The sequence below is a fragment of the Amycolatopsis sp. NPDC051102 genome, from assembly GCF_040682815.1.
Lineage (GTDB): Bacteria > Actinomycetota > Actinomycetes > Mycobacteriales > Pseudonocardiaceae > Amycolatopsis.
In genome coordinates this window covers 282,313-335,621 of record NZ_JBFBBT010000008.1, presented here as the reverse complement: position 1 = coordinate 335,621, position 53,309 = coordinate 282,313, and the positions used below count along the sequence as shown (strand labels likewise).

Sequence of the window (53,309 nt, the reverse complement as noted above, 5' to 3'; positions counted from 1 at the left end):
GCTCAGCCCCTCCGGCCAGCCGGTGCTGGCCGACCCGGTCCCCCTGGAGGGCGTGGCATGACGTTCCCCATCTCCGAACCGGTCCGCCGGCTGATCGCCGCGGCCGGGCTGGACGTCGACGACGTCGAGCGCGTGGTGTCCACGGCGCTGGGCGAGGACCTGCGGTACGGGCCGGACGCGACGACGGCGTCTACCGTGCCCGAGTCCGCCGTCGCGGTCGCGGAGCTGACGCCGCGCGTCGACGGCGTGATCGCCGGGCTGCCGGTGGCGCTCGCGGTGTTCGACATGGTGCTCGGTGACGGCTACGAGGTGCTGGCCCGGCGCGAGGACGGCGACCGCCTCGTCGCGGGGGAGCCCGCGCTGGTGCTGGCCGGCCCGGTGCGCGGGCTGCTCACCGCCGAGCGGACGGCGCTGAACCTGCTCTGCCACCTCTCCGGCGTCGCCACCGCGACCGCCGCCTGGGTGTCCGAAGTGGACGGTACTGGGTGCGCGATCCGCGACTCCCGCAAGACGTTGCCGGGCCTGCGCCTGCTGCAGAAGTACGCCGTCCGCTGCGGGGGCGGTGTCAACCACCGGCTGGGCCTCGGCGACGCGGTGCTGATCAAGGACAACCACGTCGTCGCCGCGGGTTCGGTGACCGCGGCGCTGGCCGCGGCCCGGGCGCACGCGCCGGAACTGGCGTGCGAGGTCGAGGTCGACACCCTGGACCAGCTCGAAGAGGCCCTGTCCGCCGGAGCGGACGAGGTGCTGCTGGACAACTTCACGCCTGAGGAATGCCGCCGGGCGGTGGCGCGCCGCGACGACGTCTCGCCGAAGACGCGGCTGGAATCCTCTGGCGGGCTCACGCTCGACCGTGGTAAGGCGTACGCCCGGTCCGGTGTGGACTATCTGTCGGTGGGCGGGCTGACCCATTCTTCGCCGGCGTTGGACCTCGGGATGGACCTTCGCTGAGGCGGCGTTCCGGGCTAGACTGACGGTGGCGGAATCCTTGTCCGCCACCGTCTTTCGGTTCGGGGGTTGGGGTGCGGTTACCGGCGGTGCTCGCGGTGGCGGGCCTGGTGGCTGCTTCGGGGGTGTCCGGCTTGCCCGGCGCGCCGGCGGCCTCGGCCGAGGGGTGCGCGAACCCGTCCGGCACCTACACCGGCGAGGTCCCGTGGGGCCAGCGCCTGATCGACCCGGCGCGGCTGTGGCCGCTGACCCGCGGTGACGGCCAGCTGGTGGCCGTCGTCGGCACCGGTGTCGACGGGCAGAACGCCCAGTTCGCGCCCGGCCAGCTCGAAGGCGGCGCGGGCACCGAACGGACCGACTGCGACGGCCGCGGCACGATCGCGGCCGGGATCGTCGGCGCCCAGCCGGATCCGTCGACGACGTTCGCCGGCGTCGCCCCCGGCGTGCGGCTGCTTCCGTTGCGGTACACCGCATCCGACGGCGGCGACCCCGGCGCGCTGGCCGGCGCGATCGACACGGCCGTGGACCGCCACGCCGGCGTCATCCTCATCGCGGTGCCCGCGGCGGCCGACAGCCCGGCGTTGTCGGCGGCGGTCTCGCGGGCGCGTTCGGCGGGAGCGGTGGTCGTCTCGGCGGCGTCGGCGACCCAGCAGGGCGCGCGGACGTACCCGACGGCGACGTCCGGAGTGCTGGCCGTCGGCTCGGTGAACCCGGCGGGCGAACCGGTGCAGACGGAAGCGGGCGACTACGTCGGGGTGGCCGCGCCGGGCGCGGGCCTGGTGAGCACGTCGGCCGGGGCGGGCGGCGCGGTCGCGCACCGCTGGCCGGTGACCGACCCCGGCCTCGCGGCGGCGTACGTCGCCGGCGTCGCGGCCTTGGTCCGGGCGTACCACCCGGCGCTGTCCGGCGACCAGATCGTCACGCGCCTGACGCTCACCGCCCACCGCCCGCCGTCGGGCGGCCACGACCCGCGGCTGGGCTGGGGAGTCCTGGACGCCTACGCGGCGGTGTCCTCCACCCTGCCCGCCGACGTCCCCCCGCCCGGCGCGGCCCCCGTACCGGCGTCGGCTTCCGCCGTGGTCCCGGCGGCGGCGCCCGCGCCCCGCCGCTCCGACGTCGCGGCGGGCACGATCGCCCTGGCCGGGGTCGCCTTGGCCGCGGCCGCGGGCGTGATGGTCGCGGCCGTCCGCCGCGCCCGCCGCCGGGGCTGGCGCCCCTCCCGCTTCACCCCGTAACCGACCGTCCAGGCACGCGAGTCGACCCTCTAATCACGCGAGTCGACCCTTCAATCACGTAAGTCGACCGTCCAATCACGTGAGTCGACCGTCCAATCACGCGAGATACGCGCCCAATCACGCGGGTTCGGCGTACCGGATCGGCGAAGTCGCGTACCTGGAGGGTCGGTCGGCGTACCCGGAAGGTCGGTTCGTGTGATCAGGGGCGGGACTCGCGTGATTGAAGAGGCATCACGCGTGATTGGAGGGTCGACTCGCGTGATTGGGGGGTCGACACGGGTCAGGCGGGGATGGGGCGGGTTGAGCCGATGATCGCCACTGCGTGGCCGGCGCGGGTGACGTGGACTGTGAAGTCCGCGCCGTCGCGGGAGAAGCGGGTGATGCGCTCGCGGGTCGTGCTGCGGTCCTGGGGTTCCCAGCCGTCGCGGCGCAACGCCGGGACCAGCGATGCCAGGCGGTCTTCCGGTGACGCCGCGTCCTCCAAGCGGACGCCGTACTGCCAGCACAGCAGGTGTCCCGGGCGGATCGGGTCGCAGTCCAGCTCGCCGTCGACCGTCCGGTCGGCCGGGCCGCCGAACGCCGCCGCGACGTCGTCGATCACCGACGTCAGCTCGGCTCCCAGCCGGCGGAGTTCCGGGTTCACGGCAGCACACTCCCGTCGCCGGTGAGGACGCGGTACATGTTCGTCCACGAATCCGAACCCGGCTTCAGCACGTCATTGTGCGACGACACGCCCCACAGCGCCGATCCGGTCGCGTCGTTGCCGGTCGCCAGCTCGGTGACGCCGGGGAAGACGTCCGGGTCCGCGCCGTGCCCGATGCCGGTCCACTCCAGGCCCCACGCGTTGCCCTGCGCGACGACGATCGGGTCGAGCGGGGCCGTCATCGAGTACCGCTGGACCCCCGCCTGGCTCGGCGGCAGGTCGGCCGGCGACCACACGCCGTGCCCCATCCCGGCCGACTCGACGTGCAGGACGCGGTCGACGTCGAGGCCGTGCGTCTCCGCGAGCCCGACCGTCGCCCCGCCGTAGCTGTGCCCGATCGCGGTGAGCGTGACGCCGGGGCCCGCGTGGCCCGCGATCTCGCCGCGCAGGTCGTCGGCGAAGGTCTTCAGGTCCGGCGCCATCGCCTGCGCGTAGCTCGCGTCCGGCCCCTGCACCACCGGGTTCTGCGGGAACACCCCGTCCGCCCAGACGACGACGGCGGTGCGCCCGGCCGGGTCCGCGGCCACCAGGCTGCGGCCCAGACCGGCGTAGGCGTCGAAGTTCGACATCTGCGTGTTGACGCCGGGCACGAACAGCCCGACGTTCCGCGTGCCCGGCTCGATGTGCCCGACGAGCTCGGCGATCCGGCCGTTGCCGGACGGGTCGAACCGGAGGATCTGCCGGTCGTTCGCGAGGATGTCCTCGTACAGCTTGATCCGGGCCTGCGACCGCGCGATCTCGCCGGCGTCGGTCAACGCGGCCAGCCGCGCCCGCTCGGCCGTCAGGGCGTCGGCGACCTTCACGCGGTTGTCGGCGATCGCGTGCGCCCACGCCCCGGTGTCGGCCGCGCCGCCGATCCCGGCCGGATTTCCGGCCCGGGGCAGCGGATCCTCGGGCAGCAGCGCCCGGTACATCGCCGCCACCTGGGCATCGGCGCGCCGGTACCCGGCCGCGCAGGCGGTCAGTCCACTTTGGATCGTGCGCAGCCGGGCGACGTGCGACTCGAGCTTCCCGCCCAGCTCCGTCATGGTCTTCTCGAACGTCTTGGCCGCGGCGGCGGACTCGCTCACCCGGCCGAACGCGGCGGCGGGCACCTTCTCGCCCGCCACCGCGGACTTCGCCCCGGACAGCGCCTCGGCGCGGGTGCCGGACTCGCCGGCCTCCGCGTCGAGGCGGGCCGGTGCCACGCGGTATCCCGCCGCCGTCATCAGACGCCGTCTTCGCCGATGACCGGCGGCGCGACCGGCGCCGACTGGCCCCAGACGTTCTCCGTCTCCACCAGCCACGCCGGGATCCGGCGCCCGGAGCTCATGTCCCCGCCGCCGCCCATGCCCATCGGCATCATGGGCATCATCGGCATCGCGCTCTTGGCGGCCGCCGCCCCGACGGCTCCGGCCGCGCCGCCGGCGAGCCCGCTCAGCGCGTTGCCCGCGCCGCCGTCGCCGGCCAGGCCGGAGTGCGCCGCCGGCACCTCGCCGGGACCGGAGAGCCCGCCGCCGCCGACCGAAACCCCGCCGCCGCCACCGAGCGAAGGGGCGTCACCGCCGCCGATCGGGATGCCGCCGCCGGTACCGCCCTCGACGCCGGCGCCGCCCCCGCCGAGCTTCGTGCCGGGCGGTTCGTCCTTCTTGTCCTTGGGGTCCTTGCCGGTGGCCCACGACGGCACCTTCGGCATGATCGAGCCGAACCGGCCGAACGCGGCGGCCGAGGCCGCGGCGAGCCCGGCGGTGAACATGTCGCCGAACAGCGGGTTCGACGTCGGCACGGTCGTCCCCGGCTGCGGCAGGTTCGTCGAAGGCAGCGGGTGCCCGTCCGTCGGCGTGACGATGACGCCGGGACCGGTCATGCCGTTGCCGACCAGCCCGGGCGCACCGCCGCTGCCGGCACCGCCGCCGCCGGTGGGCGGGGTCGCCGGCGTCTGGACGGCGTTCGGCGAAGCCGGGATCGACTCCTCGGCGACGGTGTACTCGCCGGCCAGCTGGGTCATCACCACGATGGCCTTGCCGTGCGCCGAGCCGGCGGCGTTCGCGGCGGCCTGCTGCGCCTCGACGTTCGCGATGGCCTGCTGGCGCTGCTGCGCCGCGGCCTGCACGAGGGCGGGGGAGGCGTCCGGCGGCAGCAGCGGCGGGTTCACCGCGAGCGCGACGTCGGCGGGGGCGACGTCCGGCACCGAGACCGGCGGCGGCATCTCCTTCTTGGCCTTCACCAGCGCGTCGGCGGCGTCGTCGAGCATCACGTTCATCGCCTCCGCGGTCTGCGCCACCTTGGAGATGCCGTTCGCGAGGTCGACGATCATGTGCTGGTACTGCTCGGCCGCGCCGCCGGTCCACTGATCCTTGAACTCGGCCAGTTCCGAGTTGAGGTTGTGGGCCTGCTCGTGCAGGTGCAGGGCGGCGGACTTCCACTTGTCGGCGGCGTGCCGCGCGCTGTTCGGGTCGCCGGCCTGCAGCATCGCGTAGAGCTGCTGGTGGCTGTACGCGGCGAAGTTCGTGTGCGCGGTGTTCTTCGTCATCCCTTGCGGCTCCCGTCGGTGTCCCCGCCGCCCAGCAGGCCGAGCACCGGGTCGAGCAGGCCGGTGACGGCGCCCGAAGCGTGCAGGTCCCCGGCCACCTCCTGGTCGGCGCCGGCGTAACCGTCGGCGACCGTGGTGGTGACGTCCTGGGCGAACCCGATCGCGCTGCGGACCTGGTCGAGCAGGCCCTGCATCTCCGAGACGGCGGCGCGGTGGGCGTCGGCCAGCGACCCGGCCTCGCCGAACTCGCCGAACAACAGCGGCTCTTCGCCCAGGGTGAGCAGGAAGTCGTTCGGTTTCGACATCGCGTGGATCTGGGTCTCCAGCTCCCGCACGAAGTCCTTCAGCGATTCCAGGTGGACGTAGTACGACTGGTCGTGCATCGGGTCCCGGCTCTCTGTGCGCGGTACGGGAAAGCCGGTCGGCCGGTGCGAGCGGGGGGTTTCCCGCACCGGCCGACCGACGTCTTGGCGCGGATCAGCCCGCGAACAGCCCCTGGTTGCGGTTCTCCAGCGACTGCTGGAGGTCGTGCGCCTCGCCGACCTTGCCGCCGAACTGCGCGATGATCGCGACGATGTCCGCGGTGGCCTGGCGCAGGCGCGTCTCGGCCTGGCGGGCGGCGTCACCGGCGGAGCTGCCGGAGGCGTACCAGGTCGCGGTGATCGGCTGCAGGTTCTGGTGCAGCTGCTCCAGCTGCGAGGTGAGCGCCTTGGCCTTGGCGGCCAGGGATGCCGAGCTGTGCTGCAGCGCGGCGAAGTTGATTTCGACGACGTCGGCCATGGTGGGCGTCCTCTCGGGTCAGGGGTTGAGGCGGGGGAGCACGCCCGAGCCCTCGAGGGTGTGGCCGACCCCCTGGAAGCTCTGGTGGACGTCGGCGTCGCCGCGGCCGTAGTTCGCGTGGCTGGTGTGCACGAGCTGCGACATCGTGTCGAGCTCCTTCACCGCCGCGGTCATCTTCTCCTGCAGCCGCCGCTGGAGGTCCCAGAAGGCCACGGCCTGGTCACCCTTGTAGTTGCGCAGGGCCTCGGTCAGCTCGGACTCCAAGCTGGCCATCGTGGACTTGGCGTTCGTCGCGGTTTCCTCGAAACCCTGGACGGCGCGCGTCATGGCAGCGGAATCTGCCTGGAATCCCGGACTGGACATCGACGGGCCACCTCCTTCCTGAAGCGAATTCCCCGGGCGCGGTGGTCCGCGCGGTGTGAAAGTCACGCTAGAAAAGAGGCCTGTGTGGTCAAACGGCACAACTGCCGGTCGCGCTGACGGCACTATTACCCACACCCCCGGAGGTAGGGACCGCCATACCCCGGGACGGTGGCGTGCTCCAGTGACCCGGCCCGGCCCCCACGCCAGGCTTACAGCCATGGCAGACAAGGGAAATCCGCTGGTCACGGTCCGGGCGTGGCACCGCCCGCTGGTGGTGCTCGCCGGGCTGATGGGGGTGCTGTGCGCGGTCTCGCTGCTCGGGCTGCTCTTCGATGATCGCACGCTGGTCAATGCGCCGATCTGGCTCAAGCCGTTCAAGTTCTCGGTTTCCATCGGCATGTACGCGCTGACGCTGGCGTGGCTGCTGACCCACGTGCGCCGCGGCCGGCGCGCCGGCTGGTGGTTCGGCACGCTCTTCGCCGCCGGCATCGGCCTGGACTTCGTGCTGCTGGTGTGGCAGATCATCGTCCGCGGCCGCACGCTGCACTTCAACCAGTCGACGCCGGTCGACGCCGCGATCAACAACGTCGTCGCGGGCGGTGCGTACACGGCGTGGCTGATGACGGCCGCCGTCGCCGTCCTCCTGCTCTTCCAGCGCATCCCGGACCGGGCCCTGCGGTCGGCCCTGCGCTGGGGCAGCGGGCTCGCCGTGCTGGGGATGTACGTCGCGACGCTGATGTTCTCGCCCACGCCGGCGCAGCAGGCGGTGCTCGAGGCGAACGGCAAGTACTCGACGTTCGGCGCGCATTCGGTCGGCCTCGAAGACGGCGGCCCCGGGCTGCCGGTGACCGGCTGGAGCACGGTCGGCGGGGACCTGCGGATCCCGCACTTCATCGGCATCCACGGCCTGCAGGCCCTGCCGCTGGTCGCGTTCGCGCTGCTCCTGCTGGCCCGCCGGTTCCCGGCGCTGGAGTCCGACCTCGTCCGCCGCCGGCTGGTCCGGACCTCGGGCGCGGGCTACGCGGGCCTGCTCGCGCTGCTCACCTGGCAGGCCCTGCGCGGCCAGTCGATCGTGCACCCGGACTTCTGGACGCTCGTCGCCGCCACGGGCCTGATCACGGCCGTCGCCGTCGCGGGCACGCTGTCGCTGCGGTCGCTTCCGCGGGAGCCGGCCGTTTCTGCCGAAATTCTGAGATCCGCCCGGTAGACCGGGACCTCCCGGGCGAAAGGCGGTCGAGATGGTCCACCCGCAGGCACTGCTGGCCGAGCTGGCGCGCACCCCGCAGGTCCCCGCGTTCGAGCACGGTTCGCGGGTGACCACCCGCGGCGAGCTGCGGGAGCTGATCGGCCGGTTCACCGCCGGCCTGCGGGCGGCCGGGCTGGGCCCGGGCGACGGCGTCGGGCTCGCCACCGGCGTCACGCCGGAGGGGTTCGCCGCGCTGGTGGCGGTGCACGTGCTCGGCGGCCGGGCGGTCGCGGTGCGGCCCGGGCTGCCCGAAGCCCAGCTGTGGCACATCCTCGGCGACGTCGTGGCGGTGGTCGCCGACCAGCCAGTGGACGCCCCGGTGCCGGTGCTGCCGGTCGAGCGGCTGCTGGGGACCTACGCCGAGCCCGTGCCGCAGGGCAGGCCGGACGACATCGCGACGGTCGTGTTCACCAGCGGCAGCACCGGCGTCCCCAAGGGGGTCGCCTACAGCTACCGGGCGCTGACCGAGGGCCGGGTGTGGCGGCCGCCGGTTCCGGGCTCGGCCCACGAGCGGCTGGGCGCCGGGTTCGGGCGGTACCTGCTGTTCGGGACGCTGGCCAGCGCGGTGATGGTCGAACAGCTCGGGGTGTGCCTGTTCGCCGGCGGCACCGCGGTGATCCCGGTGGGGACCGCGGACTTCGCGCAGGTGCTGCCGCGGCTGGGCATCACGGCGGCGCTGACGACGGTGCCGCGGCTGCACCAGCTCCTGGACGTGCTGCGTGGCGAAGACGTCGACTTGACGGCGTTGCGGACGCTGATCGTGGCCGGGTCGCCGGTGCCGCCGCACAAGCTCGCCGAGGCGGCCGAGCGGATCGGGCCCGCGATGCACCACGCGTACGGCCAGACCGAGACGGGCATGCTGACGATCTGCCGGGCCGACGAGGGCCTCGGTTCCGTCGGGAAAGCCTGTGACACAGTCGAAATCGAGACCCGCCACGGCGAAGTGTGGGTGCGCACGCCGTCGGCGTTCGCGGGCTACTGGCGCGACGAGGCGACCACGGCCGAGGTGCTGCGCGACGGCTGGGTGCGCACGCAGGACCTCGGGTCCGTGGACGCCGACGGCTACCTGCACCTGTCGGGCCGCGCGCGGGACGTGGTGATCGTCAACGCGGTCATCCACTACGCCGGGCCGATCGAGCGGGCGATGGCCGCGTGCCCGGACGTCGACCAGGCCTACGTCGTGGCGGTGCCCGACGAGCGCACCGGCGAGGCGGCGCACGCGTTCCTGGTGCCGGTGCCCGGGCGCGAGCCGGACCTCGAAGAGGTGCGCAAGGCGGTGGCGGCCGAGCTGGGGGAAGCGGCGGTGCCGGCGCGGTTCAGCTTCGTGGGTGCGGTGCCCGTGGCCCCGTCGGGGAAACCGGACAAGGCGGCGCTCCGCACGTCCATTGTGGACTGATCAGTTCCCGGCGCGCAGGTCGGTGATCACCTTGGCGACGCGCCGCTGCCGGGTCTCCGCGGTCTTCGCCTGGCCGATGGGCAGCACGAACCGCTGCTTCGCGCTGTAGGAGAGGCTCTCGAACCGGGCCCGCGCGGTGTCGTCGGCGGCGAGCGTCTCCGCCAGATCGGCGGGGATTTCGAGTTCGCGGGGCGCGGTGTCGAGGGCGATGTCGACCTCGACGTCGTCCCCGGCGGCCACGCCGGCCGCCTCGCGGTTTTCCGCGCTGAGCGGCACCAGGAACTGCCCGCCGCGGCTCGCGACCGTCGTCCGGTAGGTGTGCCCGCGCAGCGTCACGGCGACCGCGGGCTTCTTGCCGGCGCCGAGCGCCTCGACGACGTCGCCGGGCACCGGCAGGCCGGTCGCGGTCTTGCCGCCGAGCAGCACGTTCGTGCGGAACTTCATGGGACGAGTATGCCGCGTGCCGGCCGCCGGGGCAGCCGGCACGCGGGGTGCTCAGACGCCGGTCGTGCTGCGGATCCAGCTGCGGCTGGACGCGATGCTCGCGTAGTTCTGCGTGCCCTGCGGGTTCGAACCGGAGTTGTTCCCCGTCGAGCACACCCCGACCTGGACGCCGTTGTAGAGCTCCGGGCCGCCCGAGTCGCCGTGCCACGCCGAGCCGTTGATGCCCTGGCTGGCGATCGCCGTGCCGCCGAAGGCGTCCGAGCTCAGGCCCGTGACGCGCACGTTGGCGGTCTTGAGGGTGCTCGAGGGCGGGCTGCTGCCCTGCGTGCGGCCCCAGCCGTAGATCTGGTTGGTCGACCCGGTCGGCGGGTTGCCGGTGCCGAGCTTCATGTAGGTCGTGTTCACCGCCGTCGACAGGTGCAGCAGCGCGATGTCCCCGTTCGGGGACGCCTTCTGCTGGTCGACGGTGGCGTTGGTGCCCTGCTGGAGCGTCACGTTGCCGACCTTGACGTGCATGCCCGGCGAGTTCAGGCAGTGCTGCGCGGTGAGCACCCACTGCGGGGCGATGATCGTCCCCGAGCACTCGAAGCCGCCGTAGGTGGTGACGTTGTTCCAGTAGATCTGGGCGCCCCACGGCGCGGAGGAGACGGTGCTCCCGCCGATGATGTCCTGCTGGGCGTCCGCAACCCCCGCTGAGACCAGGCTCAGCGCCGCGGCGGCCGCTCCGACCGCGGCTACAGCCCTCGACATTCGCATGAAAATGCCCTTCGGCCCAGGTGATCCGGATATCCGTCCCGAACGGGACGACGAGCCCAACGTATGAGCCGTGAAGGATTTTCGGAACCTACCGAAGTCGGTAACCGGCAGGCCGTGGCGTAAGGCCGCCGGCTTCGACGGTTTCGACGCGGGGCCGGGAATGGTTGTCCCGCAAAGACGACCACCGCACCGCGCGCTAGGACTCCACGGGTTTCGTCCACGCCACCTGGACCAGCCCCGTCCCGTGCCGCCGCGACACCAAAGTCCCGCGCCCCGGTGGTTGCGGTGACGGCTTCACGTCCGCCAGCAGCGCGCCTTCGTCCTTCGTTCCCGACATGATCAGGCCCGGTGAGCCCAGCTCCCGCAGCCGCTGGAGCACCGGCTCGAACATCGCCCGGCCGGCGCCACCCGAACCGCGGACGATCACCAGGTGCAGGCCGATGTCGCGGGCCTGCGGGAGGAACTCCAGCAGCGGCTGCAACGGGTTCCGCCCCACCGTCGCCACCAGCTCGTAGTCGTCCACCAGCACGAACAGCTCCGGCCCGCGCCACCAGGACCGGTTGCGCAGCTGCTCCGGTGTCACCGACGGCCCGGGCAGGCGGTTGCGCATGCCCTGCGCGCACTCCGCGATCAGGTCCGTCAGCTTGCCCTCGGCGCCCGCGTACCCCAGCAGGTGCGGCTCCGGCACCGCGCCGAGCAGGCCGCGGCGGTAGTCCGCCACGATGATCGCCGCTTCCTCCGGGGTGTACGCCGACGTGATGCCCCGGGCGATCGCGCGCAGCAGCGAGCTCTTGCCCGACTCGACGTCGCCGAACGCCACGAAGTGCGGGTCCGCCGCGAAGTCCAGGTGCACCGGGCGCAACGTCGATTCCGCGATGCCCAGCGTGATCTGCCGCGCGGGGGCCGCCGGCAACGACTCCAGCGGGACCTCCGGCGGCAGCAGCCGGACCTGCGGGGCGCGCGGACCCTGCCACGCCTCCGAGATCCGCCGCACCAGGTCGACGCCGCCCGCGCCGATCGTCTCCGGGCGCTGGTCGGTGTCGATGCGGGGCAGCGCCGCCAGGAAGTGCAGCTTCTCCGCCGTGATGCCGCGGCCCGGGCGGTCGGCCGGGACGTTGGCCGCGACCTTGCGGTCGATCGAGGAATCCATCGGGTCGCCCAGGCGCAGCTCGAAGCGCGTGCCGATCGCGTCGCGCAGCTGGGCGCGGACGCCGATCCACTGGTTGAGCGAGACGATCACGTGGATGCCGAAGCCCAGGCCGCGCGCCGCCAGGCCGGTGATCTGCTCCTCCAGCTGCTCGTACTCCTGGCGGATCGTCGTCCAGTTGTCCACCAGCAGGAACACGTCGCCGAATTCGCGGTCGTCGGTGCTCTCGGTGAACTCCGCACGGCGAGCGCGGAACGCGGCCATCGACTCGATGCCCTGCGCGGCGAAGAACTCCTCGCGCTGCTCCAGCAGCGTCGTCAGCTCGGCGACGACCCGGCGGCAGCGCTGCGCGTCGCGGCGGGTCGCGTACCCCGACACGTGCGGCAGCCCGGCGATCGGCGCCAGCGCGCCGCCGCCCATGTCCAGCACGAACAGCTGCACCTCGGCCGGCGTGTGCGTCAGCGCCAGCATGCCCGCGATGTCCTTCATCAGCGTCGACTTGCCGCTTTGGGGCGCCCCGACGATCAGCGCGTGCCCGGCCGCGCCGGAGAAGTCGGCCCACAGCAGGTCGCGGCGCTGCTCGAACGGCTTGTCCACCAGCGCCACCGGGATCGTCAGCTTCCCGTTGCCGCCCCAGCCCAGCGGGCACAGGCCGCGCGCGGCGTCCTCGCCCAGCGGCGGCAGCAGCTGGTCCAGCGTCGGCGGTTCGGCCAGCGGCGGCAGCCAGATCTGGTGCGCGGCCGGGCCGCGGCCCTCCAGCCGCGACAGCATCGCGCCGATGATCGTCTCGCCGGTGCCCTCGGCTGCCGGCGCCGGAGAGACCTCGGTCGTCACCGGGATTTCCACCGGGGCCAGGGAAAACGGCAGCACGCCGAGTTCCTGCCCGTCCTCGCGCACGACCGTGCTGCGCGGCGGCAGCTCGCCGGAGACGTAGGCCGCCTTGAGCCGGATCAGCGTTTCAGTGTCGGACTTCAGGTACGCCGACCCCGGCACCGGCGGCAGGTGGTAGGCGTCGGCGACACCCAGCACGGCCCGGCTTTCCGCGGCCGAGAACGTCCGCAGGCCGATCCGGTACGACAGGTGTGAGTCCAGCCCGCGCAGCCGGCCCTCCTCGAGTCGTTGAGACGCCAGCAGCAAGTGGATACCGAGCGAGCGCCCGAGCCGGCCGATGGCGACGAACAGGTCGATGAACTCCGGGCGCGAGGACAGCAGTTCGCTGAACTCGTCGATGATCACCAGCAGCGAGGGCAGCGGTTCGAGCGGCGCGCCGTCCGCGCGGGCCTTCTCGTAGTCGCGCACCGACGCGTAGTTCCCGGCCGCGTGCAGCAGTTCCTGCCGCCGCAGCAGCTCGCCGTTGAGCGCGTCGGCCATGCGGTCGACCAGCGCGAGGTCGTCGGACAGGTTGGTGATGACGGCGCAGGTGTGCGGCAGCCCGGTCATCCCGGCGAAGGTCGCGCCGCCCTTGAAGTCGATGAGCGCCAGGTTCAGCGTCTCCGACGAGTGCATCACGGCCAGCGCCGTCACCAGCGTCCGCAGCAGCTCGCTCTTGCCCGACCCGGTCGCGCCGATGACCAGGCCGTGCGGCCCCATCCCGCCCTCGGCCGACTCCTTGAGGTCCAGCTCCACCGGACGGCCTTCGGGGTTGACGCCCAGCGGGATCCGCAGCCGGTCGCGCGCCGCGCGCGGCGCCCACGTCACCGTCGTGTCGGTGTCGCGCGGGTCGCCGATGCCGAGCAGCCCGGCCAGGCCGAACGTCGCCGACATCGGCTTCTCGCCGACGACCGCGGCGGGCGTGTGCAACGGCGTCAGCATCCGGGCGAGGGCTTCGGCGGCGCCGCGGTCGAGGACGTCCGGGCGGCCGAGGAAGCCGAGCCGCTGCTCGCCGCCGTCGCCGACGACCATGCCGAGCGACGCCGGCGCGGTGTGCAGGCTCAGCAGCCGCTCGGACGAGGACGCCCGCGGGTGCTCCTGCCCGACCTCGAGCACCGTGACGCCGAGCCGGCCGTCCTCGCCGATCAGCCGGGGCTCGCCGTGCGCGGTGCCGCCGTCGACGACGACCACGAGGTGGGGCAGGTCGAGCTCGGCCGCCGCGCGCCGGCTGAACGCGGGGCGCTCGCCGAGGTCGGCGCCCAGCAGCTCGGCCAGCCCGGCCGCGCTGTCGGCGGCCAGCCGCCGCGACCCGACGGCGTCGGCCGCGCCGGCCGCCGTCGCGTGCGGGAGCCACTTCGCCCATTCCCAGTCGTGCTGCCGGTCCGCCGAGACGCAGACCGCGACCCGCAGGTCCGCGGGGGAGTGGAAGGTGACGAGCTGGCACAGCAGGGCCCGCACCAGGCCGAGCACGTCGGGCCGCCGGCCGGCCACGGTGACCGCGGCGAACGACCGCAGCGACAGCGCGACCGGCAGGCCGTCGACCGTCGAGTAGGTGCGGATGAAGTGCTTGAGGCTGGTGGAGGACACCGGGTCCAGGTCCTCCAGCGGCACGGTCTGCGGCGCCTTCAACGGCGTCGCGAGCCGCTGCGGCCCGGTGCCCGCGCGCACCTGCGCGAACTGCGGTTCGGTGCGCCGCCGGTCCCACAGCTTCCCGGTCTCGACGTAGGCCCACAGGTCCGCCGGGTCCGGCTGGACGGCGATCATCGCCGCGCGCTGGCCGTCGGCGATCTCCCGGACCTGGGCGCGCAGCCCGGACAGGTACCGCTGGTAGTCCCGGCGTTCGTCGTTGATCTGCGCCTTCTTGGCCATCCCGCCGCGGCCGAGGGACATCACCACCATGCCGCCCATGGCGCAGAGGAACAGGGCGCCGAAGACCCACGTCATCACGCCGCCGTCGCGTCCGATGTAGACGAACGACATCGCGCCCATGCCGAGCATCATCGGCAGGAACATCATCAGCTGCACCATGCCGCCCGACGAGCTCTTCGGGAGCATCGGCGGGGACTGCAGCACGATTTCGCTCGGTCGGTCGGAGGGCAGGCTCATCAGGTCAGGCTGCTCCAGTTCGGGGGCGGTCTGACCGGTATTTTGGCCACTCGCCGCCCCGCCGCGGTGGGTACTTTTGCCGTCCGCCCGCTTCCGGGGCCGAACTTACGCTCGGTCGAGCACACCCCCCGGAAGGAGACCCATGGCCGGCGAGTACCGGGCTGAGCCCGAGGCGATGCGCTCCGCCGTGGGCAACGTCGGGGGCATCATCGCCCACGGCATCAACGCCGTGGCCGACCTCGAACGGCTCGTCGTGCAGCCGATGTCGTTCGCGACCTTCGGTAGTGCGGTCGCCGCCGCGAACGCGGCCCTGCACTCCAGCCAGATCACCGCCGTCCGCACCCTCCTGCAGCTGCTGCAGCAGGTCAACGGGCTCGTCAAGGCCAGCGCCGACGCCTACCAGGCGGCCGACCAGGACGCGGCGGCCGGCTACGGCGGTGGCCACCAGGGCGGGTCGTCGACGCCCGGGTCGTCGATCTGGGGCAGCTCGCACGCGTCCGAGCTCGCCACCCTGGCCATCAACGACAGCGCGGGCGCGCGCGGCGAACCGTCGTCGGTCGGCAACGTGCTGCGCTACCTCGGCGACGCGCGGCTCGGCCGGCTCGGGGACCACCCGATCACCGACACGCGCTTCCACGGTGTCGCCGACTTCAACGACTGGCTCGCCGGCGACGCCGACAACCAGGCGCGGGTCGGGCTGATCGAGGTCTACGCCGGCACCGCGCGCACGTTCTCCGACGTGCCCGGCGGGGTGCACAGCGGGGACGTCGTGGTCGTGGAGCCGCTGATGTTCTCCGACCGCCAGCCGGTCATCGGCGTCGCCGGCGACGGCGGCCGCCTCTACAACCACGGGCTGCTCGACGCCCGCATCGGCGGGCCGGCGAAGGTCAGCGTCTACCGGCCCGCCTCCGTCGTCGCCTGATCGTCCGCTCCTTGAATCTCTGTGAGGTCCGATGCTGACTTTCCCGAACTCCAGCGCGATGGACGCGACCGCGTCCTCGGGCGGGCCGATCACCGTCCTGCCGCAGATCGTCACCGGCCAGCCGGAGCAGATCGCGAAGCACGTGGTGGACCTGGTCAAGAAGGCCGAGCAGTTCCTCAGCATGTACAACGAGCTCACCAAGGCCGCCGACCAGCTCGGGAAGATCTGGTCGGGCGCGGCGAGCGAGTCGGCGCTGAAGAAGATCAGCGACTCCCTCGACCAGCTCACGAAGATCATCAACGTCGTGCAGAAGGGCGCCGAGCTGCTCGGCGTCTCCGGCACGCTGATCAAGACCGCGCAGGAGGCCTACCGCGCGGTGGTTTCCGCGGTGAACCCGACGGTCGCCGCGCTGATGTCGAACTGGTGGACCTACGGGGCCGCGGTCGCTTTGTCGACCGCGACGAGCGCGTCGCTGCGGGCGTTCATCACCGCGATCGGCGCGCTGCTCAAGGCGCTCGGCGCGGTCGACCTCGCCCAGCAGGTCACCACGCTCGCGCAGGTCATCGGCGAGATCGAGAAGCTCTTCCACCACTCCTCCGGCAGCTCGGGCGCCACGACGCCGTCGATCGGGAACACCCCGGTGACCGCGCCGCAGACCCCGCCGCCGGTGGCGAGCCCGTCGGGGCAGCAGGCGGTGGCGGGCGGGAGCGGCGGGGGGATCCCGCAGCAGCCTTCGTTCACCGACTACACCCCGCCCGCGCTCGCCACCGGCGGCGGTTCCAGCGGCTCGGCGACGCCCGGCGCGGTGAACCCGGCGAACAGCTGGATCCCCGTCGACCACGCCGGGACGACGACGCCGGCGGTCGTCCCCGCGCCCGCTCCGGCGCCCGCGCCCGCTCCGGCGCCCGCGCCCGCTCCGGCACCCGCGCCCGCGCCGGTGGCCGGACACGCGGACGAGGTCGTCATCCACACCAACCTCACCACCGGTGAGTCCACTGTGGAGGCTCCGGGCGGCCAGGACTTCGACCTCGACATCGCGCTGGACTACAACGGCAAGCACTTCAGCCAGCACGTCGGCTACGACGCGGCCGGGAACTAGCCGATGGCGGGCTCGGGGGTCGTCGACGCGTCCGGGGTGGTCAGCTCGGTCCTGTCCGGGTACCGGCGCGTGCTGGCCGAGTGCCAGCGCCGGGTCACCGGGGATCCCGGTGCGCTGAGCGCCGCGTCGCAGCGGGTGGCGACGCAGGCTTCGACGGTTTCGGCCCAGGCGCGCGAAATCGACGAGTCCGCGAAGACGCTGCACGCGGACTGGGACGGCGACGCCTACACCGCGTTCGCGACGGCCGCCGAAAAGCTCGGCGAAGAGCTCACCGAAGAAGCCACGAAGCTCCGCGACCAGGCGAACCGGCTTTCGACGGCGGCGCAGCTCGTGCAGTCGGCGAAAGCCGCCGTCGACTCGATCATCGCCCAGTTCGACCAGTACGCCCAGCAGCTGACCGCACAGGCCCGCGCGGTGAACTCCGCTTCGGTCGGCGCGTTCATCCAGGCCGCGCGGCAGCTCGGCGAACAGAGCGTCGCCGCGGCCCGCCAGGTCGTCGACGAGTTCTCCGACGCGCTCGCCGAGCTGTTCCCGCCCGAGGGCGTCGGCCGGCTGGAACACGAGCTCGGCAAGTGGGCGCGCGGCCCGCTGCACTGGCTCAACGGTGAACCCCTCGACGGCCGGAAGCGGCCGCGGACCGTGCCGTCGTGGTTCGGCAACTCGGGCTGGAAGAAGCTCACCTGGGACGGCCTCGAAGGCACGCGCGCGCCGAAGAAGGCCGACACGCCGTTCGGGCAGCCCGAAGCCGAGGGGCTGAAGAACAAGATCGGCCGCAACACCGAGATCACCTACTACAAGTTCCAGCACGAGCAGGACGGCTTTTCCCCCGAGTACGACGGCAAGATCACGTCGAAGGGCTGGGACGCCGGCGCGTCCGGGCACGCGGAACTCGCGGCCCTGCACGGCGAGGCCGAGCTCAAGAAGGAGTGGGGCGTCGCCGAAGCCCACGCCAAGGGCACGGTGTTCGCCGGCGGCGAGGTCAGCGGGTCCGGCACCATCGGCGCGCACGGCGTCGGCGCGCACGCGAACGCCTTCGTCGGCGGCAAGGTGGAGGGCGAGGTCGCCGCGGACGTCGCGGGCATCGGCGTCGGCGCGAACGGCACCCTGCAGTACGGCCTCGGCGCGCAGCTCGACGCCCAGGCCGTCTACGACGCCGGCCACCTCAAGGTCAACTTCAAGGCGGGCGCGGCGCTCGGGCTCGGCCTGGGCGTCGGTGCGAAGATCGACATCGACCTGCCGAAGCTCGGCCACACGATCGGCGAGTACGGCGGCGCCGCGGTCGACGCGGTCAGCCACGCGGCCACGGACGCGGCCGACGCCGTCGGATCCGCTTGGGACGACGCCGTTTCCTACGTGGGGCTGTGATGACGCTTCCCCTCGACTTCGTCATCCCGGACGGCTGGACCGCCGTGGACCCGGGCGACTCGGGCGCGGTGTTCGTGGCCGTGCACCCGGTGCCGGGCGAGGAGTTCACGCCGAACATCACGGTGAGCGTGCAGCAGCGGCCCGACGACGCGTCGATCGACGCCGTCGCCGCCGAGGCCGTCGAACGGCTTTCGCGGACGCTGGCGGGCATCGAAGTCCTGAGCCGCCGCGACGTCGGCGACCCGGCCGCGCCCGCCGTCATGCAGCTCCTGCGCCTGCGCACCGGCGAAGGCACCGAGCTGATCCAGACCCAGGTGCACCTGACGGTCCCCGGCGCCACGCCGGCGGACCGGCTCGTGCTCGAGCTCGCCTGCACGGCCGCCCCCGCGACCGCCCGGCGGCTCTCACCCGGTTTCCAGCGGTTCGTGGCCAGCGTCCACGTCCGCCAGCACGAAGGGAAAGCACAGTGACCGATCCGTACGCGGTGCCGGACATGGACGAGCTGCTGGCGCAGGTGCGCAAGCAGACCGAAGAGGTCCAGCGGATCCAGCGCACGGTCGAGGCGATGGAGGTCAAGGCGCACTCGCGGCAGAACGAGGTCACCGTCACCCTCCGCGGCGACGGCCGGTTCACCTCGATCGACATCGACCCGCGCGCGATCCGCGAGTACGACGCCCGCAACCTGTCGGAGATCGTCCTGGAGGCGGTGAACGCCGGGCTGCAGAAGCTCGCCGAAGCCAGTTCCGCGAAATTCGCGCCGGTCATCGCGGCCGCGAAAGACGTGTGATGACGACCGCCGACGTTCTCTTTCCCGCGGAGGCGGCATGAGCACAGCTCTGACCGGCACGACCCGGCGGGTCACGGTGGTCACGCCGCGGGCCCGCGTCGACGTCGCCCTGCCGCAGCAGTCGACGTTCGCCGAGCTGGTGCCGCAGCTGGTGCGGCTGGCCGGAGCGTCCGGGCAGGCGTCGGCCGAGCACCCCGGCTGGGTCCTTTCCCGCCTCGGCGGCGCGCCACTGGCGTTGGGGTTGAGCGTTGCGGCGGCCCAGATCCGCGACGGCGAAGTGCTGCACCTGACCCCGCGGGAGCGCCCGCGGGGTCCGCTGCTGTTCGACGACGTCGTCGACTCGATCGCCAGCGTCGCCGACGCCGACGGCGGCTGGGGTCCCGCGGTCGCGCGGCGGTCCGGGCTGCTCGCCGCGGTCGTCCTGCTGCTGGCCGGCGGCCTGCTGGTGCAGGCGGCGGCGTCCGGCAGCGTCCTGGCCCCGATCGGGACCGGCCTGCTGGCGTTGGTGCTGCTGCTCGGCGGCGGCGCGTTGAGCCGCGCCTACGGCGACGCCGAGGCGGGCGCGGCGGGGGCGCTGGCCGGCGTGGGCGTCGCGCTGCTGGCGGGGATGTCGGTGCTGCCCCCGCACCCGCTGTTTTCGCTGTCGGCGGGCCCCCTGGCGGCGGGCCTCGCGGCGGTGACGGTGTACGGCGTGCTGGCGGCGGTTTCGGTGGCGGACCGCCTGCCGTGGTTCGTGGCGATCACGGGTGCGGCGGGCTTCGGCGCCCTGACGTGCGGGGTCATCCTGCTCACGGGCGTCTCCGCGGGTGCGGCCGCGGCGGTGGTGGCGGTGGTCTGCACGGCCCTGGCGGCGGTGGCGCCGATGCTGGCGTTGCGCCTGGCCCGCCTGCCGCTGCCGCGCGTCCCGGACGACATGGCGGCGTTCCGCGCGGACGAGCAGCCGTCGCTGGGCACGGAGATGATCGGCCGGACGTCCCGCGCGCAGGCGGTGCTGACGGGATTGCTGGTGGCGCTGGGCCTGGTGGTGCTGGCGGCTTCGGTGGTGCTGTCCTCGGGCGGGCCGTGGGAAGCGGGGCTGGCCGGGTTGCTGGGGCTGGCGTGGATCCTGCGGTCACGCTCGTACGCGGGCCGCGCGCAACGGCTGGTGCTGGTGGGCTTCGGGGTGCCGACGCTGGTGTGCGCCGGGGTGTGGCTGGTGGCGGCGGGCAACCGCACGGCGGTGTTCGCGGCGGGCTGCGCGGTGGTGTGCGCGGCGGTGGTCTGCCTGGTGTACGCGACGCGGGTGGCGCGGGGGCTGCGTTCGCCTTACTGGTCGCGGCTGCTGGACGTGTCGGAGTTCCTGGTGCTGCTGTCGCTGGTGCCGATGGTGGGGATGATCGCGGGGGTGTACGAAGCCGTCCGCGGCTGAACGTTTCCCGGTGCCTTGACCGTGGTCCGGGCACCCTGTTACAACTGATTTGGGAGCGCTCCCAGGCTGTTCCGCCCTTCTGCGGCCGACTTCAGGGAGATGCTGTGACACCACGTCGAGACCACTCCGAGATCGCGGGATCGCCGCTGCTGAGCCGGCGGACCGTGCTGGCCGCGAGCGCCGCACTGCCGGTGCTGGCGGCCGGGACACCGGCCGCGGCGGCCACCGCCGCGGTGGTCGTCGAGCCGTCGAACGTGCAGCAGACGATCCTGGGCTTCGGCGGGATGAACCACACCGTCTGGATCAGCGACCTCACCGCCGCCCAGCGCGAGACGGCGTTCGGCAACGGCACCGGGCAGCTGGGCTTCACCGTGCTGCGCATCCCCGTCCACGAGGACCGCAACAACTGGAGCCGCGAGGTCGCCACGGCCCGGCGGGCGAGTGAGCTCGGGGCCAAGGTCATCGCCTCGCCGTGGAACCCGCCCGCCTCGATGACCGAGACCTTCTCCGGGGGCAAACGGCTGCGGTACAACGCCTACGGCGCCTATGCGCAGCACCTCAACGACTTCACCGCGTTCATGGCGAACAACGGGGTGAACCTGTACGGCATCTCGGTCCAGAACGAGCCGGACTACGCGCAGCAGTGGACGGCGTGGACCGCGAGCGAAATCGTCAAGTTCCTGCGCGAGAACGCCGGCGCGATCACCACCAAGGTCATCGCGCCCGAGTCGTTCCAGTACCGCAAGGCCATGTCCGACCCGATCCTCAACGACGCCACCGCCCTGGCGAACGTGGACATCATCGGCACGCACCTCTACGGCACCTCGTTCGCGGACCTGCCCTACCCGCTCTTCCAGCAGAAGGGCGGCGGCAAGGAGCTGTGGATGACCGAGGTCTACTACCCCAACAGCACCGACTCGGCCGACCTGTGGCCGCAGGCGCTCGACGTGGGCGAGCACGTCCACCGCGCGTTGGTGGACGGCCGGTTCCAGACGTACGTGTGGTGGTACATCCGGCGCTCCTACGGCCCGATGCGCGAGGACGGCCAGATCAGCAAGCGCGGCGCCTGCATGGCGCACTTCGCCAAGTGGGTCCGCCCCGGCCATCAGCGGATCACCGCGACGGCGAACCCGCAGGCGAACGTCTACATCTCGGCGTACAAGAGCGGGGCCCAGGTTGTCATCGTCGCGATCAACAAGAACACCGCGGCGGTCGATCTCGCGTTCACCCTCCGGGACACCGGATCGGCGACCGCGCAGACCTGGCTGACGAGCTCGAGCGCGAACCTCGCGCGCTACACCGACATCACGGTGTCGACCGGAGCGTTCAACGCCCAGCTGCCCGCCCGCAGCATCAGGACGATCGTGGTGAACTGAGTCAGCTGTCCAGCGCGAGCGGCAGGGTCCGGCGCACGCCGGACCCGTGCCGCCCGTGCAGCGGAACCACTCCGGGCGGTACCGGCACCTCGGCCCCCGCCCTAGCTCCCACCCGAATCGTCACTTCGGCCTTCTCGCGCCCACCGGCCGTCCGCGTCAGCGTGTACGACGTCGCCGTGAAAGCCGCGCCCGGGACCGCCAGGTCCAGGATCCGGGGCGAACGCGGCCGGAAGCACATCTGCTCCGCCCCGCCCCACGTCCAGGACCGCCACCCCTCCGGCGCCCCGGAAGCCGGTCCCTGGACCCCCAAAGCCACCCGGAGTTCCTTCGCCAGCTCCCCGGCCTCCAGCACCGTGCTCTGGTAGCCCGCTTCCGCGAGCGCCCCCATCAGGCTCAGCGCGGCCGACGCCGTGCTCCGCAACGCCCCCAGGTCGCCCCCGCCACGGGCCAGCGCCGCGATCGGGGCCAGATCGGGCCGGTACCGCACCGCCAGCCACCGCACCCGCAGCACCTGCTCGCCGCGCGGGATCGCCCACGTCAGCAGCTGCGCCGACGCCAGCGGGATGTCCGCCCGCTCGTACGCCGAGCGCAGCGCGTCGACCAACGGCCCCGGCGCTCCCGGCCCCGGCGTCAGGCGGATCAGCGCACTCCAGCCGCCGTCGACCTCCGCGACGCCGAAGCGGTTGCCCGCGCGATCCACGTGCTGGCGCACCTTCACCGGGCCGGCCACGGACAGCAGCGGGTCCGGGCTCTCGCGGCGGGTGTCGTGGCGGCGCAAGCGGAATGCCGTCCACGTCAGCGCCCAGCCCGCCAGGTGCCGCCCGGCGAAGCGGACCGACGTCAGCAGCACCACGAACCCGGCGGCCACGCTGACGGCGAGCCGCACCGGCTGCGTGACGCCGCCGACCATCCAGGCGAGCAGCACGGCGATCGCGGCGAGCTCCCACACCGCGGCCTGCAGCGGGCGGATCGGCAGCAGCCACGGCAGCGGCGTGGACGCGGGCCGGGACGGTGGCAGGCGGACGGCGGTATCGACGGACACGGGCTCCCCTTTCCCCGGCCCCCGACGCTACTGCCTCCCCAGATGCGGCGTGGGCGTAAAAATTACCCTCGCCGCACCCCGGTCCGGTGCCTAGCATCGGGCGCTCGGGGGATTGGCGCACGAGGGTCGACGCACACAGCCGGGGGGCACAGCAGCGTGTGGACGCAGCGGGACCAGATCCAGGCGTACCAGTTCCTCCGCCGCAGGCTCGTCTCCGCGCTCGTCGCCGCCGACGCCAACCACCCCGTCTCGCCCAGCCGCCGGCTCGTCCTCGGCACCGTGCTGGGTGTCGCCGCCGCCCTGCTGGTCACCGCCGTCTTCGGGATCATCGGGCTGCTGAACCCCGCCGGCGGCAAGGACTGGCTGGCCGGGGGCAAGGTGATCGTCGAGGAGGGCACCGGCGCGCGGTTCGTGCTCGGCGCCGACGGCGTGCTGCACCCGGTGCTCAACTACGCGTCCGCGCGGCTGCTGGCCGGCGGCAACGGCGACGCGACCGTGTCCGTCTCACCGGAAAACCTCGGCAAGGCCGGCCGCGGCGCCCAGATCGGCATCCCGGGCGCGCCCGACTCGCTGCCGTCGGCGGGCGCGCTCGTGAACGTGCCCTGGACGAGCTGCAGCCGGACCACCCAGGACGCGCCCGCGTCGGCCGAGCCGCGCACCGCCGTCCTGCTGGCCGCGCCCGCGTCCGGCGTCGAGCTGCCGCGGGACCAGGGCGTGATCGTCCGGCTGCCGCAGGGGGACCGCTTCCTGCTGGCCGGCGGCCGGCGCTACAAGCTGAGCGACGAGGCCGCGACCGCGCTGCAGTTCGACAGCTACCCGACGATCGCGGTGTCCGCGCGGTGGCTCGACACCGTGCCGGCCGGCCGCGACCTCACCGCCCTGCCGGTCGACGGCGCCGGCGACCCGGGCCCCGCGGTGGGCGGCCGCGGCACCCGCGTCGGCGAAGTCCTCGCCGTCGTCGACGCGATGGCCGCGCCCGGCACCGCCACGTCGTACTACCTGGTCCGCTCCGGCGGCCTGGAGCCGGTCGGGCAGACCGAAGCGAGCCTGCTGGTGACGACGGGGGCCAACGCCGCCGCCTACCCCGGCCGGCCCGCGCCGGTCGAGGTCCGCGCGGCCGACGTCGCCGCGGTGGCGAAGGTCGCCGCGCCGCGGACCGGCGGCGCCGACCCCGCGGCCTTCCCCGACCGGATCCCGGGCAAGGCGCCGATCACCGGGAACTCCGTGGCGTTGTGCTTTCAGGGCAGCCGGTTGCTCGTTTCGGCCGAATTCCCGCTTCCCGCCGGCGCCAAAGCCATCCAGGTCGCCACCCGGACCGAAGCAAGGGTGGCGGACGAGGTCTACGTCCCTCCTTCGGGTGGGGCCGTGGTCGTCGAAGCCGGTTCGGTCACGGCGTACCTGGTGACCGACACGGGCCGGAAGTACCCGGTGGTGAACGCGCAGTCCCTGGCCTCGCTCGGCTACGGAAGCGTCGCCAAGCCGCCGATCGCAGGTAGTTTGCTGGCATTGGTGCCGACGGGCCCCGCGCTGGACCCGGCCTCGGCCGGGCGGCCGGCTCCGTCGGGTGGAACGGGGTGAAAGTCGTGCAAATGACAGAAGAGCGCTCGACCGAGGGTGAACTGGACCAGGGGCGGGTCCGGGTCGCGGTCATCGAAGACCACCCGCTGTACCGCGTCTCCGTGGAACGAGTGCTGGCCGAGGCCGACTTCGTCGAGCTCGGCGCGGTCGTCGATTCGGTCGCCCGGTTCCACGTGCACCGGCAGCCACCGGGCAGCGTGGTCCTGCTCGACCTGGGCCTCCCGGGTGTCGCGGGGGCGGCGGCGGTGCTGGAGGTGTGCGAACTCGGGCACCACGTGCTCGTGGTGTCCGCCCAGGCCGAGCCGGAGGTCGTGCTCGGGGCGATCGCGGCGGGGGCGCGCGGGTTCCTGTCGAAGGACGTCGACGCCGACGAGCTGCTGATCGCGATCAAGACGGTCGCCGACGGCGGCGCGTACGTCTCGGCCGTGGTCGCCGGGATGATCATGAAGGACAACGCCGACCGGCCGGCGGTGTCGGCCGAAGCCGAGCTGTCCCCGCGGGAAGAGCAGGTGCTGCGGCTGGTGGCGGCGGGGGAGCGGGACGTCGACATCGCGCTGATCCTCGGCATCGGCGTCCGCACGGTCCGCGGCTACCTCGACCGGATCCGCGACAAGACCGGCGAACGGCGGCGGCCGGGGCTGGTCAAGGAAGCCATCCGCCGCGGCCTGATCGGCGACGCGAACCCCCGGCGCGGCGGCCGCAAATGAGCGAGCCGGCGCCGGCTCCCCGGCGGATTTCCGTCGGGGTGATCGAGGACCACCCGCTCTACCGGTACGCGCTCACCCGCGTGCTCACCGAGGCCCCGGACATCGAGCTCGGCGCGGTCGCCGACTCGGTGGCCCGGTTCGCGGTCCAGGACCAGCCGGCGGGCAGCGTCGTCGTCCTCGACCTCAAGCTGCGTGGCGTCCAGGACGCGGCCGCGGTCCTGGAAGTGGGGCAGATGGGGCACAAGGTGCTGGTGGTGTCCGCGCACGCGGAACAGCCGGAGGTCCTGGGCGCGATGCAGGCGGGCGCGAAGGGCTTCTTGTCGAAGGACGTCGACGGCGACGAGCTCCTGCGCGCGATCCGCACGATCGCCGACGACAACGCGTACGTGTCGCCGACGCTGGCCGGGATGATCATCCAGGACAGCGAGGAGCGCCACGCGGGCCCGAAGATCGTGCTGTCGGAGCGCGAAAAGCAGGTCCTGCGCCTGGTGGCGGCGGGGGAGCGGGACGTCGACGTGGCGGAGATCCTGAACATCAGCGTCCGCACGGTCCGGTCCTACCTGGACCGGATCCGCGACAAGACCGGCGAACGGCGACGCGCGGGCTTCGTGCGCGTCGCCATCCGCGAAGGCCTGTTGCGCTAGAGCCGCCGGTTGGCCAGGGCCCCCGTCGCGGCGCGGGCCTGGGCCGCCACCGCCGGGTCCACGTCCACCAGCAGCGTCTCCGCGCCCGCGCCCGCCTGGGCGACCACCCGGCCGAACCCGTCCGCGACCAGCGAGTACCCGATCCCCGTCGGCGCCTTCGGGTTGACCGTGGCGCCCGTCGCCGCGGGGTCGGCCTGGCCGCAGGCCAGCACCCAGCAGCCCGAATCCAGGGCCCGCGCCCGCACCAGCACCTCCCACTGTTCGCGCTTGCCCTCGCCCGCGCCCCACGACGCGGGCAGCAGGACGACGTCGGCGCCGTCGTCGGCCAGGGCGCGGAACAGCTCCGGGAACCGCACGTCGTAGCAGGTCGCCACGCCGTAGACGACGCCGTCCAGCTCGAACGTGGCCGGCGTGGTGCCGGGCGCCACCGTGTCGGACTCGGCGAACCCGAAGGCGTCGTAGAGGTGAATCTTGTCGTAACCGCGGTGCTGCCCGCCGCCGGTGACCAGGAGCGTGTTGCTGACCCGGCCATCATCGGCCGGGGTGAACATGCCGGCGACGACGACCACGTCGTGCTCGGCGGCCACCGCGGCCACGGCCGAGGCCCACGGGCCGTCAAGCGGCTCCGCGATCGGCGCCAAGGGCCGTCCGAAGCGGGCCATGGCCGCTTCGGGGAACACGACGATCCGCGCGCCGTCCGCCACCGCGGCCTCGACGCCGGAGCGAATCAGCTTCAGGTTCGCCTCCGGATCGTCACCCGAGTTGACCTGGCACAACGCGATTCGCGCCACCGTTGCCTCCTGCATGCTGGGATCGGCCGTCACCGGGGAGTATCGCCGAAAACCCGTTCGGCGTGACCTCGTACCCTGGTGGTCATGCTGAACCGCACCGACCTGCGCGGGCAGGTCCCGACCGCCGCCGAACTGCGCGCCACGCTCCCTCGCGCCGAATACGACGTGGACGCGGCGCTGCATCACGTGCGCCCGGTGGTCGAGGCGGTCCGCGACCGCGGTGTCGAAGCCGTCCTCGAGTACACCGAGAAGTTCGACAAGGTGCGTCCGGCGTCCGTGCGGGTGCCGCGTGCTGCGTTGACTCGCGCGTTGGAAGAGCTCGACCCCGCGGTCCGCGCCGCGCTGGAGGAGTCGATCACCCGCGCCCGGAAGGTGCACGCCGAGCAGCGCCGCACCGACGTCACGACCACCGTCGTCGACGGCGGCACGGTCACCGAGAAGTGGGTGCCGGTCGAGCGCGTCGGGCTGTACGCGCCGGGCGGGCTGGCCGTGTACCCGTCCACAGTGGTGATGAACGTCGTGCCGGCGCAGATCGCCGGCGTCGGGTCGCTGGTCGTCTGCTCGCCGCCGCAGGCCGCGTTCGGCGGCCTGCCGCACCCGACCATCCTCGCCGCGGCCGAGCTGCTCGGCGTCGACGAGGTGTGGGCGGCCGGCGGCGCGCAGGCCGTCGCGCTGCTGGCGTACGGCGGCACGGACACCGACGGCGCCGAGCTCGCCCCGGTCGACATCGTCACCGGCCCCGGCAACATCTACCTCACCGCGGCCAAGCGGCTCCTGCGCGGCCTGATCGGCATCGACGCCGAGGCCGGGCCCACCGAGATCGCCATCCTCGCCGACGAGACGGCCGACCCGGTGCACGTCGCCGCCGACCTGATCAGCCAGGCCGAGCACGACCCCCTCGCGGCGAGCGTCCTGGTGACGACGTCGGCCGAGCTGGCCGATGCCGTCGACGAGGAACTGGTGAACCGCGTCGCCGCGACGAAGCACAGTTCGCGGGTCGCCGAAGCGCTGGGCGGCAAGCAGTCCGGCATCATCTTGGTGTCCACAGTGGACGACGGGATCCGGGTCGTCGACGCCTACGCCGCCGAGCACCTGGAGATCCAGACGGCGGACGCGCGCGCGGTCGCCGGCCGGATCCGCAACGCCGGCGCGATCTTCGTCGGCGCGTACGCCCCGGTGTCGCTCGGCGACTACTGCGCCGGGTCCAACCACGTGCTGCCCACCGGCGGGTTCGCCCGCCACTCCTCGGGCCTGTCCGTGCAGAGCTTCCTCAAGGGCATCCACGTCGTGGACTACACCGAGGACGCGCTGCGCGAGGTCGCCGGCCGCGTCGTCGCGCTGGCCGACGCCGAGGACCTGCCCGCGCACGGCGAGGCCGTCACCGCGCGGTTCGGAGGTTCGGTCCGATGACGATCGGCGAAGACGTCACCCTGGACGAGCTGCCGCTGCGGGACGACCTGCGCGGCAAGTCGCCGTACGGGGCACCGCAGCTGGACGTTCCGGTCCGGCTCAACACGAACGAAAACCCGTACCCGCCGCCGCCTGCGCTGGTCGCGGACGTCGCGGAGGCCGTCCGGGCGGAGGCGGCCGAGCTGCACCGCTACCCGGACCGGGACGCGGTGGCCCTGCGCCAGGACCTGGCCGACTACCTGAGCGTGTCGACGCGGGTCGTGCTGTCGGAGGCGAACGTCTGGGCCGCGAACGGGTCCAACGAGGTGCTGCAGCAGATCCTGCAGGCGTTCGGCGGCCCCGGGCGCAGCGCGCTCGGCTTCGAGCCGTCGTACTCGATGCACCCGATCATCGCCTCCGGCACCCGCACCGAGTGGGTGCCGGCGCCGCGCCGCGCCGACTTCAGCCTCGACACGGCCGCGGCGGCCGCGGTCATCGCGGACCGCCGGCCGGACATCGTGTTCGTCACCAGCCCGAACAACCCGACCGGCGGCTCGATCCCGCTTTCCGAACTGCGTTCTTTGCTCGATGCGGCCACCGGGATGGTGGTGGTCGACGAGGCTTACGCGGAGTTCTCGTCGCAGCCGAGCGCGGTCGGGCTGCTGGCGGACTACCCGTCGCGGCTGATCGTGTCGCGCACGATGAGCAAGGCGTTCGCGTTCGCGGGCGGCCGGCTCGGCTACCTGGCGGCGGCGCCGGCGGTGGTCGACGCGCTGCAGCTGGTACGCCTGCCGTACCACCTCTCGCGGCTGACGCAGGCGGCCGCCCGGGCGGCGCTGCGCCACGCGGACGCCACGTTGGCCAGCGTGCACAAGCTGGCCGCGGAACGCGACCGGGTCGTGGAAGCGCTGGCGGGCTTGGGTTGCGACCCGGTGCCGAGCGACTCGAACTTCGTCCTCTTCGGACGGTTCACTTCGCCGTCGGCGGCTTGGCAGTCCTATCTGGACCGCGGGGTGCTGATCCGCGACCCCGGCATCGAGGGACACCTGCGCGTCAGCATCGGCACGCCGGAAGAGAACGACGCCTTCCTCGAGGCGAGTAAGGAAGTCTCGCGATGACCCGCATCGGCAAGGTCGAACGGACCACCAAGGAGTCCTCGATCTTCGTGCAGCTGGACCTCGACGGCACGGGCGAGGTCGAGATCTCGACCGGCGTCCCGTTCTACGACCACATGCTGACGGCGTTCGGCGTCCACGGCTCGCTGGACCTCAAGGTCGAGGCCACCGGCGACGTCCACATCGACGCCCACCACACGGTGGAGGACACGGCGATCGTGCTGGGCCAGGCGATCCGCCAGGCCCTGGGCGACAAGAGCGGCATCCGCCGCTTCGGCGACGCGTGGATCCCGATGGACGAAACGCTGGCCCACGCGGCGATCGACGTCTCGGGGCGGCCGTACTGCGTGCACGTGGGCGAGCCGGAGCAGTTCAACACGTTCACGATCGGCGGCAACTACCCGTTCGTGCTGACGCGGCACGTGTTCGACTCGCTGGCGTTCCACGCGCAGATCGCGTTGCACGTGCGGGTGATCCACGGCCGCGACCCGCACCACATCGCGGAGGCGGAGTACAAGGCGGTGGCCCGGGCCCTGCGCGCGGCGACCGAGCCGGACCCGCGCGCGGGCGGCATCCCCTCCACGAAGGGCGTCCTCTAGTACACCTCGCCGGCCGCCGCGACCTCGATGTGTCCCTTGTGGACGGTCGCGGCGCGCTCGGCGGCCTGCTCAGGCGTCAGGAACGGGCCGACGTGGGTCAGCAGGAGCCGCCCGGCCCCGTGCGCGGCGCGGGCCGCGTCCTCGGGCGTCAGGTGCACCGCGGACGGTTCCGGACCGTCGGCCTCGCAGAGGAACAGGTCGGCGCCGTCGGCCAGTTCGGTGAGGGCGGCGCACGGGCCGGTGTCGCCGGAGTAGGCGAGCACGCGGTCGCCGTCGGTGACGCGGACGCCGAAGGCGGGGAAGCCGTGTTCGACGGCGGTCGTGGCCAGGGTCAGGCCGTTCACCTCGGCGAAGTGGCCGTCGTGCAGCTCGTGCACCTGGAAGGCCTGCTCGATCGGCGCCGGGCCGGTGTTGCTGAGGAAGTGACCGAGCCTCTCGCGGATCCCGGGCGGCCCGTAGAGCGGCAGCGGCTTCGCGGGCCGGAGATCGGCGAACAGCAAGGCGTACACGGCCGGCAGCAGGTCGGCGACGTGGTCGGCGTGCAGGTGCGAGATCCAGATGGCGTCGACGTCGGTGAGCGCGGTGTGCTCCTGCAGTGCGGCGAGGGTGCCGGGGCCGGCGTCCAGCCAGACGGTCGCGCCGTCCCCGCGGACGAGGTAGCCCGAGCACGGCTCGCCGGGGCGGGGGTAGGGGGTCGCGCTGCCCAGCACGATCAACTCCAAGGGCATGTGGCACCCTAACCCGCATGAGCAACGGAGTCGTCGGCGTCCTTCTGCTCGCCCTCGGCGGGTTCCTCGTGGGCGGGGTCTATTCGACCTGGAAGACGGCGAAGTTCATGGCGGTGGTGCTGGGCGTCGCGGCCCTGCTGGCCATCGGCGGCGCGATCTTCTGGTTCTCGAGCTAGACCGCCGTCACCCGTCGGCGAGCCGCTGGATGGTGGCGCCCAGCCAGGCCTCGAGTTCGGCGGGATCGCCGAGTTCGGACCGCAGCACCCGGCGGCGCGTGGAGACGCCGAGCACGAAGGCGTCGATCGCGGCGGCCCGGCTGCGGGCGTCCGCGTCGTCGAGGCCGCTGTCGCGCAGGTAGCGCTGCAGCGGCTCCAGCGAGTTCGTGTCGAGGAACGCGGCCAGCGCCTCCGCCGCCTCCGGGCGTTCGCCGGCCGCGCGGTGCAGCACGAGCAGCGGATCCTCCCCGGGGGCGCCGAACCAGCGCCGGACGATGTTCGCCGCGAGGCGGGCGCCCAGCGTGGCCCGGTCGCCGTCGAAGGAGTCCGCGACCGGGATCTCCACGCGGGTCGCGGCCAGGAAAAGGCCGTCCTTGCCGCCGAAGTAGCGCGTGATGAGGTTGGGGGACACGCCGGCGGCGTCGGCCACGCCCTTGACCGTGACCGCCGTGTACCCCTGCTGGGCGAACTGCCGCCGGGCGTGCTCCAGGATCCGCTGCCGGGTGGCGGCCGCGTCGCGCGCAATCATGTGTACGAGCATACACATCATGTGTACGCTGATACACATGGACGACGAGATGCGCGCGCGGCTCCGGCGAACCCGGCGGATCACGACCCCGTGGAGTGAGGACCGCACGCGCGGCGTCGGCGGCAGCCGCCTCGACGCGTTCCTCGAACGCTGGGCGGACGGGTACGACTGGGCGGTGCACGAGCGCCGCATCAACGCGTTGCCCTGGGTGACAGTGCGGGCGGCCGGCACGGACCTGCGGGTGATCCACCAGCGGTCCGCGGACCCCGGCGCACCGGTGGTCGTGCTGCTGCACGGCTGGCCGGACTCGGTGCTGCGGTTCGAGCGCGTCCTGCCGCTGCTCGCGGACGCGCACGTGGTGGTGCCCGCGCTGCCGGGCTTCCCGTTCGCGGCCCCGCTCACCAGGCCCGGCATGTCGGCGGGCCGGATGGCGGAGATCATCGCGGCGGCGCTCGCCGACCTCGGTTACGCGAGGTACACGCTGTCCGGCGGCGACGTGGGTGGCACGGTGGCGGAGATCCTCGCCGGCGAGCATCCGGACCGCGTGGCGGCCTTGCACCTGACGAACGTCGCCCCGCAGCGCGCACTCACGGCAGACCCGGCGAACCTCCCGCCCGACGCAGTGGCGTACCTCGCTCAGGCGGCCCAGTGGTTCCGGACCGAAGGCGGCTACATCGCGGAGCAGTCGACGCGCCCGAACACCCTTTCCGTCGCCCTCGGCGACTCACCGGCGGGCCTCGCGGCGTGGATCGTCGAGAAGCTCGAGTCGTGGTCCGACGATGGGGCGTTCACTGTGGACGAGCTGCTCACCTGGGTCACGGCCTACTGGATCACCGGCACGATCGGCACGTCGTTCGCCACTTACACCGAACCGGCGGCCCTCCCGGCCCGGGTTGATGCGCCGACGGTGCTTTCGGTGTTCCCGCGTGACACCAAGCCGGAGCCGCGGAGCTACGCGGAGGCGTTCCTGAACGTGCGGGAGTACGTGGAACACGGTGCGGGGGGCCATTTCGCGGCTTGGGAACAGCCGGCGGCTTATGTCGAGGACGTGCGCCGCGCGGTGAAGCTGGGCGGCTGAGCTGCTCCGGGAGCAACGACGACGGTTTGCTCGCCGAGGGCGGTCATGATCGCCTCGACCAGTTCCTCGCCGATGCGGGGCGCGTGGGACTTTCGCGGTCAGGTTGCGGCTTTGGCGATGCCGGCCGGGCCGCCGCAGCGGAGAGGACTTCCAGAGCAGCCGGCTGCGAGCTCCGTGAGCCGACAGCGGGGTGCATTCCGGCGAGCAGGTGGCGGATGCGGTTGCTGATCCGGGTTGCGTCGCCGGCCAGGTCCAGTCTACCGGCAGGGCCCGGCAAAACCCGCGGCCGAAGCCTGGTTGTCCACAACCCCGCGGGGTTGTGGACAACCAGGGTCAGCGGCTCGCGCCGACCAGTTCCCGCTCCTCGGGCTCGTCGAGCTGCTTCGTGAGCTTCTCGCCCTCGACGTCGACGTCCGGCAGGATCCGGTCCAGCCACTTCGGCAGCCACCACGCGCCGCGGCCGAGCAGGGACATCACCGCCGGGACCAGCGTCATGCGGACCACGAACGCGTCCACCAGCACGCCGAACGCCAGCGCGAACCCGATCGACTGGATCAGCGACGACTCCGCGAGCACGAACCCGGCGAACACGCTGATCATGATCAGCGCCGCCGCGACGACCACGCGTGCGCCGTGGCGGAAGCCGGTGACCATCGCTTCCTGGGGCTCCGCGCCGTGGACGTGCTCCTCGCGCATCCGCGTCACCAGGAACACCTGGTAGTCCATCGCCAGCCCGAACAGCACGCCGATCAGCAGGATCGGCAGCATGCTCATGATCGGCCCGGTCGATGCCACGCCGAGCAGGTCCGTGAGCCAGCCCCACTGGAACACCGCGACCACCGCGCCGAACGTCGCCGCGACCGAGCCGAGGAAGCCGATCGTCGCCTTCAGCGGCACCACCACCGAGCGGAACACCAGCATCAGCAGCACGAACGCCAGCCCGACGATCAGCGCCAGGTACGGCAGCATCGCGTCCGACAGCTTCTCGGAGACGTCGATGTTCGCCGCCGTCTGCCCGGTGACCGACAGCTTCGCGTCCAGCTTGCCGGATTCGGTGCGGATCGCGGCGACCAGGTCTTCGGTCTGCGTGCTGCTCGGGCCGCTCTTCGGGATCACCGTCAGCAACGCCGTGTCACCGGTCTGGTTGACGCGCGGCGGAGTGACGGCGGCGACGTCCGGCAGCTTCTGGATGCCGGCCGCGGCCTGGCCGAGCGCGGCCTGGCGGTTGGCGCTCGCGGAGACGTCGACGACGACCAGCAGCGGCCCGTTGGAGCCTTCGCCGAAGCTGCGGCTGGCGATCTCGTACGCCTTGCGCTGCGTCGACTCGGGCGCCGCGGTGCTGTCGTTGGGCAGGCCGAGCTGCATGCTCAACGCGGGCAGCGCGACGACGGCCATCCCGGCCAGCGCCACGAGCAGCACCGGGATCCGGTGGCGGGCGACGAACCGCGCCCAACGCTCGCCGTGCGTCGTTTCGACCGGCTTGCGGCGCAGCCGGATGCGGCCACCGGCGACCCGTGCGCCGGCGAAACCGAGGATCGCGGGCAGCAGCGTCAGGGCGATGAGCACGGCGATCGCGACGGTGACGGCGGCGGCGACGCCCATCTGGCCGAGGAACGGGATGCCGACCACGGTGAGCCCGGCCAGCGCGATGATGACGGTCAGCCCGGCGAACACGACGGCGGACCCGGCGGTGCCCGCAGCGCGCCCGGCGGCTTCTTCGGCGTCGCGGCCGATGCTCAGTTCGTGGCGATAGCGCGAGACGATGAACAGCGCGTAGTCGATGCCGACGGCCAGGCCGATCATCAGCGCCAGGATCGGCGTGTTCGAGTTCAGCTCCAGGAACCCGGAGGCGAGGAAGATGCCTGCCATCCCGGTGCCGACGCCGATCAGCGCGGTGAGCAGCGGGATCCCGGCCGCGAGCAGCGAACCGAACGTGATGATCAGCACGATGGCGGCGACGGCGACGCCGAGGCCTTCGGTGGCACCGGTCGCGGGCACGCCCTGCACGGCGTCACCGCCGAACTCGACGGTGAACCCGGCGGCGCGGCCGGCGTTCGCGGTGTCCAGCAGGGCCTGGCGGTCCTCGTCGGTCAGTTCGTACGCCTTCGCTCCGTAACTGACCTGGGCGAGCGCGACGCGCTGATCGGGTGAGATGGACCGCGCCTGGAACGGGTCGACCACAGCGGCGACCTTCGGCGCCGTCTTCAGCTGCCCGACCAGGGCTTCGACGGCGGCCTTGCCCTTCGCGTCGGTCACCGTGGTCCCGGCCGGGGCCTCGATGACCACGCGCGCGGTGGCGCCACCGGCGTTGGCCTGCGGGAACTTCTCGGTGAGCTGGTCGACCGCCCGCTGCGACTCGGTGCCGGGGATCGTCACCGAGTTCGACAGCTGGCCCGAGAGCGTCAGCGCGCCCAGGCCGAGCGCCACGAGCACGGCCGCCCAGACGGCCGCGACCAGCGCTTTCCGCCGGAAGGAGAACCGGCCCAGCCGGTACAGGAAGGTCGCCACGAGTCAGCTCCGTTTCGCCCGAACGGGGTCGGTTCACTCCATCGGTTACTTCCAAGCTAGCCGATCGGCAAGGGTCACTCCAAGCCGATCGGCAAGTATGTGACTTGCCGAACAGCAAGGTTTATCCCTAGCCGTCCGGCTAGTAAGGCGGTTTGCCGATCGACAGGGCGTGACGTAGGCTCCGACGGCTGCTGAGGAGGAAGAATGACCGCCGGCCCGGCCGAGGACACCCGGACCCGACTGCTGCAGACCGCGCTGCGCCTGTTCACCGAACACGGGGTGGAAGGCACGTCGCTGCAGATGATCGCGGACGCGCTGGGCATCACGAAGGCGGCGGTCTACTACCACTTCAAGACGAAGGCGGAGATCACCGAAGCGGTGGCGGAGCCGGGCGTCCGCGACCTGGACGACCTCGTCCGCCGCGCGGCGGCGCAGAAGCGCCGGGGCGCGCAGGTGGACCTGCTGCTGGAGGGGTTCGTCGACCTGGTGATCCGCCACCGGGCCCTGGTGGCGCTGTTTTCGAGCGACCCGGGAATCGCCCGCGCGATCGAGAAGTCGGCGCACGGCGGGATGGAGGGTTTCGGCCAGGCCCTGCTCGGCATCCTGTCGGGCCCGGATCCGGACACGACGGCCCGGGTGAACGCCCTGGTGACCCTGACAGGCATAGCAATGGCGGGCGGCTCCCCGGACCTCGCCGCCCTGGGCGACGAAGAGCTGCGCACGGAACTGCTCGACGTGGGCCGCCGCCTCCTCGGCCGCCCCCGCCGTCGAATCGCCACCCCGGTCCCCACCCTCTGACGCCCTGATGCCCCGCCAGTTACGCGAGATGCCCCGCTAATTACGCGAGTTCCGCGCTCGATCACGCGAGTTCCGCCTCCCCGCACGCGAATTCCGGCATTTCTCAGGCGGGCCCGCGGCACCAGTGGGGTTGGTTCGCAAGCCTGGCCAGTCGGTTCGCGTGCCTGCCGGTCGGTTCGCGTACCTGGACGGACGGCTCGCGTACCTGGAGGGTCGGTTCGCGCGACCGGGGTCGGGACTCGCGTGATTGGAGGGGTATCTCGCGTGATTGGAGGGTCATCTTGCGTGATTGGAGGGTCATGTTGCGTGATTGCGGGGGCATCAGGGGACGCGGGTCAGGTAGGGCGGGGGGACTGAGGCGGTGAGCCAGACTCCGTTGGCGCTCAGCTGGAATGCGTGGCCGTTCGCAGCCATGGTGGCGGCGTCGATGCGGAGGATCACCGGTTTGCCGCGGCGGGCGCCGACCGTCCGGGCCGTTTCCGGCGTTGCTGACAGGTGGACCGCGTGGCGGTTCATCGGGCGCAGGCCCTCGTGGAAGATCGCGTCGAGGGAGGACGAGACCGTGCCGTGGTACAGGACATCCGGAGGCGTTGCGTCCGGGAGGCCGAGGTCGATCGGCACGCTGTGGCCCTGGCTCGCGCGGATGCGCGTACCCGTTTCGTCGAAGGCGAAGCGGCGCTTGTTGTTCTTCTCGACCACCTCGTCCAGCTCCGCGCGGGTGATCGAGAGCGCGCGGACGAGCTTGTCGACCGGCGCCCAGCCGTCGGGGGAGAGGGTCAGGCCGAGGGCGGCCGGGTCGTGGCGCAAGTGCCGGGACAGCCTCTTCGAGAGGCGGATCAATTGCTTTTCGTTCATTGCCCCTCCAGCATCCCGCTGCCCGCAACCGGTTTAGATGCCGCCTTCGACCGCCGGGCGCAGTTTGCTCGCTCCTGGGCCGAAGCGGGCCAGCTCGTCGTCGTTGTTGTACAACGCGCAGCTGCGCAGGGACAGGCAACCGCAGCCGACGCAGCCTGTGAGCCGGTCGCGCAGGCGTTGCAGGGCGTCGATCCGGGCGTCGAGCTCGTGCTGCCAGTCGCGGGACAGGCGCGCCCAGTCCGCCTTCGTCGGGGCGTGGTCCGCCGGCAGCGTCGTCAGGGCCGAGCTGATGTCCTCGAGGGAAAGCCCGACTCGTTGCGCGGCGCGGATGAACGCGATCCGGCGCAGCACCGAACGCGGGTAGCGGCGCTGGTTGCCCGCCGACCGCTCCGAGCTGATCAGCCCCTTCTCCTCGTAGAACCGCAGTGCCGTGTGCGGAACCCCGCTGCGTTCCGCCACCTGTCCGATGCTGAGATGTTCGGCGAGCCTGGTCACCAGCTCAGGCTATCCTTGACTTCGAGTTTAGTCGAGGTTGCATCGTCGGGTCATGACCACTGTGACCGAACCCGGCTACGCCGATCTGCCCCGGCTGATCGCGCTGATGACCGGCGACGAAAAGCACAGCGCCGCCGCCGAGTCCACTTTGGACGTGCTGTGGGTGCTCTACGACCGGGTGCTCGACGTCACCACCGAAAACCTCCGCGAGCCCGGCCGCGACCGATTCCTGCTCTCCAAGGGGCACGGCCCGATGGCGTACTACGCCGTGCTCACCGCGAAGGGCTTCATCGCCGAAGCGGAACTGCCGACGTGGTCCGACCCGGTGTCGCGGCTCGGCTACCACCCGGACCGGCGCCGCATCCCCGGCGTCGAAATCTCCAGCGGTTCGCTCGGCCACGGCCTGCCGATCGCGTTCGGCACCGCGCTGGGACTGCGGGCGCGCGGCCTGACGCAGGCGAGGGTCGTGACGCTCGTCGGCGACGCCGAGCTGGACGAGGGCTCGAACCACGAGGCGATCGTCGTCGCGGCACGGGCCGGCCTCGAAAACCTGACCGCGGTCGTGGTCGACAACCAGTCGTCGACGCGCGGCTGGCCCGGCGGGATCGCGCGCCGCTTCGCCGTCGAAGGCTGGGAGACCCGCACGGTGTCCGGCCGCGACCACGACGCGCTGTACGAAGCCTTCACCACCGCCCATCCCGGCCGGCCGCTGGCCGTGGTCGCCGTCGTCGAACCGAAGGGCTGAGCATGCTGTCGATGCGGGAAGAGTTCCTCGCCACCGCCGAACAGATCGTCGACGCGGACCCGGACGTCGCGGTCGTGCTGGCCGACATCTCGGCCGCGCAGCTCGCCGGTGCCGCCCGGCGCCACCCGGACCGGGTGATCAACGTCGGGATCCGCGAGCAGCTGCTGGTCAGCACGGGCGCGGGCCTGGCACTGGCGGGGCTGCGGCCGATCGTGCACACGTTCCCGCCGTTCCTGGTGGAGCGCGCCTTCGAGCAGATCAAACTGGACTTTTCGCACCAGGAAGTGGGCGGTGTCCTGGTGTCGTGGGGAGCGTCGTACGACATGCCGTCGGCGGGCCGCACGCACCAGTCCCCGGCGGACGTGGCGCTGATCGACGCCCTGCCCGGCTGGACGATCCACGTCCCGGGCCACCCGGCGGAGGCCCGCCGGCTGCTGCTGGAGTCGATCCCCGGCGACGGCCGCGTGTACCTGCGGCTTTCGGCGCAGGAAAACGCTTCCGCGCACCTGGGGGTGGGGTTCACGAGACTGCGGGAAGGGTCCCGGGGCGTGGTGGTGGCGGTGGGACCGGTCCTGGACCGCGTCCTGCGCGCGACGGCGGGCCTGGACGTGACGGTGCTGTACGCATCGACGATCCGCCCGTTCGACGGCGCCGCGCTGCGCGCGGCGGTTTTCGACGCTTCCGCGGACGTGGTGCTGGTGGAGCCGTACCTGGCGGGCACGTCGGCGCACTGCGTGGCGGAGGCGCTTTCCGATGTGCCGCACCGGTTGAAGGCGCTCGGGGTCCGCCGGGACGTCGAGGTCCGGACGTACGGGGAGATCGCCGACCACGACCTGGCGCACGGGCTGGACGCCGGATCGCTCGGGTTGTCGATCAGGGAGTTCCTGGGGGCGCAGGAAAGCCGCTAGCGTGGCACCATGCCATCGATCCGGCCGATCGTGCTCGCCGTCATCCGGCGAGGGGACGCTCTTCTCGTCTTCGAAGCGCACGACGACGTCAAAGACGAGACCTTCTGCCGGCCACTCGGCGGTGGGATCGAGTTCGGCGAACGGAGCACCGATGCCCTCGTTCGCGAGTTCGCCGAGGAGCTCGGCGCCGAAATCAAGGTGACGGCGTTCCTCGGCGTGCTCGAGAACGTCTTCACCTGGCGGGACCGGCCCGGGCACGAGATCGCCTTCCTGTACGAGGCCGAGTTCGTCGACGAGAGCCTCTACCGGCGCGAGGAAATGAAGATCCTCGACGATCCGGCCACCGCCCGGTGGGTCGATTTCGCCGAGTTCCGGGACGGTCGCCGGATCCTGTACCCCCGAGGGCTCGTCAGGCTCCTTTCACCTGAGCAGTGATCGCGAAGTCGCCTCCAGCCGGATCGAAGCGTCCGACACCGGTGTCCGGCTGAACCACACCGAAACCGGGCCGTCCGTGCGGACCGGCAGCTGCGGGAACGTGTTCTCCGCCGGCTCCGTCTCGAACGCCGCGAACACCGGATCGGGCGGCGGTGCCGGGGACGAAACCGTCACGTACACCTCCGCGCCGGGCGGCGGAGACGTGAGCCCGCGGCGGACCGGGCGCAGCAAGTGCACGTTGTCCGAGTCGATCATCGTCGCGTTCGCCGCCGACCGGTGCTCCTTCCACACCGGGCCGAAGTAGAACGCCTCCAGCGCGGCCTTCCGCTCCGCCATCGACCGGAAGCCGCGCAGCCACACGAACTCGTCCGGGGACGCCCGTGACCGGAACAGCCCGAACAGGTGCGCGCCCGCCGCCTCCTGCGGCTCGACGAACTCCCGCTCGAACAGCTCGATCAGCTCGTCGCGCCGGCCCGGGTGCAGGGTGTAGCGCCGCAGCTCGACCACGGTTTCGAACTCGGTGAAGGTCTCGGTGAAGGTCATGCCGCAGAAGCTAGCGGCCACCACCGACAAAAACCGCTCAGCGGAACGCGGCCAGCCCCGTGACCGCCTGACCGAGTGACAGCGCGTGCATCTCCTCGGTGCCCTCGTACGTCAGCACCGTCTCCAGGTTCGCCATGTGCCGCATCACCGGGTACTCCAGCGAAATCCCGTTCGCCCCGAGCATCGACCGCGCCGTGCGGGCCACGTCCAGCGCCGACCGGACGTTCGCCATCTTGCCGAAGCTGACGTGGTTGTGGTGCAGGGCCCCGGTGTCCTTCAGCCGCCCGATCTGCATCGCTACCAGGCCCGCGCGGTTGACCTCCACGACCAGGTCGGCGAGCTTGCGCTGGGTCAGCTGGAACCCCGCGAGGGGCTTGCCGAACTGCGAACGCGCCAGCGTGTACTCCAACGCGGCTTCGTAGCACGCGCGCGCCGCGCCGACGACGCCGAACAGGATGCCGTAGCGGGCTTCGTTCAGGCACGACAGCGGCCCGCGCAGGCCCCGGACCTCGGGGAACGCCGCCGACGACGGCAACCGGACGCCGTCGAGGACCAGTTCCGCGGTCAGCGAGGCCCGCAGCGACAGCTTGTGCTTGACCTCGTTCGCGGTGAAGCCCGGCGTCGACGTCGGGACGACGAAACCGCGGATCCCGTCGTCGGTCTGCGCCCAGACGACCGCGACGTCGGCGACGGTTCCGTTGGTGATCCACATCTTCGTGCCCGAGAGGACCCAGTCCGAGCCGTCGCGCACCGCGCGCGTCCGCATCGAGCCCGGGTCGCTGCCCGCGTCCGGCTCGGTCAGCCCGAAACAGCCGAGCGCGTCGCCGGTGGCCATCCGCGGCAGCCACTCCTGCCGCTGCTCCTCGCTGCCCCAGCGGTGGATCGCGTACATCGCCAGCGACCCCTGCACCGAGACGAAGCTGCGCAGCCCCGAGTCGACGGCCTCCAGCTCACGGCACGCGATGCCGTACGCGACGGCGCTGGTGCCGGCGCAGCCGTAGCCCTCCAGGTGCATGCCGAGCAGGCCGAGCGAGCCGAAGCCCTTCGCCAGCTCGGCGGCCGGGAGCGCGCCCGTTTCGTACCAGTCGGCGACGTGGTCGAGCAGGTGGTCCTTCGCGTACGCGCGCACCGCGTCGCGGATGGCGCGTTCCTCCTCGGCGAGCCCGGCGTCGAGGTCCAGGAAGTCGTGCGGATCAGGAGTGCGGCTCATGAGGGCTCCCGGGGGACGCGTCGGTGCGGTCCCCGCAGGAAACCACAGTCAGGCGTCTGTTCTCCGCGTGGCGTTCGTCACGCGGGCAGCAGACGCGCCGGACGAGTACCGCGGCCGGACCTGCTGGCGCGGAATCAGCAGCTCGCTGAACTGCGGAAACGGCACGCTCTCGATGTCGTCACGCCAGGCGTTCAGCATCTGGGACAGCAGATCGTCCTCGGCCATCTTCGCCTCCCTGGCGTCCGGTCGTGCCGGCTGAGCGCACACGATCGGGTGAAGTGATACCCGGCGAGCGGGACGGCCAAACGGATTTCTTCAAGATCTTTCCGGGTGGCGCGCGCTCTGTGGCAGGATGACGTCGCCGCCGCCAAGGCCTCAACTCCCGAGGAGCGCACATGCGCGCACTGCGGACGGCAAGTCTGCTCGCCCTCACCACCGCCACCCTGCTCGCGGCCACCGGCGTCGCCACCGCGCACGGATCGCGCTGGCACCAGACCGGCCACACCACTGCCGAGAACCGGATCAGCGGCGAGGGCCTCACGACCCTGCGGCTGCCGGGACACGCCCCCGAGATCGTCTACCGCAACGGCGCCACCATCCCGCAGCCGCTCAAGGACGAGGGCTGGGGCCACGTCGGGGACCCGGACTCGCTGCGCGGGTACGTCTTCGACGTCTACCAGGACACCCGCACGCCGACGCCCACCACGAAGATGTACCTGGTCACCCGGCCCGACGGGACGACGACGGAGTTCGTCCACCCGCTGCAGGCCGACGAGCCGGCCGCCAACGCGAACGCCCAGGTCGCGGCCACCCCCGACGGGCAGTGGCTGGTCTCGGGCCCGCTCGGCGAGATCGACCGCCTCTACGTCTCCCCGGCGCCCTTCCTCAACCCGCGCGGCCCGAAGGTGGCCGGCGACCTGCCCGTCGCCGCCCGCATCCACCTCGACCACCACATCCGCAGCGCCCAGGGCTGCGACTTCGTCGGGCTGACGACGCTGATCTGCGCCACCAGCGACCCGTACAACGACCTGTACCCGACCAACCTGCAGCTCCTGCAGATCGACCTCGCGCGCCCGCTGACCGGCCGCGACGTCACCGCGCGGGTGCACGAGATCGGCCAGGTCCCGCTGGTCAGCACGTGCACGGGCACCTTCACCCCGGAAGGCGTCGACTACGACGCGGGCGTGTTGCGGGTGGAGGTCGTGCCGCCGTCGCCGTGCAACACGGTGACAGACGTCTATTCGTTCGAGCGCCGCTGAGCGCGACGGCTACGCTGGGTGGCGTGTCTCGTGTGGTGATCCTCGACTACGGTTCCGGCAACCTCCGCTCCGCCGAACGCGCTGTGGCGCGCGCCGGGGCCGACGTCGAGGTCACCGCCGACCCCCATGCCGCGATCGAAGCCGACGGCCTGGTCGTGCCCGGCGTCGGCGCGTACTCCGCCTGCATGGCGGGGCTGCTGGACGTGCACGGGCACCGGATCATCGGCAAGCGCCTCGCCGGCGGCCGCCCGGTGCTCGGCATCTGCGTCGGCATGCAGATCCTCTTCTCCCGCGGCGTCGAGCACGGCGAAGAGACCGAGGGCACGGGGGAGTGGCCCGGCGTCGTGGACCGGCTGCACGCCGACGTCCTGCCGCACATGGGCTGGAACACCGTGCGCGCGCCCGCGGACTCGCAGCTGTTCGCCGGGCTCGACCCGGACGAGCGGTTCTACTTCGTGCACTCCTACGCGGCCCGGAAGTGGGAGCTCGACGGCCTGCCCGGCCAGGAGCCGAAGGTGACGTGGGCCCACCACGGCGAGGACTTCGTCGCCGCGGTCGAGAACGGGCCGCTCTGGGCCACCCAGTTCCACCCGGAGAAGTCGGGCGACGCCGGCGCGCAGCTGCTGCGCAACTGGCTGGATTTCGTGGCGAGCTGAGTGACCGAGGTTCCGGTAGCCGACTTCGTCCGGTTTTTCGGCGACGGTGGTATCCGCGTCCTGCTGGACTGGACGAGGCTGGCCGCGGAGTGCCGGATCGAAGCGTCCACCAGCCGGTCGGCGGCGATGCTCGGCGACCTGCGGACCGTCTGGTACGCCGGGCCGGACGGCCGGGACGGCGAATTCCGCGACCCCGGCGCCCGGCCGTTGCGCGTCCGCGAGACGGGCTGCACCGAAGCCACGTGGTCAGCCGAGCGCGCCGCGCGGATCTCGGACTTCGAAACCCGCTTCCGCGCCGATCCCGGGCCCGTCCAGCTCGCGCTGCCGGTCTACGTCCTCGGCGACGACGGGTTCCTGCTGCTGGACGGCACGCACCGGGCGGTCGCCGCGCACCGGGCCGGCGGGGAGGTACGGCTGCTCATGTTCGCCGTCCACGGTCCGCGGGACGAGACGATGCTGCCCGACTTGCGTTTCTGACCGGCCGCTGCCGGGCCTCGGCTTCCTGGATCGCGGCCTCGAACGCGAGATTGCGAAGGGCCTCCCAGCGTTCCGCCCGGCGCAGGCGCCGGATCGACCGCAGCACGGCGGCGCAGACCAGCAGCCCGGCCGGGACCGCGGCGATCCGGACGGCCATCGGCTCGTCACCGATCACGAGCACGTCGACGGCGAACAGGAGAACCGGCCCGAGCAGGGCCGCCAGGACGTTGATCTCCAGTTCGAGGAAGTCCACCCGGAACGCCGCCGACCGGCCTCGCAGCCACAGCTTGCTATAGGCGAAGACCTCGAGATCGGCATCCGCGACGTGCCCGCCGCCTGCCACCCACGTTTTCAGGGCTTTGCTGTCGTCGCCGGCGACCAGGTCGAGCACGGGATGCTGCCGGACGAGCGCATCGGCCGCGTCGGACCCCACCAGCTCCCGCACCCGGTGCCAGCCGGGCGAGTCCGGGTGCCTGCGGCGCGTGAGCCGTTCGAGGCGGCCCACGAGGCCGAATGCCAGCTCGCGTGACAGGTAGCCGAGCACGAACGCGCCCGAGGCGCCCACGGCGGCGAACAGCACGATGCCCGCGCCGCGGATGCCGGACAGCGCGTCGGTCAAGAACCCGAGGTCCGTTCCGGGATGCCGGGCGTAGTGGATGCCCAGCAGCGTCACTTCGGTGAGGACCCCCGCGCCCGGCAGCAGGACGCTCACCAGCTGGACGACGACGTAGAACGGCAGTCGCTCGGAGAACGAGTACCCCGTCTCCTTGTCGCTCGTTTCCACCGGCCCCCTTTCCGGGACTCCGGTGAGGGTACGGCCGTCCGCCGCGGGCGGGTATCGGCCGAACCGGTCGGCCGGCGACCCGCTGACCGGGTGATCGGGGTCTCCGCCCTAGAGTTAGCCGCGTGACTTTCACGCTGCTTCCCGCCGTTGATGTGGCCGATGGCCAGGCCGTGCGACTCGTCCAGGGCGAGGCCGGTACCGAGACCTCCTATGGCAGTCCGCTCGAAGCCGCGTTCGCCTGGCAGCGCGACGGGGCCGAGTGGATCCACCTGGTCGACCTCGACGCCGCCTTCGGGAAGGGCAGCAACCGGGAGCTGCTCGCCGAGGTCGTCGGCAAGCTCGACGTCCAGGTCGAACTCTCCGGCGGCATCCGCGACGACGCGTCGCTGAAGGCCGCCCTGGCCACCGGCGCCCGCCGCGTCAACCTGGGCACCGCCGCGCTCGAAGACCCGGAGTGGACCGCCCGGGTGATCGGCGAGTACGGCGACCGCGTCGCGATCGGCCTCGACGTGCGGATCACCGAGGCCGGGCACCGGCTTTCCGCCCGCGGCTGGACCTCCGACGGCGGCGACCTGTGGGAGGTCCTCGAGCGGCTGGACCGCGACGGCGCGTCCCGCTACGTCGTCACCGACGTCAGCAAGGACGGCACCCTGCGCGGCCCGAACCTCGACCTGCTGCGTGACGTCGTCGCCCGCACCGACGCGCCGGTGATCGCCTCCGGCGGGGTGTCGAGCGTGGCCGACCTCGTCGCGCTGGCGGGCCTGGCGTCCGACGGCGTCGAAGGATCCATCGTCGGCAAGGCGCTCTACGCCGGCGCGTTCACGCTGCCGGAAGCCCTCGCCGCGGTCGCGCGGGTCTAGCCGAGCAGGGACACCGCGGTCCGGCGCGGCAGCAGCCCGGTGACCGCCGTGAGCACGGCGTTGCGCCGTCCCGAAACCACCGTGGGGCCTTCGCGGCGGCGGACGGCCTGAAGAGCGCGCGCGACGACGTCCTCCGGGGTCTGCACGAGCCAAGCGGGGACGTCGGCGGCGTGCTGCGACTCCGTCGTGGTCACGCCCGGGCACAGCGCCAGCACGTGCACTCCGCGCGCTTTCTGTTTGTGCCACAGGGTTTCCGAGAACGACGTCACGAACGCCTTGGTGGCGCCGTAGACGCCGAGCCCCGGTTTGGGCGTGAACCCCAGCGTCGAGGAGACGTTCACCAGCGCGGACCCGGGCCGGGCGCCGGCGAGGAACGCGTGGGCCAGCGTCACGACCGCGCGGCAGTTGAGGTCCATGACGGCCAGCGAGTCCGCCAGCGAGGTCTCCGCGAAGCCGCCGTGGATCGCGGCGCCCGCGTTGTTGACCAGCAGCGCGTACGGCTCGGCGAGCCGGTCGGCGGTGGCGCGCAGGCCGTCCTGGGTGGCCAGGTCCGCGGCCAGGTGGTCGTGGCCCGGGCCGAGCGTCGCCATGAGGTCCGCCAGTCGGTCTTCGCGGCGGGCCACGGCCGTCACCGAGTAGCCCGCCGCGGCCAGGGCCGTGGCGAACGCGCGGCCGATGCCCGCGCTCGCTCCCGTCACCAGCGCCTTCACCGCTTCGGCCGCGTTTCCGGCGCGAACTTGAACGAGATCCGCTCCAGCAGCGGCTTGCGCCGGGTGTTGTGGAACGCGGCGACGAGCCAGCGCTCGCCGTCGCGGACCAGCGTGTAGGTCTGCACCTTCGACAGCTTCTTCGGCGCGTCACCGGTGTAGGTGTCGCCGCGGCTGGTCAGGACGGCCACGTCCGCCCCGGGGAACCGCACGTCGAGGACCTCGTGCGCGAGCTTGGTGCCCTTGAGGAACTTCTCGAACAGCACGCGGTGGCTGCCGGCGATGTCGTCGCGGCCGGCGTAGCGCGTGCCGACGAAGGTCACGTACGTCGCGTCTTCGGTGAAGTGCGCGCCGTAGGCGTCGGCGTCGCCGCGGCCCCAGGCGTCGGCGAGCGAGTCGAGCACGGCGGTCACGGCCGTCCGGTCGGTGGTCAGCATGGTCGTCTCCTATACTTAGCTTCACGTGTGCAGTATCTGCACACATGCAGATATTAGGCAGGAGGACGACGAGATGGCAAGTCCCGCGGAACGGCACGTGCTCTTCCGGCGGTACCTGGACGCGGTGGGCCTGCACGGCCTGGCCGGGGCGGAGGCCGCCGGCCTGCACGCCACCGAGTGGTACGCGCTCAGCCTGCTCGACCTGGAGGGCCCGCTGACCTCGGGCGAGCTGTCCACGCGCACCGGGCTGACGACCGGCGCGACGACCCGGCTGATCGACCGGCTCGAGCGCGCCGGGTACGTCCGCCGCGCCGCCGACCCGGCCGACCGGCGCAAGGTGCTGGTCGAGCCGGTGCCGGACGCGCTCGCCGGGGTCGAGCGGATCGTCGGCCCGGCCCGCGGCCGCATCGCCGAAGTCATCGGCCGGTACACGCCGGAGCAGCAGGAGGTCCTGTTCGACTACTTCGCCCGCGCCGCACCGGCCTACCGCGAAGCGTCGGAAGAGATCCGCGAGGCGACCCGGCGGCGTTAGGTCAGGACGGTGCACGGACGCCCGGGCAGCACTCCGGCTGTAGTACTTTGGCCGGAGCAGCCCGACCGGCAGGAGCGATCATGGTGCGGCGCAACCCCGAGCGGCGGGCCGCCCTGCTCGACGCCTCGATCGAGGTCCTGGCCGCCGAGGGCGCCCGTGGGCTCACCTTCCGCGCCGTCGACCAGCAGGCCGGTGTCCCCGTCGGCACCGCCTCCAACTACTTCTCCAGCCGCGACGAAATCCTCCGGCACGCGGGGGAGCGGGTCTACGAACGGCTGGTCGACGAGGCGGTCCTCGCCGACGGCCTGGACGGGCCGCGCGACCCGGCCCGCGTCGCCGAGCTGATGCACGGGCTCGTCGACCGCGTCGCCGCGTTCCCGACCGGCTTCCTGGCCCTGCTGGAACTGCGGCTGGAGGCCACCCGGCGGCCCGGACTGCGCGCCGTGCTCACCCGCCGCATCCGGGCGGACGTCGAGTTCAACGTCGGCTACCACGAGAAGTCCGGGCTGCCCGGGGACGGGACCACGGTCGTCCTGCTGTGGCTGGCGCTGAACTGGCTGATCATGGAACGGCTGACCCTGCCGGACCTGTTCACCGGCGAGCAGCGGCACGAACTCGTCACGGCGCTCGTGGAGCGGCTGCTGGCCGGGCAGCCGCCGTTACCTCCGACGTAATCGACTCCACGCCGGCGGCGGGCGAACATTCCTTCCGGGACAACGAAAGGAACGCCGATGACCGCCTACGGAATCGCCCACCTGCACCCGCCCGCCGCGCTGCCGGAGGAGGTCTTCGAGTACCTCGAACGCATCCAGGCGACGCTCGACCCGTACGGCGGCAAGTTCCTCGTGCACGGCGCGCCGGTGGAGGTGCGGGAGGGGACGTGGCCGGGCGGCCTGGTGGTCATCGAATTCCCGAGCCTCGCCGCGGCGCGCGAGTGGTACGACTCGCCCGCCTACCGGGAGATCCTGCACCTGCGCGCGGACCACATCCCGGGCGACCTGGTCCTCGTGGCCGGCTGCGGCCCGGACCACGACTCGGCCGCCATGGCCGCGGTACTGCGCGCCGCCGCCGCGTGAGTCCGAAAAGGGGCTGACAGGGGACTCCCGGGGTCGTAGGTTGCCGCGGGTGGAGGAGATCGTCACCGAGCTCGAAATGACCGCCGCCGATCAGCTCAACCCCGCTCCGCCGGTCGACGGCGTCGCGGTGCGAGCCGTCCCGCCGGGCCCGCTGATCCGCGAGCTGCACGTCCGGATCGGGACGCCGCACCAGTGGCCGAGCGCGTCCCGCGGCGACGGCGAATGGGCGCGCTGGCTCGCGGAACCGGGCCGGCAGTACCGGCTCGTGGAGTACCGCGGCGAAGTCGCGGGTGCCGCGGACTTCGAGCCACAGCCCGGCGGCGTCGTCGAGATCACGACCTTCGGGCTGCTGCCCGAATTCGTCGGGAAAGGACTCGGCGGGTACGCGCTCACCCTCGTCGTCGCCGACGCGTGGACCCTGCCCGGCACGCGCCGCGTGTGGCTGCACACCTCGACGCTCGACCACCCGAACGCGCTGCCGAACTACCTGCGGCGCGGCTTCCGCAGCTTCAGCCGTCCAGTTTGACGGCGATCCCGACCGTCCGGTCCGCCGGGCCGCGCAGCTTCGAGAAGAACATCGTGACGCGGCCGACGATGCCGTACTTCCGGGCGATCGCGCGCCGGACGCGCTCGGTGTCCGCGGCGTCCAGCAGCCGGGCCTGACCGGAGACCTTCGCGCCGTGCGTCTTCTGCCCGCGCAGGTCGCAGCCCTGGACCTCGACGCGGCCGCCGTTGCGGATCCGCTTGACCTTCCCGGCCTTGCGCTCCGACCAGAAGACGAGCTCCCCGCCGTCGCCGGCGACCCAGATCGGGGTCGGCACGGCCCGCCCGTCGCGCCGGAACGTGGTCAGGACGACGTAGCGCTCGGCGGCGAGGCGGCCGGTCTCGGAAGTCATGCGCCCACCGTAGCCGGGTGCCGGTCCGGGAGAACTGCCTACGCCTTTCGGCGCCAAAACCGCACACGCCCGGCCGAAGCGTTTCACCACCTGCGTCTGAAACGCTTTGTGGGCTGGATCATCCGCTCACTGGGAGGCGTAGATGGCGGTCACACAGCAGGTACCGGTTCATCCGCAGGCCGGGTTCTTCGGCGCCGGGCCGTACCCCGCGCGCCGGGCCGCCGTCGCGGTCCTGGCGATCCTGGCGGGGTTCGTCCTCACCGCGATCTGGTCGGCGCCGTTCGTCGACTCCGTGATCGGGGACAGCGTCGCGAACGGCCTCCTCGGCTACGACGCCAAAGCCACGCCCATCAGCGGCGTCCTCGCCGGGACGCTCTTCGCGTTCGTCTCCGGCCTCGCGGGTTCCTTCACCGCCTGCAACATCGCCGCGTTCGGCGCGGTCGCCCCGCTGGTCGGCAGCGAAGCGGGGCAGAAGCGCAGCGCGTTGAAGCCGCTCGGCTGGATCGCCGCCGGCATGCTGACCGTCTCAGTCGGCTACGGCGTGGTCGTCGCGCTCGTCGGCACGCGGATGCCGCAGTTCTCGACCGCGCAGACCACCGGGCTTTCGCCGCGCAGCATCCAGTCCATGATCGCCTTCGGGGTCGTCGGCCTGGTCTTCCTGGCCATGGGCCTGATCGCCCTCGGCATCGTCGGCAACCCCTTCGCGGGCTTCACCCGCCGCCACCCCGCGGCGCCGCTGGTCCTGATGGGCGCGCTGATCGGCGGGTTCCTCATCGGACGGCCGTACCCGCTGTTCCGCATCATGTTCCGCAGCGCCGCCGAGCAGCACAACGTGCTCTACGGCGCCGCCGCGTTCGCGCTGCAGTCGGTCGGCAACATCGTCGTCATGGCCGTGCTCTTCCTCGTCCTGACCTACGCCACCGGCGGCCGCGTGCAGCGCTGGCTGGCCGCGAAACCGGCCCGGATCGCCACGGTGACCGGTGCGGCGTTGCTCGTCGGCGGCACGTTCACGCTGCTCTACTGGGACGTCCGCGTGCTCGGCCGGCTCGGGTACATCTGGTTCCCGATGGTCAGCTGGTAGCCCGGCCGACCCAGCGGTAGTCGGGTGCCGGGTCGAGCTGAACGCCGTTCGCGACGGCGACCAGCTCGGCCTCCGGCCGCGGCCCCGACACCGTCAGCCAGCGCCCCGACGGCAGCCGCACCGCGACCATCGCGTCCCGCCCGGCCGACGGCGCCACGAAGAAGCCCTCGCCGCCGCGGACGGTCACCGGTTCGCCGCCCGGCACGCCGGGCGCGTCACGGCCGGCGACGGCCCGCACCACGGCGACCGACGGCCGAGCCGGATCGGCCGCGGTCAGCTCCGTACCGGCGTCGCCGGGACCGGTGCCCCGCACCAGGGCCGAACGTTCGGCCAGCCCCGGCGGCAGGGAACCGAACCGCAGCTCACCGCGGACGCCGACCGGGGTGGCGGTGACCGAGCCGGCGACCCGCTGAGCGACGGCGCGGGCGTCCGGGACGCCGAGGATCCGCGCGACCAGCACGTGCTGGTCGTCGGCCAGCCAGGTGAGCTCGGCGAGGCCGCCGTCGCCGGTGACCATGGCGACCCGGCCGCGCACGACGACCTGGTCCTTGATCGACGCGATCTTCAGCGCCGTCTGCGACCACTCGGGGTCGGCGGTGGAGTGCGCCACCAGCGTGACCGATGCCTGGCCGGCCGACCACCGCCGGGTCTGCGGGGTGAGCCCGGGGCCGCCTTCGCGGTACTGCTCGGTGAACCCCGCCGGCAGCCAGCCCGGGCTGAAGGCGAGCACCGGGCGGCTCGCGGCCGGCTCCAGGGCCGGCGGCCGGGTCAGCAGCTGCAGGCCCGTGACGAGGCCGACGACCACCACGACCACGGCGGCGGCGACCAGGGCCAGCCGGGTCGCCGGCCGCCGTTCCCGCCCCGAGCGCGCGAGGGCGTCGCGCACCGCGTGGCCGTCCGGGGCGCGGGCGGCCAGCCGGTCCAGGCTCTCCCGGATCAGCGTCTCGGTGTCGTGCTCGCTCCGCGTCATTCGGGGACTCCGGTGGTGATGGACGTCGGGTGCGGGGCGTGGCGCAGGGTGGCCAGGGCCCGCGAAATCTGGCTGCGCACGGTGGAGACGCCGCAGCGCAGGACCGCGGCGATCTCGGCGTCGGAGTAGTTCTCGTAGTACCGCAGCACGACCGCGGCGCGCTGCTTGCGCGGCAGCGTGGCGAGCAGGCCGAGCATGGCGTCCCGCTCGTCCCAGGCGGTGGCGGGATCGGCTTCCGGCGGGCTGAGCGCGTCGAGGACGTCGTGGCTGCTGGGCACCATCCGGCGCACGGCCCGCCGCCGCCACGAGAGGTACTCGTTGGTGACCATCCGCCGCACGTAGGTCGGCGGGGCGGCGATGCCGTCCCAGCGTTGCTGGGCGCGCAGCAGCACGTCCTGGACGATGTCCTGCGCCAGGTGGGGGTCGTTCGTCAGGACGGTGGCGTAGCGGAGCAGCCCGTCCAGCCGCTCCGCCACGAACTCTTCGAAGCTCACACACGTCCCTTCGTCACTCCAGGGACGCACGAGGGGGCCGTACTGCTGCACGGCGGACGGAAATTTATCGCCCGAGGACGTCCTCCAGCCGGACGAAGGCGAAGCCGGTGGCCGGTTCGTCGCCGGGCGAGGGGTGGCGTTCGCCGTCGTGGACGACCAGGAGGCCGTGCGGGAACCGGCGGCCGAGGGAGGCCGTGGAGATCGCCGAGCCGTCGGAGTGCTCCACCGAGTCCGTCCCGCGGCCGGCGACGATCCGCAGGTCACGGACGTGCTTGCCGTACACGACGAACCGCGAGTCGCCCTGGCTGGAGGCGAACAGGGTGCCGTTCGCCACCGCCAGGCCCTCGGCGTCGGCGGTCAGCCACCGGCCGCCGTAGCCCGGGTCGGCGCCGTCCGGGACGCACTCCTCGGTGGCACTGTCCCAGCGCTGGGGGACACCGAACGACCGGACGCGGTCGAGCAGCTCGGGCCGCCCGAAGCCGCCGGAGGTCAGCGGGATCCGCCAGATCCCGACGTCCTCCTGGGCGGTGTAGAGCACGCGGCCGTCGAACACCGAGCCTTCGAGCTGCGGTCCTTCGCCGGGCTCCTCGCACGGCGACCAGGCCGAGCCGTCCGGCAGGCGGAACCGCGACGGCAGGTCGACGGTCGCGATCGGCGCGGTGCCGACCGAGCCGTCCGGCCGGTCGACGAGCCGCAGCAGCGCCACGCGCGTCTCGTGCCGCCGTGTCACGGCCACCCACCGGACGCCGGTGCGCGGATCACGCGCCGCGGCCAGGCCGTAGGCGGTCCGCTGCTGGTCCACTTCGGACTCCGACGCGGAAAACACCGGTGGCGCGGCGGGATCGGTGACGTCCCGCAGCACGTGCGCCCCGGCGGCGGCGCCCGCGGGGTCGATCCGGTAGACGCGGATCCGGTCCCGCCCCCGGTCGCTGACGACGGCGAGATCCCCGACGACGTCGACGTTGTTGAACCGCCCGCCCGGCCCGGCGGGGACCAGCTGCAGGGTCCGCGCGCTCAGGTCGAACGCGGCGAGGCCGCCTTTCTTGAGGGTGCCGAGCACGACGCTGCGCTCGGGATCGCGCGGGTGCACCCAGATCGCGGGATCGTCGGCGTCGGCGTCACCGGTGAAGGCCTGGGTCTGGCGGACGGGCGCCGGATCGCGGGTCGCGGCGGACGCGGGGACGGCGGTCAGCAGGGCGACGGCGGCGAGGGCCGCCGGGAGGAGTCTGCGCACGGGCGGAAACTAGACGAATCGGGTGGCCGGGACGTGAACGGCGGATGCCGGGCCGTGCCATCGGCGGCGGTCCCGAGCCCCTTGACTACGCTGGTGGGCATGTCTGTCGCGGTGCGGGTGATCCCCTGTCTCGACGTCGACGCGGGCCGGGTCGTGAAGGGTGTCAACTTCGCCGGCCTCCGCGACGCCGGCGACCCTGTCGAGCTTGCCCGGCGTTACGACGCCGAAGGCGCCGACGAGCTCACCTTCCTCGACGTCACCGCGTCCTCAGGGGACCGCGAAACCACTTACGACGTCGTCCGGCGGACCGCCGAGCAGGTCTTCATCCCGCTGACCGTCGGGGGTGGCGTGCGCAGCAACGACGACGTCAACCGGCTGCTGCGGACCGGGGCCGACAAGGTCAGCATCAACACCGCCGCCATCGCGCGGCCCGAGTTCCTCAGCGAGGCGTCGCGGCGGTTCGGCGCCCAGTGCATCGTGCTCTCGGTCGACGCCCGGCGCGTGCCGGAAGGCGGGGAGCCGACCCCGTCCGGGTTCGAGGTCACCACCCACGGCGGCCGCCGGGGGACCGGGATCGACGCCGTCGAATGGGCCGCGCGGGGCGAGGAACTCGGGGTCGGGGAGATCCTGCTCAACTCCATGGACGCCGACGGCACCAAGAACGGCTTCGACCTCGAACTCATCGAGCTCGTCCGCAAGGCCGTGCGCGTCCCGGTGATCGCCAGCGGCGGAGCGGGTGCGGTGGAGCACTTCCTGCCCGCCGTCCGGACCGGAGCCGACGCCGTGCTCGCCGCCAGCGTGTTCCACTTCGGACAGCTGAAGATCGGGGACGTCAAGGACGCGCTGCGCGAAGGCGGGGTCGAGGTCCGGTGAAGTCCTGGCAGGCACCCGTCGAGGTGAAGGTCACCGCCGGCCTGCTGGCCGGGCTGCCGGTCGCGTGGGCGTTGCTCGACCTGGTCCCGGTGCTGAGCGCCGGGGCCGGCCTGGCCATCTACCGGATGCCGGCGCTCGCGCTGATCCTCGGCGGCGTCGTCACCACCGGGCTCGTGCTGAAGATGGGCAGCGCGCGGATCGGCGGCCTGGTCGTCGCGGTCGTTTTCGCGCTGCTGCACGCGTTCCTGCTGCTCGGTGCCGAGCTGTGGTTCAACAAGCTGTTCTCCGGTCTGTCCTTCGCGGGCTACGGCTACGCGTTCGTCCTGCTGAACTCGATGCCGCTCAAGCGGCACATCCTGGGAGCCGAAGCATGACCCTCGACGCGGCCGTCTCGGCGCGCCTCAAGCGCAACGCCGACGGCCTGATCGCCGCGGTCGTCGTCGAACACGCCACTTCGGACGTGCTGATGATGGCCTGGATGAACGACGACGCCCTCGCCGCGACGCTGGCCACCCGCCGCGGCACGTACTGGTCGCGCAGCCGGGGGAAGCTGTGGGTCAAGGGCGAGACGTCCGGGCACTACCAGCACGTCCGCGAG

Annotated in this window: 62 protein-coding genes and 1 pseudogene (2 of these 63 only partly in view); 36 read left to right on the top strand and 27 right to left on the bottom strand. The window is 72.6% G+C overall.

Annotated elements, in window-relative coordinates; translation table 11 throughout:
- The 3 genes from AB0M93_RS24320 to AB0M93_RS24310 form a co-directional block, all read left to right on the top strand.
- Window positions 1-61, top strand: partial view of an L-aspartate oxidase gene (locus AB0M93_RS24320; protein ID WP_364276450.1) — the end only. The gene continues 1,583 nt to the left of window position 1, outside the view; 61 of the gene's 1,644 nt are visible here — the last part of the coding sequence; its start codon lies off the left edge, out of view; its stop codon occupies window positions 59-61.
- Window positions 58-951 (top strand): carboxylating nicotinate-nucleotide diphosphorylase, encoded by an 894-nt coding sequence (gene nadC, locus AB0M93_RS24315; RefSeq protein WP_364276449.1) that lies wholly within the window; start codon window positions 58-60, stop codon window positions 949-951. Before AB0M93_RS24320 ends, nadC begins: the two co-directional genes overlap by 4 nt.
- An 86-nt stretch (window positions 952-1,037) precedes the next feature.
- The gene (locus tag AB0M93_RS24310; protein ID WP_364276494.1) at window positions 1,038-2,183 is read left to right on the top strand and encodes a S8 family serine peptidase; all 1,146 of its coding nucleotides are present in this window, start codon (window positions 1,038-1,040) and stop codon (window positions 2,181-2,183) included.
- 280 nt (window positions 2,184-2,463) lie between these two features.
- Here the strand turns inward: AB0M93_RS24310 and AB0M93_RS24305 are convergent, their stop codons facing one another.
- The 6 genes from AB0M93_RS24305 to AB0M93_RS24280 all read right to left on the bottom strand — a co-directional run bounded on the left by AB0M93_RS24305 (window position 2,464) and on the right by AB0M93_RS24280 (window position 6,541).
- On the bottom strand, window positions 2,464-2,826 hold the full coding sequence (locus AB0M93_RS24305) for a hypothetical protein (RefSeq protein ID WP_364276448.1): 363 nt from the start codon (window positions 2,824-2,826) through the stop codon (window positions 2,464-2,466).
- Window positions 2,823-4,094 carry an alpha/beta hydrolase gene (locus tag AB0M93_RS24300; RefSeq protein WP_364276447.1) on the bottom strand — a complete coding sequence of 424 codons (1,272 nt, stop codon included), beginning with the start codon at window positions 4,092-4,094 and terminating at the stop codon, window positions 2,823-2,825. Before AB0M93_RS24300 ends, AB0M93_RS24305 begins: the two co-directional genes overlap by 4 nt.
- Window positions 4,094-5,398, bottom strand: a complete 1,305-nt coding sequence (locus tag AB0M93_RS24295) for a WXG100 family type VII secretion target (protein WP_364276446.1) — start codon at window positions 5,396-5,398, stop codon at window positions 4,094-4,096. The genes AB0M93_RS24300 and AB0M93_RS24295 overlap by 1 nt, the downstream gene beginning before the upstream one ends.
- Window positions 5,395-5,781, bottom strand: a complete 387-nt coding sequence (locus AB0M93_RS24290) for a hypothetical protein (RefSeq protein ID WP_364276445.1) — start codon at window positions 5,779-5,781, stop codon at window positions 5,395-5,397. Before AB0M93_RS24290 ends, AB0M93_RS24295 begins: the two co-directional genes overlap by 4 nt.
- A 94-nt stretch (window positions 5,782-5,875) precedes the next feature.
- A complete protein-coding gene (locus AB0M93_RS24285) occupies window positions 5,876-6,178 on the bottom strand; it encodes a hypothetical protein (RefSeq protein WP_003057455.1) in 303 nt (100 codons plus the stop codon).
- 18 nt (window positions 6,179-6,196) lie between these two features.
- Window positions 6,197-6,541: a WXG100 family type VII secretion target gene (locus tag AB0M93_RS24280; protein ID WP_071831485.1), complete on the bottom strand. Its 345-nt coding sequence runs from the start codon at window positions 6,539-6,541 to the stop codon at window positions 6,197-6,199.
- Between the two features lie 217 nt (window positions 6,542-6,758).
- Between AB0M93_RS24280 and AB0M93_RS24275 the strand changes: the two genes are divergently transcribed.
- Window positions 6,759-7,748: a hypothetical protein gene (locus AB0M93_RS24275; RefSeq protein ID WP_364276444.1), complete on the top strand. Its 990-nt coding sequence runs from the start codon at window positions 6,759-6,761 to the stop codon at window positions 7,746-7,748.
- A 31-nt stretch (window positions 7,749-7,779) separates the two neighbouring features.
- Window positions 7,780-9,183, top strand: a complete 1,404-nt coding sequence (locus AB0M93_RS24270) for an AMP-binding protein (protein ID WP_364276443.1) — start codon at window positions 7,780-7,782, stop codon at window positions 9,181-9,183.
- On the opposite strand, the gene AB0M93_RS24265 is transcribed toward AB0M93_RS24270, so the two are convergent.
- The 3 genes from AB0M93_RS24265 to eccCa form a co-directional block, all read right to left on the bottom strand.
- Window positions 9,184-9,627, bottom strand: coding sequence for a YdeI/OmpD-associated family protein (locus AB0M93_RS24265; RefSeq protein ID WP_364276442.1), 444 nt, complete (start codon window positions 9,625-9,627; stop codon window positions 9,184-9,186).
- Between the two features lie 51 nt (window positions 9,628-9,678).
- The gene (locus AB0M93_RS24260) at window positions 9,679-10,377 is read right to left on the bottom strand and encodes a trypsin-like serine protease (RefSeq protein WP_364276441.1); all 699 of its coding nucleotides are present in this window, start codon (window positions 10,375-10,377) and stop codon (window positions 9,679-9,681) included.
- A 202-nt stretch (window positions 10,378-10,579) separates the two neighbouring features.
- Window positions 10,580-14,506, bottom strand: coding sequence for a type VII secretion protein EccCa (eccCa, locus tag AB0M93_RS24255; protein WP_364276440.1), 3,927 nt, complete (start codon window positions 14,504-14,506; stop codon window positions 10,580-10,582).
- Between the two features lie 142 nt (window positions 14,507-14,648).
- Here eccCa and AB0M93_RS24250 point away from each other — a divergent pair, with 142 nt between their 5' ends.
- The 7 genes from AB0M93_RS24250 (at window position 14,649) to AB0M93_RS24220 (ending at window position 21,463) form a co-directional block, all read left to right on the top strand.
- On the top strand, window positions 14,649-15,428 hold the full coding sequence (locus tag AB0M93_RS24250; RefSeq protein WP_364276439.1) for a WXG100 family type VII secretion target: 780 nt from the start codon (window positions 14,649-14,651) through the stop codon (window positions 15,426-15,428).
- A gap of 31 nt (window positions 15,429-15,459) precedes the next feature.
- Window positions 15,460-16,527, top strand: a complete 1,068-nt coding sequence (locus tag AB0M93_RS24245) for a hypothetical protein (protein ID WP_364276438.1) — start codon at window positions 15,460-15,462, stop codon at window positions 16,525-16,527.
- A 3-nt stretch (window positions 16,528-16,530) separates the two neighbouring features.
- Complete coding sequence (locus AB0M93_RS24240) at window positions 16,531-17,892, top strand: WXG100 family type VII secretion target (protein WP_364276437.1); 1,362 nt, start codon at window positions 16,531-16,533, stop codon at window positions 17,890-17,892.
- Window positions 17,892-18,362, top strand: a complete 471-nt coding sequence (locus AB0M93_RS24235; protein ID WP_364276436.1) for a hypothetical protein — start codon at window positions 17,892-17,894, stop codon at window positions 18,360-18,362. Before AB0M93_RS24240 ends, AB0M93_RS24235 begins: the two co-directional genes overlap by 1 nt.
- A complete protein-coding gene (locus AB0M93_RS24230; RefSeq protein ID WP_004558471.1) occupies window positions 18,359-18,679 on the top strand; it encodes a YbaB/EbfC family nucleoid-associated protein in 321 nt (106 codons plus the stop codon). The genes AB0M93_RS24235 and AB0M93_RS24230 overlap by 4 nt, the downstream gene beginning before the upstream one ends.
- Before the next feature lie 37 nt (window positions 18,680-18,716).
- A complete protein-coding gene (gene eccD, locus AB0M93_RS24225; RefSeq protein WP_364276435.1) occupies window positions 18,717-20,087 on the top strand; it encodes a type VII secretion integral membrane protein EccD in 1,371 nt (456 codons plus the stop codon).
- Between the two features lie 104 nt (window positions 20,088-20,191).
- A complete protein-coding gene (locus tag AB0M93_RS24220) occupies window positions 20,192-21,463 on the top strand; it encodes a glucuronoxylanase (RefSeq protein WP_364276434.1) in 1,272 nt (423 codons plus the stop codon).
- A gap of 1 nt (window position 21,464) precedes the next feature.
- On the opposite strand, the gene AB0M93_RS24215 is transcribed toward AB0M93_RS24220, so the two are convergent.
- A complete protein-coding gene (locus AB0M93_RS24215; RefSeq protein WP_364276433.1) occupies window positions 21,465-22,505 on the bottom strand; it encodes a type VII secretion protein EccE in 1,041 nt (346 codons plus the stop codon).
- 156 nt (window positions 22,506-22,661) lie between these two features.
- Here AB0M93_RS24215 and eccB point away from each other — a divergent pair, with 156 nt between their 5' ends.
- Genes eccB through AB0M93_RS24200 form a run of 3 tightly spaced genes read left to right on the top strand, consistent with a single transcriptional unit; the run spans window position 22,662 to window position 25,434 of the window.
- The gene (eccB, locus tag AB0M93_RS24210) at window positions 22,662-24,083 is read left to right on the top strand and encodes a type VII secretion protein EccB (protein WP_364276432.1); all 1,422 of its coding nucleotides are present in this window, start codon (window positions 22,662-22,664) and stop codon (window positions 24,081-24,083) included.
- Between the two features lie 11 nt (window positions 24,084-24,094).
- On the top strand, window positions 24,095-24,790 hold the full coding sequence (locus AB0M93_RS24205; RefSeq protein ID WP_233225884.1) for a response regulator transcription factor: 696 nt from the start codon (window positions 24,095-24,097) through the stop codon (window positions 24,788-24,790).
- Complete coding sequence (locus AB0M93_RS24200; protein ID WP_364276431.1) at window positions 24,787-25,434, top strand: response regulator transcription factor; 648 nt, start codon at window positions 24,787-24,789, stop codon at window positions 25,432-25,434. Before AB0M93_RS24205 ends, AB0M93_RS24200 begins: the two co-directional genes overlap by 4 nt.
- Here AB0M93_RS24200 and AB0M93_RS24195 read toward each other — a convergent pair.
- The gene (locus AB0M93_RS24195) at window positions 25,431-26,225 is read right to left on the bottom strand and encodes a carbon-nitrogen hydrolase family protein (protein ID WP_364276430.1); all 795 of its coding nucleotides are present in this window, start codon (window positions 26,223-26,225) and stop codon (window positions 25,431-25,433) included. The genes AB0M93_RS24200 and AB0M93_RS24195 overlap by 4 nt on opposite strands.
- A gap of 84 nt (window positions 26,226-26,309) precedes the next feature.
- On the opposite strand from AB0M93_RS24195, the gene hisD reads away from it, so the two are divergent.
- The 3 genes from hisD to hisB are packed head-to-tail and all read left to right on the top strand — an operon-like array spanning window position 26,310 to window position 29,328.
- Complete coding sequence (gene hisD / locus AB0M93_RS24190; protein ID WP_364276429.1) at window positions 26,310-27,635, top strand: histidinol dehydrogenase; 1,326 nt, start codon at window positions 26,310-26,312, stop codon at window positions 27,633-27,635.
- On the top strand, window positions 27,632-28,732 hold the full coding sequence (locus AB0M93_RS24185) for a histidinol-phosphate transaminase (protein ID WP_364276428.1): 1,101 nt from the start codon (window positions 27,632-27,634) through the stop codon (window positions 28,730-28,732). Before hisD ends, AB0M93_RS24185 begins: the two co-directional genes overlap by 4 nt.
- Complete coding sequence (gene hisB, locus AB0M93_RS24180) at window positions 28,729-29,328, top strand: imidazoleglycerol-phosphate dehydratase HisB (protein ID WP_364252804.1); 600 nt, start codon at window positions 28,729-28,731, stop codon at window positions 29,326-29,328. The genes AB0M93_RS24185 and hisB overlap by 4 nt, the downstream gene beginning before the upstream one ends.
- On the opposite strand, the gene AB0M93_RS24175 is transcribed toward hisB, so the two are convergent.
- Window positions 29,325-30,056: an MBL fold metallo-hydrolase gene (locus tag AB0M93_RS24175; protein ID WP_364276427.1), complete on the bottom strand. Its 732-nt coding sequence runs from the start codon at window positions 30,054-30,056 to the stop codon at window positions 29,325-29,327. The two genes, hisB and AB0M93_RS24175, sit on opposite strands and share 4 nt — an antisense overlap.
- 17 nt (window positions 30,057-30,073) lie before the next feature.
- On the opposite strand from AB0M93_RS24175, the gene AB0M93_RS24170 reads away from it, so the two are divergent.
- On the top strand, window positions 30,074-30,232 hold the full coding sequence (locus AB0M93_RS24170; protein WP_014466792.1) for a hypothetical protein: 159 nt from the start codon (window positions 30,074-30,076) through the stop codon (window positions 30,230-30,232).
- Between the two features lie 7 nt (window positions 30,233-30,239).
- Here the strand turns inward: AB0M93_RS24170 and AB0M93_RS24165 are convergent, their stop codons facing one another.
- Complete coding sequence (locus AB0M93_RS24165; protein WP_364276426.1) at window positions 30,240-30,800, bottom strand: helix-turn-helix domain-containing protein; 561 nt, start codon at window positions 30,798-30,800, stop codon at window positions 30,240-30,242.
- 37 nt (window positions 30,801-30,837) lie between these two features.
- Here AB0M93_RS24165 and AB0M93_RS24160 point away from each other — a divergent pair, with 37 nt between their 5' ends.
- Window positions 30,838-31,878 (top strand): epoxide hydrolase, encoded by a 1,041-nt coding sequence (locus AB0M93_RS24160; RefSeq protein WP_364276425.1) that lies wholly within the window; start codon window positions 30,838-30,840, stop codon window positions 31,876-31,878.
- A 14-nt stretch (window positions 31,879-31,892) separates the two neighbouring features.
- Here the strand turns inward: AB0M93_RS24160 and AB0M93_RS24155 are convergent.
- Window positions 31,893-32,131 (bottom strand): annotated as a pseudogene (locus tag AB0M93_RS24155) (IS110 family transposase); the annotation flags it as partial.
- Window positions 32,132-32,211: 80 nt separating this feature from the next.
- Window positions 32,212-34,386 carry an MMPL family transporter gene (locus AB0M93_RS24150; protein ID WP_364276424.1) on the bottom strand — a complete coding sequence of 725 codons (2,175 nt, stop codon included), beginning with the start codon at window positions 34,384-34,386 and terminating at the stop codon, window positions 32,212-32,214.
- Between the two features lie 204 nt (window positions 34,387-34,590).
- On the opposite strand from AB0M93_RS24150, the gene AB0M93_RS24145 reads away from it, so the two are divergent.
- Window positions 34,591-35,184: a TetR family transcriptional regulator gene (locus AB0M93_RS24145; protein ID WP_364276423.1), complete on the top strand. Its 594-nt coding sequence runs from the start codon at window positions 34,591-34,593 to the stop codon at window positions 35,182-35,184.
- Window positions 35,185-35,505: 321 nt separating this feature from the next.
- Here AB0M93_RS24145 and AB0M93_RS24140 read toward each other — a convergent pair whose 3' ends face one another.
- Together AB0M93_RS24140 and soxR are read right to left on the bottom strand one after the other, a co-directional pair.
- Window positions 35,506-36,039 (bottom strand): RNA 2'-phosphotransferase, encoded by a 534-nt coding sequence (locus AB0M93_RS24140; protein WP_364276422.1) that lies wholly within the window; start codon window positions 36,037-36,039, stop codon window positions 35,506-35,508.
- A gap of 33 nt (window positions 36,040-36,072) precedes the next feature.
- Window positions 36,073-36,534, bottom strand: a complete 462-nt coding sequence (soxR, locus tag AB0M93_RS24135) for a redox-sensitive transcriptional activator SoxR (protein ID WP_364276421.1) — start codon at window positions 36,532-36,534, stop codon at window positions 36,073-36,075.
- A gap of 52 nt (window positions 36,535-36,586) precedes the next feature.
- On the opposite strand from soxR, the gene AB0M93_RS24130 reads away from it, so the two are divergent.
- From AB0M93_RS24130 to AB0M93_RS24120, 3 genes are read left to right on the top strand one after another with little or no spacing between them, the layout of a single operon-like run.
- On the top strand, window positions 36,587-37,279 hold the full coding sequence (locus tag AB0M93_RS24130; RefSeq protein WP_364276420.1) for a thiamine pyrophosphate-dependent enzyme: 693 nt from the start codon (window positions 36,587-36,589) through the stop codon (window positions 37,277-37,279).
- A gap of 2 nt (window positions 37,280-37,281) precedes the next feature.
- Window positions 37,282-38,187 carry a transketolase gene (locus AB0M93_RS24125; RefSeq protein WP_364276419.1) on the top strand — a complete coding sequence of 302 codons (906 nt, stop codon included), beginning with the start codon at window positions 37,282-37,284 and terminating at the stop codon, window positions 38,185-38,187.
- A 9-nt stretch (window positions 38,188-38,196) separates the two neighbouring features.
- Window positions 38,197-38,622 carry an NUDIX hydrolase gene (locus AB0M93_RS24120; protein ID WP_364276418.1) on the top strand — a complete coding sequence of 142 codons (426 nt, stop codon included), beginning with the start codon at window positions 38,197-38,199 and terminating at the stop codon, window positions 38,620-38,622.
- On the opposite strand, the gene AB0M93_RS24115 is transcribed toward AB0M93_RS24120, so the two are convergent.
- From AB0M93_RS24115 to AB0M93_RS24105, 3 genes are read right to left on the bottom strand one after another with little or no spacing between them, the layout of a single operon-like run.
- Window positions 38,608-39,165: an NIPSNAP family protein gene (locus AB0M93_RS24115; protein ID WP_364276417.1), complete on the bottom strand. Its 558-nt coding sequence runs from the start codon at window positions 39,163-39,165 to the stop codon at window positions 38,608-38,610. The two genes, AB0M93_RS24120 and AB0M93_RS24115, sit on opposite strands and share 15 nt — an antisense overlap.
- A gap of 37 nt (window positions 39,166-39,202) precedes the next feature.
- Window positions 39,203-40,375, bottom strand: coding sequence for an acyl-CoA dehydrogenase family protein (locus AB0M93_RS24110; protein ID WP_364276416.1), 1,173 nt, complete (start codon window positions 40,373-40,375; stop codon window positions 39,203-39,205).
- A 48-nt stretch (window positions 40,376-40,423) separates the two neighbouring features.
- Entirely contained in the window at window positions 40,424-40,600 is a 177-nt protein-coding gene (locus AB0M93_RS24105; protein WP_364276415.1) for a hypothetical protein, read from the bottom strand.
- A gap of 170 nt (window positions 40,601-40,770) precedes the next feature.
- On the opposite strand from AB0M93_RS24105, the gene AB0M93_RS24100 reads away from it, so the two are divergent.
- The 3 genes from AB0M93_RS24100 to AB0M93_RS24090 are packed head-to-tail and all read left to right on the top strand — an operon-like array spanning window position 40,771 to window position 42,767.
- Window positions 40,771-41,634: a hypothetical protein gene (locus AB0M93_RS24100; protein ID WP_364276414.1), complete on the top strand. Its 864-nt coding sequence runs from the start codon at window positions 40,771-40,773 to the stop codon at window positions 41,632-41,634.
- Window positions 41,635-41,666: 32 nt separating this feature from the next.
- Complete coding sequence (gene hisH / locus AB0M93_RS24095; RefSeq protein WP_364276492.1) at window positions 41,667-42,290, top strand: imidazole glycerol phosphate synthase subunit HisH; 624 nt, start codon at window positions 41,667-41,669, stop codon at window positions 42,288-42,290.
- On the top strand, window positions 42,291-42,767 hold the full coding sequence (locus AB0M93_RS24090; protein WP_364276413.1) for a hypothetical protein: 477 nt from the start codon (window positions 42,291-42,293) through the stop codon (window positions 42,765-42,767). It begins immediately after the preceding gene.
- Here the strand turns inward: AB0M93_RS24090 and AB0M93_RS24085 are convergent.
- Complete coding sequence (locus tag AB0M93_RS24085) at window positions 42,709-43,551, bottom strand: hypothetical protein (protein WP_364276412.1); 843 nt, start codon at window positions 43,549-43,551, stop codon at window positions 42,709-42,711. The two genes, AB0M93_RS24090 and AB0M93_RS24085, sit on opposite strands and share 59 nt — an antisense overlap.
- 122 nt (window positions 43,552-43,673) lie before the next feature.
- Here AB0M93_RS24085 and priA point away from each other — a divergent pair, with 122 nt between their 5' ends.
- Window positions 43,674-44,411, top strand: coding sequence for a bifunctional 1-(5-phosphoribosyl)-5-((5-phosphoribosylamino)methylideneamino)imidazole-4-carboxamide isomerase/phosphoribosylanthranilate isomerase PriA (gene priA, locus AB0M93_RS24080; RefSeq protein ID WP_364276411.1), 738 nt, complete (start codon window positions 43,674-43,676; stop codon window positions 44,409-44,411).
- On the opposite strand, the gene AB0M93_RS24075 is transcribed toward priA, so the two are convergent.
- Complete coding sequence (locus AB0M93_RS24075) at window positions 44,408-45,109, bottom strand: SDR family NAD(P)-dependent oxidoreductase (RefSeq protein WP_364276410.1); 702 nt, start codon at window positions 45,107-45,109, stop codon at window positions 44,408-44,410. The two genes, priA and AB0M93_RS24075, sit on opposite strands and share 4 nt — an antisense overlap.
- A gap of 8 nt (window positions 45,110-45,117) precedes the next feature.
- A complete protein-coding gene (locus tag AB0M93_RS24070; RefSeq protein WP_364276409.1) occupies window positions 45,118-45,555 on the bottom strand; it encodes an SgcJ/EcaC family oxidoreductase in 438 nt (145 codons plus the stop codon).
- A 73-nt stretch (window positions 45,556-45,628) separates the two neighbouring features.
- On the opposite strand from AB0M93_RS24070, the gene AB0M93_RS24065 reads away from it, so the two are divergent.
- From AB0M93_RS24065 to AB0M93_RS24050, 4 genes are all read left to right on the top strand, one after another.
- Complete coding sequence (locus AB0M93_RS24065; RefSeq protein WP_364276408.1) at window positions 45,629-46,087, top strand: MarR family transcriptional regulator; 459 nt, start codon at window positions 45,629-45,631, stop codon at window positions 46,085-46,087.
- A gap of 80 nt (window positions 46,088-46,167) precedes the next feature.
- Window positions 46,168-46,761, top strand: a complete 594-nt coding sequence (locus AB0M93_RS24060) for a TetR family transcriptional regulator (protein ID WP_364276407.1) — start codon at window positions 46,168-46,170, stop codon at window positions 46,759-46,761.
- A gap of 57 nt (window positions 46,762-46,818) precedes the next feature.
- Complete coding sequence (locus AB0M93_RS24055) at window positions 46,819-47,163, top strand: DUF1330 domain-containing protein (RefSeq protein WP_364276406.1); 345 nt, start codon at window positions 46,819-46,821, stop codon at window positions 47,161-47,163.
- 49 nt (window positions 47,164-47,212) lie between these two features.
- Window positions 47,213-47,689, top strand: coding sequence for a GNAT family N-acetyltransferase (locus AB0M93_RS24050; protein WP_364276405.1), 477 nt, complete (start codon window positions 47,213-47,215; stop codon window positions 47,687-47,689).
- Here AB0M93_RS24050 and AB0M93_RS24045 read toward each other — a convergent pair.
- Window positions 47,673-48,059: a PPOX class F420-dependent oxidoreductase gene (locus tag AB0M93_RS24045; protein ID WP_364276404.1), complete on the bottom strand. Its 387-nt coding sequence runs from the start codon at window positions 48,057-48,059 to the stop codon at window positions 47,673-47,675. The two genes, AB0M93_RS24050 and AB0M93_RS24045, sit on opposite strands and share 17 nt — an antisense overlap.
- 142 nt (window positions 48,060-48,201) lie before the next feature.
- Between AB0M93_RS24045 and AB0M93_RS24040 the strand changes: the two genes are divergently transcribed.
- Complete coding sequence (locus tag AB0M93_RS24040; RefSeq protein WP_364276403.1) at window positions 48,202-49,140, top strand: hypothetical protein; 939 nt, start codon at window positions 48,202-48,204, stop codon at window positions 49,138-49,140.
- Here the strand turns inward: AB0M93_RS24040 and AB0M93_RS24035 are convergent.
- From AB0M93_RS24035 to AB0M93_RS24025, 3 genes are all read right to left on the bottom strand, one after another.
- On the bottom strand, window positions 49,130-50,110 hold the full coding sequence (locus tag AB0M93_RS24035) for a hypothetical protein (RefSeq protein WP_364276402.1): 981 nt from the start codon (window positions 50,108-50,110) through the stop codon (window positions 49,130-49,132). The genes AB0M93_RS24040 and AB0M93_RS24035 overlap by 11 nt on opposite strands.
- Entirely contained in the window at window positions 50,107-50,604 is a 498-nt protein-coding gene (locus tag AB0M93_RS24030) for a SigE family RNA polymerase sigma factor (RefSeq protein ID WP_364276401.1), read from the bottom strand. Before AB0M93_RS24030 ends, AB0M93_RS24035 begins: the two co-directional genes overlap by 4 nt.
- Window positions 50,605-50,668: 64 nt before the next feature.
- Window positions 50,669-51,838: a phytase gene (locus AB0M93_RS24025; protein ID WP_364276400.1), complete on the bottom strand. Its 1,170-nt coding sequence runs from the start codon at window positions 51,836-51,838 to the stop codon at window positions 50,669-50,671.
- A gap of 99 nt (window positions 51,839-51,937) precedes the next feature.
- Here AB0M93_RS24025 and hisF point away from each other — a divergent pair, with 99 nt between their 5' ends.
- The 3 genes in view from hisF to hisI are tightly spaced (each overlapping or abutting the next) and all read left to right on the top strand, a layout consistent with a single transcriptional unit that may run on beyond the window.
- Complete coding sequence (gene hisF / locus AB0M93_RS24020) at window positions 51,938-52,711, top strand: imidazole glycerol phosphate synthase subunit HisF (protein ID WP_364276399.1); 774 nt, start codon at window positions 51,938-51,940, stop codon at window positions 52,709-52,711.
- Window positions 52,708-53,085: a hypothetical protein gene (locus AB0M93_RS24015; RefSeq protein ID WP_364276398.1), complete on the top strand. Its 378-nt coding sequence runs from the start codon at window positions 52,708-52,710 to the stop codon at window positions 53,083-53,085. Before hisF ends, AB0M93_RS24015 begins: the two co-directional genes overlap by 4 nt.
- Window positions 53,082-53,309, top strand: the 5' portion of a protein-coding gene (gene hisI, locus AB0M93_RS24010; protein ID WP_176175816.1) for a phosphoribosyl-AMP cyclohydrolase. Its footprint extends 135 nt past the window's final position; the window shows 228 of its 363 coding nt (coding positions 1-228); it begins with the start codon at window positions 53,082-53,084; the stop codon falls past the right edge of the window. Before AB0M93_RS24015 ends, hisI begins: the two co-directional genes overlap by 4 nt.

Bases quoted from the DNA above. Each gene is read 5' to 3' on its own strand.
- hisF (WP_364276399.1), top strand. From the start codon at position 51,938: ATGTCTGTCGCGGTGCGGGTGATCCCCTGTCTCGACGTCGACGCGGGC.
- AB0M93_RS24290 (WP_364276445.1), bottom strand. From the start codon at position 5,781: ATGCACGACCAGTCGTACTACGTCCACCTGGAATCGCTGAAGGACTTC.
- AB0M93_RS24040 (WP_364276403.1), top strand. From the start codon at position 48,202: ATGGCGGTCACACAGCAGGTACCGGTTCATCCGCAGGCCGGGTTCTTC.
- AB0M93_RS24115 (WP_364276417.1), bottom strand. From the start codon at position 39,165: ATGACCTTCACCGAGACCTTCACCGAGTTCGAAACCGTGGTCGAGCTG.
- AB0M93_RS24250 (WP_364276439.1), top strand. From the start codon at position 14,649: ATGGCCGGCGAGTACCGGGCTGAGCCCGAGGCGATGCGCTCCGCCGTG.
- AB0M93_RS24205 (WP_233225884.1), top strand. From the start codon at position 24,095: ATGACAGAAGAGCGCTCGACCGAGGGTGAACTGGACCAGGGGCGGGTC.
- AB0M93_RS24105 (WP_364276415.1), bottom strand. From the start codon at position 40,600: ATGGCCGAGGACGATCTGCTGTCCCAGATGCTGAACGCCTGGCGTGAC.
- AB0M93_RS24110 (WP_364276416.1), bottom strand. From the start codon at position 40,375: ATGAGCCGCACTCCTGATCCGCACGACTTCCTGGACCTCGACGCCGGG.
- AB0M93_RS24295 (WP_364276446.1), bottom strand. From the start codon at position 5,398: ATGACGAAGAACACCGCGCACACGAACTTCGCCGCGTACAGCCACCAG.
- AB0M93_RS24145 (WP_364276423.1), top strand. From the start codon at position 34,591: ATGACCGCCGGCCCGGCCGAGGACACCCGGACCCGACTGCTGCAGACC.
- AB0M93_RS24130 (WP_364276420.1), top strand. From the start codon at position 36,587: ATGACCACTGTGACCGAACCCGGCTACGCCGATCTGCCCCGGCTGATC.
- AB0M93_RS24070 (WP_364276409.1), bottom strand. From the start codon at position 45,555: ATGCTGACCACCGACCGGACGGCCGTGACCGCCGTGCTCGACTCGCTC.
- AB0M93_RS24260 (WP_364276441.1), bottom strand. From the start codon at position 10,377: ATGTCGAGGGCTGTAGCCGCGGTCGGAGCGGCCGCCGCGGCGCTGAGC.
- eccCa (WP_364276440.1), bottom strand. From the start codon at position 14,506: ATGAGCCTGCCCTCCGACCGACCGAGCGAAATCGTGCTGCAGTCCCCG.
- AB0M93_RS24140 (WP_364276422.1), bottom strand. From the start codon at position 36,039: ATGAACGAAAAGCAATTGATCCGCCTCTCGAAGAGGCTGTCCCGGCAC.
- AB0M93_RS24055 (WP_364276406.1), top strand. From the start codon at position 46,819: ATGACCGCCTACGGAATCGCCCACCTGCACCCGCCCGCCGCGCTGCCG.
- AB0M93_RS24200 (WP_364276431.1), top strand. From the start codon at position 24,787: ATGAGCGAGCCGGCGCCGGCTCCCCGGCGGATTTCCGTCGGGGTGATC.
- AB0M93_RS24100 (WP_364276414.1), top strand. From the start codon at position 40,771: ATGCGCGCACTGCGGACGGCAAGTCTGCTCGCCCTCACCACCGCCACC.
- AB0M93_RS24065 (WP_364276408.1), top strand. From the start codon at position 45,629: ATGGCAAGTCCCGCGGAACGGCACGTGCTCTTCCGGCGGTACCTGGAC.
- AB0M93_RS24300 (WP_364276447.1), bottom strand. From the start codon at position 4,094: ATGACGGCGGCGGGATACCGCGTGGCACCGGCCCGCCTCGACGCGGAG.
- AB0M93_RS24170 (WP_014466792.1), top strand. From the start codon at position 30,074: ATGAGCAACGGAGTCGTCGGCGTCCTTCTGCTCGCCCTCGGCGGGTTC.
- AB0M93_RS24240 (WP_364276437.1), top strand. From the start codon at position 16,531: ATGGCGGGCTCGGGGGTCGTCGACGCGTCCGGGGTGGTCAGCTCGGTC.
- AB0M93_RS24285 (WP_003057455.1), bottom strand. From the start codon at position 6,178: ATGGCCGACGTCGTCGAAATCAACTTCGCCGCGCTGCAGCACAGCTCG.
- hisB (WP_364252804.1), top strand. From the start codon at position 28,729: ATGACCCGCATCGGCAAGGTCGAACGGACCACCAAGGAGTCCTCGATC.
- AB0M93_RS24270 (WP_364276443.1), top strand. From the start codon at position 7,780: ATGGTCCACCCGCAGGCACTGCTGGCCGAGCTGGCGCGCACCCCGCAG.
- eccD (WP_364276435.1), top strand. From the start codon at position 18,717: ATGAGCACAGCTCTGACCGGCACGACCCGGCGGGTCACGGTGGTCACG.
- AB0M93_RS24185 (WP_364276428.1), top strand. From the start codon at position 27,632: ATGACGATCGGCGAAGACGTCACCCTGGACGAGCTGCCGCTGCGGGAC.
- AB0M93_RS24160 (WP_364276425.1), top strand. From the start codon at position 30,838: ATGGACGACGAGATGCGCGCGCGGCTCCGGCGAACCCGGCGGATCACG.
- AB0M93_RS24045 (WP_364276404.1), bottom strand. From the start codon at position 48,059: ATGACTTCCGAGACCGGCCGCCTCGCCGCCGAGCGCTACGTCGTCCTG.
- AB0M93_RS24265 (WP_364276442.1), bottom strand. From the start codon at position 9,627: ATGAAGTTCCGCACGAACGTGCTGCTCGGCGGCAAGACCGCGACCGGC.
- AB0M93_RS24125 (WP_364276419.1), top strand. From the start codon at position 37,282: ATGCTGTCGATGCGGGAAGAGTTCCTCGCCACCGCCGAACAGATCGTC.
- nadC (WP_364276449.1), top strand. From the start codon at position 58: ATGACGTTCCCCATCTCCGAACCGGTCCGCCGGCTGATCGCCGCGGCC.
- AB0M93_RS24175 (WP_364276427.1), bottom strand. From the start codon at position 30,056: ATGCCCTTGGAGTTGATCGTGCTGGGCAGCGCGACCCCCTACCCCCGC.
- AB0M93_RS24165 (WP_364276426.1), bottom strand. From the start codon at position 30,800: ATGATTGCGCGCGACGCGGCCGCCACCCGGCAGCGGATCCTGGAGCAC.
- AB0M93_RS24275 (WP_364276444.1), top strand. From the start codon at position 6,759: ATGGCAGACAAGGGAAATCCGCTGGTCACGGTCCGGGCGTGGCACCGC.
- AB0M93_RS24035 (WP_364276402.1), bottom strand. From the start codon at position 50,110: ATGACGCGGAGCGAGCACGACACCGAGACGCTGATCCGGGAGAGCCTG.
- AB0M93_RS24245 (WP_364276438.1), top strand. From the start codon at position 15,460: ATGCTGACTTTCCCGAACTCCAGCGCGATGGACGCGACCGCGTCCTCG.
- hisD (WP_364276429.1), top strand. From the start codon at position 26,310: ATGCTGAACCGCACCGACCTGCGCGGGCAGGTCCCGACCGCCGCCGAA.
- AB0M93_RS24280 (WP_071831485.1), bottom strand. From the start codon at position 6,541: ATGTCCAGTCCGGGATTCCAGGCAGATTCCGCTGCCATGACGCGCGCC.
- AB0M93_RS24060 (WP_364276407.1), top strand. From the start codon at position 46,168: ATGGTGCGGCGCAACCCCGAGCGGCGGGCCGCCCTGCTCGACGCCTCG.
- AB0M93_RS24120 (WP_364276418.1), top strand. From the start codon at position 38,197: ATGCCATCGATCCGGCCGATCGTGCTCGCCGTCATCCGGCGAGGGGAC.
- AB0M93_RS24235 (WP_364276436.1), top strand. From the start codon at position 17,892: ATGACGCTTCCCCTCGACTTCGTCATCCCGGACGGCTGGACCGCCGTG.